This window comes from Actinomadura livida (assembly GCF_014648675.1).
GTDB lineage: Bacteria > Actinomycetota > Actinomycetes > Streptosporangiales > Streptosporangiaceae > Spirillospora > Spirillospora livida.
Genome location: NZ_BMRO01000007.1, coordinates 325,320 through 382,990, shown reverse-complemented (window position 1 = coordinate 382,990; position 57,671 = coordinate 325,320). Strand labels below are relative to the sequence as shown.

47 protein-coding genes (1 of these 47 only partly in view) are annotated in these 57,671 nt (G+C 73.9%); 20 read left to right on the top strand and 27 right to left on the bottom strand.

The window, feature by feature from the left end:
• The 4 genes in view from chvE to IEZ03_RS19155 are tightly spaced (at most 56 nt apart) and all read left to right on the top strand, a layout consistent with a single transcriptional unit that may run on beyond the window.
• Positions 1–569, top strand: the 3' portion of a protein-coding gene (gene chvE / locus IEZ03_RS19170) for a multiple monosaccharide ABC transporter substrate-binding protein (RefSeq protein ID WP_308427982.1). The gene continues 562 nt to the left of window position 1, outside the view; only the last 569 of its 1,131 coding nucleotides appear in the window; its start codon lies beyond the left edge, outside the window; the stop codon is at positions 567–569.
• 50 nt (positions 570–619) lie between these two features.
• Positions 620–2,149 carry a multiple monosaccharide ABC transporter ATP-binding protein gene (mmsA, locus tag IEZ03_RS19165; protein WP_184882023.1) on the top strand — a complete coding sequence of 510 codons (1,530 nt, stop codon included), beginning with the start codon at positions 620–622 and terminating at the stop codon, positions 2,147–2,149.
• A gap of 56 nt (positions 2,150–2,205) precedes the next feature.
• Complete coding sequence (gene mmsB, locus IEZ03_RS19160; protein WP_184882021.1) at positions 2,206–3,447, top strand: multiple monosaccharide ABC transporter permease; 1,242 nt, start codon at positions 2,206–2,208, stop codon at positions 3,445–3,447.
• Positions 3,448–3,488: 41 nt separating this feature from the next.
• Positions 3,489–4,508: a LacI family DNA-binding transcriptional regulator gene (locus tag IEZ03_RS19155; protein WP_184882019.1), complete on the top strand. Its 1,020-nt coding sequence runs from the start codon at positions 3,489–3,491 to the stop codon at positions 4,506–4,508.
• On the opposite strand, the gene araB is transcribed toward IEZ03_RS19155, so the two are convergent.
• From araB to IEZ03_RS19135, 4 genes are all read right to left on the bottom strand, one after another.
• Entirely contained in the window at positions 4,505–6,139 is a 1,635-nt protein-coding gene (araB, locus tag IEZ03_RS19150) for a ribulokinase (protein WP_184882017.1), read from the bottom strand. The genes IEZ03_RS19155 and araB overlap by 4 nt on opposite strands.
• 46 nt (positions 6,140–6,185) lie before the next feature.
• Complete coding sequence (gene araA, locus IEZ03_RS19145; RefSeq protein ID WP_184882015.1) at positions 6,186–7,682, bottom strand: L-arabinose isomerase; 1,497 nt, start codon at positions 7,680–7,682, stop codon at positions 6,186–6,188.
• Positions 7,679–8,356, bottom strand: coding sequence for an L-ribulose-5-phosphate 4-epimerase (locus IEZ03_RS19140; RefSeq protein WP_184882013.1), 678 nt, complete (start codon positions 8,354–8,356; stop codon positions 7,679–7,681). The genes araA and IEZ03_RS19140 overlap by 4 nt, the downstream gene beginning before the upstream one ends.
• Before the next feature lie 68 nt (positions 8,357–8,424).
• A complete protein-coding gene (locus tag IEZ03_RS19135; RefSeq protein ID WP_444541868.1) occupies positions 8,425–9,462 on the bottom strand; it encodes a LacI family DNA-binding transcriptional regulator in 1,038 nt (345 codons plus the stop codon).
• A 153-nt stretch (positions 9,463–9,615) separates the two neighbouring features.
• Between IEZ03_RS19135 and IEZ03_RS19130 the strand changes: the two genes are divergently transcribed.
• The 3 genes from IEZ03_RS19130 (at position 9,616) to fdh (ending at position 15,591) form a co-directional block, all read left to right on the top strand.
• Complete coding sequence (locus IEZ03_RS19130; RefSeq protein WP_184882011.1) at positions 9,616–10,353, top strand: SCO6745 family protein; 738 nt, start codon at positions 9,616–9,618, stop codon at positions 10,351–10,353.
• Positions 10,354–10,505: 152 nt separating this feature from the next.
• Positions 10,506–12,233 (top strand): hypothetical protein, encoded by a 1,728-nt coding sequence (locus IEZ03_RS19125; protein ID WP_229808398.1) that lies wholly within the window; start codon positions 10,506–10,508, stop codon positions 12,231–12,233.
• Between the two features lie 103 nt (positions 12,234–12,336).
• The gene (gene fdh, locus IEZ03_RS19120; RefSeq protein ID WP_184890432.1) at positions 12,337–15,591 is read left to right on the top strand and encodes a formate dehydrogenase; all 3,255 of its coding nucleotides are present in this window, start codon (positions 12,337–12,339) and stop codon (positions 15,589–15,591) included.
• Here the strand turns inward: fdh and selD are convergent.
• From selD to selA, 3 genes are read right to left on the bottom strand one after another with little or no spacing between them, the layout of a single operon-like run.
• A complete protein-coding gene (gene selD / locus IEZ03_RS19115; RefSeq protein ID WP_184882009.1) occupies positions 15,588–16,613 on the bottom strand; it encodes a selenide, water dikinase SelD in 1,026 nt (341 codons plus the stop codon). The genes fdh and selD overlap by 4 nt on opposite strands.
• Positions 16,610–18,394, bottom strand: a complete 1,785-nt coding sequence (locus IEZ03_RS19110) for a selenocysteine-specific translation elongation factor (RefSeq protein WP_229808397.1) — start codon at positions 18,392–18,394, stop codon at positions 16,610–16,612. The genes selD and IEZ03_RS19110 overlap by 4 nt, the downstream gene beginning before the upstream one ends.
• Positions 18,391–19,704 carry an L-seryl-tRNA(Sec) selenium transferase gene (selA, locus tag IEZ03_RS19105; RefSeq protein WP_184882007.1) on the bottom strand — a complete coding sequence of 438 codons (1,314 nt, stop codon included), beginning with the start codon at positions 19,702–19,704 and terminating at the stop codon, positions 18,391–18,393. Before selA ends, IEZ03_RS19110 begins: the two co-directional genes overlap by 4 nt.
• A gap of 189 nt (positions 19,705–19,893) precedes the next feature.
• On the opposite strand from selA, the gene IEZ03_RS38590 reads away from it, so the two are divergent.
• Positions 19,894–21,153, top strand: coding sequence for a PucR-like N-terminal domain-containing protein (locus tag IEZ03_RS38590; protein WP_268248548.1), 1,260 nt, complete (start codon positions 19,894–19,896; stop codon positions 21,151–21,153).
• Between the two features lie 19 nt (positions 21,154–21,172).
• On the opposite strand, the gene IEZ03_RS19095 is transcribed toward IEZ03_RS38590, so the two are convergent.
• From IEZ03_RS19095 to IEZ03_RS19085, 3 genes are read right to left on the bottom strand one after another with little or no spacing between them, the layout of a single operon-like run.
• Entirely contained in the window at positions 21,173–22,942 is a 1,770-nt protein-coding gene (locus IEZ03_RS19095; RefSeq protein ID WP_184882003.1) for a fatty acyl-AMP ligase, read from the bottom strand.
• On the bottom strand, positions 22,939–23,904 hold the full coding sequence (locus IEZ03_RS19090) for an acyl-CoA desaturase (RefSeq protein ID WP_184882001.1): 966 nt from the start codon (positions 23,902–23,904) through the stop codon (positions 22,939–22,941). Before IEZ03_RS19090 ends, IEZ03_RS19095 begins: the two co-directional genes overlap by 4 nt.
• Before the next feature lie 44 nt (positions 23,905–23,948).
• Positions 23,949–25,232 carry a lipase family protein gene (locus tag IEZ03_RS19085; protein WP_184881999.1) on the bottom strand — a complete coding sequence of 428 codons (1,284 nt, stop codon included), beginning with the start codon at positions 25,230–25,232 and terminating at the stop codon, positions 23,949–23,951.
• Positions 25,233–25,384: 152 nt separating this feature from the next.
• On the opposite strand from IEZ03_RS19085, the gene IEZ03_RS19080 reads away from it, so the two are divergent.
• The gene (locus IEZ03_RS19080; RefSeq protein WP_184881998.1) at positions 25,385–26,572 is read left to right on the top strand and encodes an MFS transporter; all 1,188 of its coding nucleotides are present in this window, start codon (positions 25,385–25,387) and stop codon (positions 26,570–26,572) included.
• On the opposite strand, the gene IEZ03_RS19075 is transcribed toward IEZ03_RS19080, so the two are convergent.
• Entirely contained in the window at positions 26,569–27,306 is a 738-nt protein-coding gene (locus IEZ03_RS19075) for a MarR family winged helix-turn-helix transcriptional regulator (RefSeq protein ID WP_184881996.1), read from the bottom strand. The two genes, IEZ03_RS19080 and IEZ03_RS19075, sit on opposite strands and share 4 nt — an antisense overlap.
• A gap of 194 nt (positions 27,307–27,500) precedes the next feature.
• Here IEZ03_RS19075 and IEZ03_RS19070 point away from each other — a divergent pair, with 194 nt between their 5' ends.
• The gene (locus tag IEZ03_RS19070) at positions 27,501–28,946 is read left to right on the top strand and encodes a carbon-nitrogen hydrolase family protein (RefSeq protein ID WP_184881994.1); all 1,446 of its coding nucleotides are present in this window, start codon (positions 27,501–27,503) and stop codon (positions 28,944–28,946) included.
• A gap of 5 nt (positions 28,947–28,951) precedes the next feature.
• On the opposite strand, the gene IEZ03_RS19065 is transcribed toward IEZ03_RS19070, so the two are convergent.
• Positions 28,952–29,746 (bottom strand): IPT/TIG domain-containing protein, encoded by a 795-nt coding sequence (locus IEZ03_RS19065; protein WP_184881992.1) that lies wholly within the window; start codon positions 29,744–29,746, stop codon positions 28,952–28,954.
• A 180-nt stretch (positions 29,747–29,926) separates the two neighbouring features.
• On the opposite strand from IEZ03_RS19065, the gene IEZ03_RS19060 reads away from it, so the two are divergent.
• The 5 genes from IEZ03_RS19060 to IEZ03_RS19040 all read left to right on the top strand — a co-directional run bounded on the left by IEZ03_RS19060 (position 29,927) and on the right by IEZ03_RS19040 (position 36,156).
• Entirely contained in the window at positions 29,927–31,615 is a 1,689-nt protein-coding gene (locus IEZ03_RS19060) for an ExeM/NucH family extracellular endonuclease (RefSeq protein ID WP_184881990.1), read from the top strand.
• 103 nt (positions 31,616–31,718) lie between these two features.
• Positions 31,719–32,042 (top strand): hypothetical protein, encoded by a 324-nt coding sequence (locus tag IEZ03_RS38585; protein WP_184881989.1) that lies wholly within the window; start codon positions 31,719–31,721, stop codon positions 32,040–32,042.
• 39 nt (positions 32,043–32,081) lie between these two features.
• Positions 32,082–33,071 (top strand): LLM class flavin-dependent oxidoreductase, encoded by a 990-nt coding sequence (locus IEZ03_RS19050; RefSeq protein WP_184881987.1) that lies wholly within the window; start codon positions 32,082–32,084, stop codon positions 33,069–33,071.
• A gap of 93 nt (positions 33,072–33,164) precedes the next feature.
• Positions 33,165–34,715 (top strand): PucR family transcriptional regulator, encoded by a 1,551-nt coding sequence (locus IEZ03_RS19045; protein WP_184881985.1) that lies wholly within the window; start codon positions 33,165–33,167, stop codon positions 34,713–34,715.
• Positions 34,716–34,728: 13 nt separating this feature from the next.
• Complete coding sequence (locus IEZ03_RS19040) at positions 34,729–36,156, top strand: aldehyde dehydrogenase family protein (protein WP_184881983.1); 1,428 nt, start codon at positions 34,729–34,731, stop codon at positions 36,154–36,156.
• Between the two features lie 6 nt (positions 36,157–36,162).
• On the opposite strand, the gene IEZ03_RS19035 is transcribed toward IEZ03_RS19040, so the two are convergent.
• The 4 genes from IEZ03_RS19035 to IEZ03_RS19020 all read right to left on the bottom strand — a co-directional run bounded on the left by IEZ03_RS19035 (position 36,163) and on the right by IEZ03_RS19020 (position 40,150).
• Positions 36,163–37,212: an alpha/beta hydrolase gene (locus IEZ03_RS19035; protein ID WP_184881981.1), complete on the bottom strand. Its 1,050-nt coding sequence runs from the start codon at positions 37,210–37,212 to the stop codon at positions 36,163–36,165.
• Positions 37,213–37,304: 92 nt separating this feature from the next.
• A complete protein-coding gene (locus IEZ03_RS19030; RefSeq protein ID WP_184881979.1) occupies positions 37,305–37,925 on the bottom strand; it encodes a hypothetical protein in 621 nt (206 codons plus the stop codon).
• A gap of 129 nt (positions 37,926–38,054) precedes the next feature.
• Positions 38,055–38,681, bottom strand: a complete 627-nt coding sequence (locus IEZ03_RS19025; RefSeq protein ID WP_229808396.1) for a class I SAM-dependent DNA methyltransferase — start codon at positions 38,679–38,681, stop codon at positions 38,055–38,057.
• Positions 38,678–40,150 (bottom strand): carboxyl transferase domain-containing protein, encoded by a 1,473-nt coding sequence (locus IEZ03_RS19020; RefSeq protein ID WP_184881977.1) that lies wholly within the window; start codon positions 40,148–40,150, stop codon positions 38,678–38,680. The genes IEZ03_RS19025 and IEZ03_RS19020 overlap by 4 nt, the downstream gene beginning before the upstream one ends.
• A 79-nt stretch (positions 40,151–40,229) precedes the next feature.
• Between IEZ03_RS19020 and IEZ03_RS19015 the strand changes: the two genes are divergently transcribed.
• Positions 40,230–41,651, top strand: a complete 1,422-nt coding sequence (locus IEZ03_RS19015) for an amidase (RefSeq protein ID WP_184881975.1) — start codon at positions 40,230–40,232, stop codon at positions 41,649–41,651.
• A 9-nt stretch (positions 41,652–41,660) separates the two neighbouring features.
• Here the strand turns inward: IEZ03_RS19015 and IEZ03_RS19010 are convergent, their stop codons facing one another.
• The gene (locus IEZ03_RS19010; RefSeq protein ID WP_184881973.1) at positions 41,661–43,025 is read right to left on the bottom strand and encodes a sensor histidine kinase; all 1,365 of its coding nucleotides are present in this window, start codon (positions 43,023–43,025) and stop codon (positions 41,661–41,663) included.
• Positions 43,026–43,429: 404 nt separating this feature from the next.
• Here IEZ03_RS19010 and IEZ03_RS19005 point away from each other — a divergent pair, with 404 nt between their 5' ends.
• Positions 43,430–44,497, top strand: coding sequence for a serine/threonine-protein kinase (locus IEZ03_RS19005; RefSeq protein ID WP_184881971.1), 1,068 nt, complete (start codon positions 43,430–43,432; stop codon positions 44,495–44,497).
• 1 nt (position 44,498) lies between these two features.
• Here the strand turns inward: IEZ03_RS19005 and IEZ03_RS19000 are convergent, their stop codons facing one another.
• On the bottom strand, positions 44,499–45,617 hold the full coding sequence (locus IEZ03_RS19000) for a PP2C family protein-serine/threonine phosphatase (RefSeq protein WP_184881969.1): 1,119 nt from the start codon (positions 45,615–45,617) through the stop codon (positions 44,499–44,501).
• A gap of 124 nt (positions 45,618–45,741) precedes the next feature.
• Here IEZ03_RS19000 and IEZ03_RS18995 point away from each other — a divergent pair, with 124 nt between their 5' ends.
• Entirely contained in the window at positions 45,742–45,963 is a 222-nt protein-coding gene (locus tag IEZ03_RS18995) for a hypothetical protein (protein WP_184881967.1), read from the top strand.
• Positions 45,964–45,981: 18 nt separating this feature from the next.
• Here IEZ03_RS18995 and IEZ03_RS18990 read toward each other — a convergent pair whose 3' ends face one another.
• The 8 genes from IEZ03_RS18990 to IEZ03_RS18960 all read right to left on the bottom strand — a co-directional run bounded on the left by IEZ03_RS18990 (position 45,982) and on the right by IEZ03_RS18960 (position 51,950).
• The gene (locus IEZ03_RS18990) at positions 45,982–46,449 is read right to left on the bottom strand and encodes a ribose-5-phosphate isomerase (protein WP_132054543.1); all 468 of its coding nucleotides are present in this window, start codon (positions 46,447–46,449) and stop codon (positions 45,982–45,984) included.
• A 64-nt stretch (positions 46,450–46,513) separates the two neighbouring features.
• Positions 46,514–47,506, bottom strand: a complete 993-nt coding sequence (locus tag IEZ03_RS18985; RefSeq protein ID WP_184881965.1) for a hypothetical protein — start codon at positions 47,504–47,506, stop codon at positions 46,514–46,516.
• Positions 47,507–47,551: 45 nt separating this feature from the next.
• Positions 47,552–48,499, bottom strand: a complete 948-nt coding sequence (locus IEZ03_RS18980) for an ATP-binding protein (protein ID WP_184881963.1) — start codon at positions 48,497–48,499, stop codon at positions 47,552–47,554.
• A 153-nt stretch (positions 48,500–48,652) separates the two neighbouring features.
• Positions 48,653–49,405, bottom strand: coding sequence for an energy-coupling factor ABC transporter ATP-binding protein (locus IEZ03_RS18975; RefSeq protein ID WP_184881961.1), 753 nt, complete (start codon positions 49,403–49,405; stop codon positions 48,653–48,655).
• Complete coding sequence (gene cbiQ, locus IEZ03_RS18970; RefSeq protein ID WP_184881959.1) at positions 49,402–50,166, bottom strand: cobalt ECF transporter T component CbiQ; 765 nt, start codon at positions 50,164–50,166, stop codon at positions 49,402–49,404. Before cbiQ ends, IEZ03_RS18975 begins: the two co-directional genes overlap by 4 nt.
• Positions 50,166–50,507 (bottom strand): PDGLE domain-containing protein, encoded by a 342-nt coding sequence (locus IEZ03_RS37985; protein ID WP_221480606.1) that lies wholly within the window; start codon positions 50,505–50,507, stop codon positions 50,166–50,168. The genes cbiQ and IEZ03_RS37985 overlap by 1 nt, the downstream gene beginning before the upstream one ends.
• Positions 50,504–51,214 (bottom strand): energy-coupling factor ABC transporter permease, encoded by a 711-nt coding sequence (locus tag IEZ03_RS18965; protein ID WP_229808395.1) that lies wholly within the window; start codon positions 51,212–51,214, stop codon positions 50,504–50,506. Before IEZ03_RS18965 ends, IEZ03_RS37985 begins: the two co-directional genes overlap by 4 nt.
• Positions 51,215–51,335: 121 nt before the next feature.
• Complete coding sequence (locus IEZ03_RS18960; RefSeq protein ID WP_132054995.1) at positions 51,336–51,950, bottom strand: mycothiol-dependent nitroreductase Rv2466c family protein; 615 nt, start codon at positions 51,948–51,950, stop codon at positions 51,336–51,338.
• 168 nt (positions 51,951–52,118) lie between these two features.
• Between IEZ03_RS18960 and pepN the strand changes: the two genes are divergently transcribed.
• The gene (gene pepN, locus IEZ03_RS18955; protein ID WP_184881957.1) at positions 52,119–54,653 is read left to right on the top strand and encodes an aminopeptidase N; all 2,535 of its coding nucleotides are present in this window, start codon (positions 52,119–52,121) and stop codon (positions 54,651–54,653) included.
• Between the two features lie 141 nt (positions 54,654–54,794).
• Positions 54,795–55,790 carry a hypothetical protein gene (locus IEZ03_RS18950; RefSeq protein WP_184881955.1) on the top strand — a complete coding sequence of 332 codons (996 nt, stop codon included), beginning with the start codon at positions 54,795–54,797 and terminating at the stop codon, positions 55,788–55,790.
• On the opposite strand, the gene malQ is transcribed toward IEZ03_RS18950, so the two are convergent.
• Positions 55,771–57,671, bottom strand: a 1,901-nt coding sequence (gene malQ / locus IEZ03_RS18945; RefSeq protein ID WP_189241220.1) for a 4-alpha-glucanotransferase, incomplete at its 5' end; no start/stop codon positions are given. The two genes, IEZ03_RS18950 and malQ, sit on opposite strands and share 20 nt — an antisense overlap.

Sequence of the window (57,671 nt, the reverse complement as noted above, 5' to 3'; positions counted from 1 at the left end):
ACAACAACGCGACGTTCTTCTACAACGGCGCGATGGACACGCTAAAGCCGTACATCGACAAGAAGACCCTCGTGGTCAAGAGCGGCCAGACGGACTTCGAGCCCATCGCGACGCTCCGCTGGGACCCGGAGCGGGCGCAGAAGCGCATGGAGGACCTCCTCACCCGCCACTACGGCGGCGGGACGAAGGTCCAGGGCGTCCTGTCCCCCTACGACGGCCTGTCGATCGGGATCCTGTCCGCGCTGAAGTCCAGCGGCTACGGGACGCCGGGCCAGCCGTACCCGGTCGTGACCGGCCAGGACGCGGAGGTCGCCTCGGTCAAGTCGATCATCGCGGGCGAGCAGTACTCGACCATCTACAAGGACACGCGGCAGCTCGCCTCGGTCACGGTGAAGATGGCCGATGCCGTGCTGAAGGGCGGCAAGCCCGAGGTGAACAACACCGAGGACTACGACAACGGCGTGAAGGTCGTCCCGTCCTACCTGCTCAACCCCGTGATCGTGAACAAGGACAACTACAAGGAGCACCTCATCGACACCGGCTACTACACCGAGGACCAGCTGAAGTAAGCGCGCCGGGGGCGGGCGCCCGCGGGCGCCCGCCGACCCCGAGGAGGAGCATGACCGACGCGATCCTGCGGATGCGCGGCATCACCAAGGCCTTCCCCGCGGTGAAGGCGCTGCAGGACGTCGACCTGGAGGTCCGGCGGGGCGAGATCCACGCGATCTGCGGGGAGAACGGGGCCGGCAAGTCGACGCTCATGAAGGTGCTGTCCGGCGTCTACCCCCACGGCGCCTACAGCGGCGACATCGAGTTCGAGGGCGAGGTCTGCCGGTTCTCCGGCATCCGCGACAGCGAGCGACGCGGCATCGTCATCATCCACCAGGAGCTGGCGCTCAGCCCGTACCTGTCGATCGCGGAGAACATCTACCTCGGCAACGAGCGCCGGGGGCGGTTCGGGCTCATCGACTGGAACCGGACGAACGCCGACGCGGCGCGGCTGCTCAAGCGGGTGGGGCTGCGGGAGAACCCCGTCACGCCCGCGATGGACCTCGGCGTCGGCAAGCAGCAGCTCGTGGAGATCGCGAAGGCGCTGTCCAAGCGGGTGAAGCTGCTCATCCTCGACGAGCCGACCGCCGCGCTCAACGACGCCGACTCCGCGCACCTGCTCGACCTGCTGCGCGGCCTGCGCGACGAGGGCATCACCTGCGTGATCATCTCGCACAAGCTGAACGAGATCCGCGCGGTCGCCGACTCGACCACCATCCTGCGGGACGGCCGGACGATCGAGACCCTCGACATGCGCGGCGACGTGTCCGAGGACCGCATCATCTCCGGCATGGTCGGCCGCGACCTCGACCACCGGTTCCCCGAACGCGTCCCCGACATCGGCGGCGAGGTGCTGCGGATCGAGGACTGGACCGTCCACTCCCCCACCCAGCACGGCCGGGTCGTCGTGGACCGCGCCGCGCTGACGCTGCGCCGCGGCGAGATCGTCGGGCTGGCGGGCCTGATGGGCGCGGGCCGGACGGAGCTCGCGATGAGCGTGTTCGGCCGCAGCTACGGCACCGGCGTCACCGGCCGGATCTACAAGGACGGCAGGGAGATCAGCGTCCGGACGGTCACCGACGCGATCCGGCACGGGCTCGCCTACGCCACCGAGGACCGCAAGACCTACGGGCTGAACCTCATCGAGGACGTCAAGCGCAACATCTCCGCCGCCGGACTGCGCGGCCTGGCCCGGGCCGGGTGGGTGGACGGCAACCGCGAGTACGAGGTCGCCGAGCGCTACCGCGGCGAGATGAACATCAAGACGCCGAGCGTGCTCACCCCGGCGGGCGAGCTGAGCGGCGGCAACCAGCAGAAGGTCGTCCTGTCGAAGTGGATGTTCACCGACGCCGACGTCCTGATCCTCGACGAGCCGACCCGCGGCATCGACGTGGGCGCCAAGTACGAGATCTACTCGATCATCAACCGGATGGCCGACCAGGGCCGGGCGGTGCTGGTGATCTCGTCCGAGCTGCCGGAGCTGATCGGGATCTGCGACCGCGTGTACGCGATGGCGGAGGGCCGGATCACCGGCGAGGTGAGCCGCGCCGACGCGACCCCCGAGCGCCTGATGCAGGCCATGACCCGAACCGAGACATGACGCAGGCCGAGACATGACGCAGGCCGAGACATGACGCAGAGCGAGGAGACCACAGCATGAGCAGCGTGGCGCCGGCCGACCAGGCCGTGACCCCGCCGCCCGCCGAGCGGCCGAAGGCGGGCCGGGCCCTGCCCGTCAACCTCCGGCAGAGCGGGATCTACATCGCGTTCGCCCTGATCGTCGCGCTGTTCGCGGTGCTCACCGACGGGCAGCTGCTGTCCCCGCAGAACATCTCGAACATCATCGTCCAGAACTCCTACATCCTGATCCTGTCCATCGGGATGATCCTGGTCATCATCGGCGGGCACATCGACCTGTCGGTGGGCTCGGTGGTGGCGGTGACCGGCGCCATCGCGGCCGTGCTGATGGTGAACCACGACGTGCCGTGGCCGGCGGCGATCCTGCTGACGCTCCTCGCGGGCGCCGCGATCGGCGCGTGGCAGGGCTACTGGATCGCCTACTTCGAGATCCCGGCGTTCATCGTGACGCTGGCCGGGATGCTGGTGTTCCGGGCGCTGACGCTGACCATCCTCGGCAACCAGGGCATCGGCCCGTTCCCGGACGAGGTCCGCACGATCGCCAACGGCTTCCTGTCCGGCTACCTCGGCAACATCGGGCTCGGGCCGCTCGGCGGCGCCGACCTGTTCACGCTGCTGGTCGCGGTGGCGCTGGTCGCCGGGTACGTCGGGTTCGGCTGGCGCAACCGGCAGGGCCGCATCCGGTACGGGCAGAAGGTCGACCCGCTGCCCGTGTTCGTCGCCAAGAACGCGCTGGCGGTCGTGGTGGTCATGTTCATGGCCGTGCAGCTCGCGCGGTTCAAGAACATGCCGTGGGTGCTCGTCCTGCTCGGAGTCCTCGTGCTCGGCTCCACGCTGGTGATGAACCGGGCGGTGTTCGGCCGGCACGTCTACGCGCTCGGCGGCAACCCGCTCGCGGCCCGGCTGTCCGGCATCAAGGTCAAGTCGGTGTCGTTCTGGCTGTTCGTCAACATGGGCGTGCTGTCGGCCGTCGCGGGGATCGTGTTCGCCGGGCGGCTCAACCAGGCGGGCCCGACCGCCGGGAACATGTTCGAGCTGGACGCGATCGCGGCGGCGTTCATCGGCGGCGCGGCCGTGCAGGGCGGGGTCGGCAAGGTGATCGGCGCGATCACCGGCGGGCTGATCATGGGCGTGATCAACAACGGGATGTCGCTGCTCGGCGCGCCGAGCGAGCGGGTCATGCTGATCAAGGGCCTGGTGCTGCTCGCGGCCGTCGCGTTCGACATCTGGGCCAAGCGGCGCAGCGGAACGGCCCGCTGAGCGGGCGGACCGGCAGGCCCGACCGGTACCTTCGGAGTGAGATGACCGCGACCCCGCCACCGGCCCGGCCGGGCCTGCGCGACGTCGCCCGGCTCGCCGGGGTGTCGCACCAGACCGTGTCCCGGGTGTTCAAGAACCATCCGATGGTCAGCCCGAAGACCCGGGACCGGGTGCTGGCCGCGGCGGCGCAGCTGGACTTCCGGCCGAACGCGGCGGCGCGGGCGCTGGCCACCGGCCGGTCCCGGACGCTCGGCGTCGTCAGCTTCGACACCGCGCTGTTCGGCCCGGCGTCGATCATCGCGGCGATCGAGCGGAACGCCCGCGCGGCCGACTTCTTCACCAGCGTCGCGAGCCTGGAGTCGCCGGGGCACGGCGCGGTCGCCGGGGCGGTGGACCGGTTCCGCGACCAGGGCGTGGACGGCATCATCATGATCCCCGGGCACGTCCCGCCGGACGAGGCGCTGCGGCACCTGCCGGACGACCTGCCGACCGTGCTCCTGGGGCCGCGGGCCGCCGTCCCGACCGTGTCGGCCGACCACTACCTCGCACCGCGCGAGGCGACCCGGTACCTGCTGGAGCTGGGGCACCGGACCGTCCACCACCTGCCGGGCCCGGCGGACTGGTGGGAGGCGAACGAGCGCACCCGCGGCTGGCGGGACGCCCTCGTCGAGGCGGGCGCGGACGTCCCGGACCCCGCGCCCGGCGACTGGAGCGCCCGGTCCGGCTACGAGCGCGGCCGGATGCTGGCCGCCGACCCCGCCGTGACGGCCGTGTTCGCCGCCAACGACCAGATCGCGCTCGGGCTGCTGTGGGCGATCCACGAGAGCGGCCGCGGCGTGCCGGGCGACGTCAGCGTCATCGGGTTCGACGACATCCCCGAGGCGGCCTTCCTCACCCCGCCGCTCACGACCGTCCGGCAGGACTTCACCGCCCTGGGGCGGCACTGCGTGGAACTCCTGATCGCGCAGCTCACCGAGCCGGGACGGGCGGCGGACGCCCCGAAACCGGTCCCGAGCCGCCTGATCGTCCGCCGCAGCACCGCCCCCGCCGCGACCGGCTAGACCGAGCGGAGGCCGCGCAGCCGGTGCATGACCGCGCCGTCGGCGAAGTGGTCGTGCAGGGTCCGGTAGATCTCGTACAGGGCGTCGTAGGCGTCGGCGCGGGCGGGATCGGGGACGTAGGCGGCCGGTTCGCGGCGGCCCATCGCGGCGGCGGCGGACGTGATGTCGGGGTAGGCGCCGGCGGCGACGGCGGCGTGGACGGCCGCGCCGAGCGCCGGTCCCTGGGCCGAGCCGATCAGGGAGAGCGGGCGGCGCAGCACGTCGGCGTAGACCTGCATCAGGAAGCGGTTCTTCAGCAGGCCGCCCGCGACGACGAACTCCGCCACGGGGACGCCCGACGCCTCGAACGTGTCCACGATCATGCGGGTGCCGAACGCGGTGGCCTCGATGAGGGCGCGGTAGACGTCCTCCGGCCTGGTGGCGAGCGTCTGGCCCACGACGAGGCCGGACAGGTCGTGGTCGACGAGGACGGAGCGGTTGCCGTTGTTCCAGTCGAGCGCGACCAGCCCGTGCCGCCCGACCGGCTGCTCCGCGGCGAGCGCGGTCAGGTGCTCGTGCACCGACAGCCCGGCCGCGGCGGCGGCCTCCTCGTAGGCGGCGGGCACGCAGTTGTCCACGAACCACGCGAAGATGTCGCCGACGCCGGACTGCCCGGCCTCGTAGCCCCACAGGCCCGGGACGATGCCCTCCGCGACGACGCCGCACATGCCCGGGACCTCGGCGAGGTGGTCCGCCGACATCACGTGGCAGGTGGAGGTCCCCATGATCGCGACCATCTGCCCGGGGCGGACGGCGTCGGCCGCGGCGGCGGTGACGTGCGCGTCGACGTTGCCGACGGCGACGGCGATGCCCTCGGGCAGGCCCGTCCAGGCCGCGGCCTGCGCGGTCAGCGTCCCGGCGCGGCCGCCGAGCGGCGCCAGTTCGTGGCCGAGCTTGCCGGGGAAGTCGGCGAAGCCGGGGTTCAGGGCGGCCAGGAACTCGCGGGACGGGTACCGCCCGTCCTGGTAGATGCCCTTGTAGCCGGCCGTGCAGATGTTGCGCGACTCGCGGCCGGTGAGCTGCCAGACGATCCAGTCCGCGGCCTCGATCCAGCGGTCGGCCAGGCCGTAGAGCCCGGGGTCCTCCTCCAGCAGCTGCAGCGCCTTGGCGAACTCCCACTCCGAGGAGATCTTGCCGCCGTAGCGGGGCAGCCACGGCTCCCCGCGCTCGGCGGCCAGCGCGTTGATCCGGTCGGCCTGCGGCTGGGCGGCGTGGTGCTTCCACAGCTTCGGCCAGGCGTGCGGCCGTTCCGGGTGCAGGTCGGACAGGGGCGTGCCGTCGGCGGTGGTCGGCAGGACCGTGCAGGCGGTGAAGTCCGTGCCGATGCCGATGACCTGCGACGGCTCCACGTCCGCCGCGGCCAGCGCCTTGGGGACGGCGGACCGCAGCACGTCCAGCCAGTCCCGGGGCGCCTGGAGGGCCCAGTCCGGACCGAGCCGGACGCCCGCCGGCAGCGCCTCGTCGATCACCCCGTGGCCGTACTCGTGGACGGCGTCGCCGGCCTCGGCGCCGTCACCGACGCGGACGACCAGCGCCCGCCCGGACAGCGTGCCGAAGTCGACGCCGACGACGTAGCGTTCGTCCTCGCTCATGGGCCCTCCTCGTCACTCGATCCTCACAGCCGGCACTCCGCGCCCGTCACAGGCCCCCGGCGAGCCGGTAGTACGCCTGGTTCCAGCGGATCTCCCTGGTGAACTGCCGCAGCGTGGTGCCGGCGTCGATCGTGAGCAGTTCCACCCCCGCCATGTCGGCGAGATCGTTCAGCTCCTCCGCGCCGAGCGCCGCGGTGAGCACGGTGTGGTGCGGCGCGCCCGCGGTCAGCCACGCCTCGGTGGACGTGCGCAGGTCCGGCCGCGGCCGCCACACCGCGCGGGCGACCGGCAGCATCGGCAGCGGCTCCGGCGGCGGCACGACCTCGATCTCGTTGGCGACCAGCCGGAACCGGTCGCCCATGTCGGCGAGGCCGGCCACCACGGCGGGGCCCGGCGCGGCGTCGAACACCAGCCGGACCGGGTCCTCGCGCCCGCCGATGCTCAGCGGGTGGATCTCCAGCGAGGGGCGCCCGGCGGCGATGGACGGGCAGATCTCCAGCATGTGCGCGCCGAGGATCAGCTCGTTGCCGGGTTCCAGGTGGTAGGTGTAGTCCTCCATGAACGACGTGCCGCCCGGCAGGCCCGCCGCCGCGGCCTTCAGCGTGCGCAGCAGCGTCGCGGTCTTCCAGTCGCCCTCGCCGCCGAAGCCGTAGCCGTCCGCCATCAGCCGCTGGACGGCGAGGCCGGGCAGCTGCCGGAGGCCGCCGAGGTCCTCGAAGTTCGTCGTGAACGCCTTGAAGCCGCCGTCGTCGAGGAACGCCCGCAGCCCCAGTTCGATCCGCGCGCCGTAGCGCAGCGACTCGTGCCGCTCGCCGCCGGGACGCAGCTCCGGGACGATGTCGTAGCGGTCCTCGTACTCCTTGACCAGCTCCGCGATGTCCCCGTCCGGGACGGCGTCCACGAACTCGACCAGGTCGTTGACCCCGTAGGTGTTGACGGAGACGCCGAACCGCAGCTGCGCCTCGACCTTGTCGCCCTCGGTGACGGCGACGTCCCGCATGTTGTCGCCGAACCGGGCGAGCTTCAGCCGCCGCAGCTCGTGCAGGCCCGCCGCCGCCCGCGCCCATCCGGAGACCCGCGCCCCGACCGAGGGGTCGGTGACGTGCCCGGCGACGGTCTTGCGGGCCACGCCGAGCCGCGACTGGACGTATCCGAACTCCCGGTCGCCGTGGGCGGCCTGGTTGAGGTTCATGAAGTCCATGTCGATCGACGCCCAGGGCAGCTCCACGTTCGCCTGCGTGTGCAGGTGCAGCAGGGGCTTGGCGAGGGCGTCCAGGCCGGCGATCCACATCTTCGCCGGGGAGAACGTGTGCATCCAGGCGATCACGCCGACGCACGCGTCGTCGGCGCCGGCGTCCACGCACGTCCGGCGGATCGCGTCCGCGCCCGTGAGGACGGGCAGCCACCGGACGGTGACCGGCAGCGCCTCGCCGAGCCGCGCGGCGATCGCCGCGGACTGCTCGGCGACCTGCCGCAGGGTGTCCTCGCCGTACAGGCCCTGGCTGCCGGTGAGGAACCAGATCTCGCGGTTCGGAAAGCTCATGGTCGGCCCCTCTGCCCGTAGGCGTTCTGGTAGCGGTCGTACAGCCGGTCGATGTCGCCCGCGTCCATCGGCCGCGGCTCGCCGAGCTGCCGCGACAGGTGGACGGTCCGGGCGACGTCCTCGCACATCACGGCCGCCTTGACCGCGGCGCGGGCGTCGGCGCCGATCGTGAAGACGCCGTGGTTGCGCATGAGCACGGCGGGGCTGCGGTGCCCGCCGAGGGTCTCGACGATGCCGCGGCCGATGTCGTCGCCGCCGATGAGCGCGAACGGGCCGACGGGGATCTCGCCGCCGAACTCGTCCGCCATCGCCGTCAGCACGCACGGGATCGGCTCGCCGCGCGCCGCCCACGCGGTGGCGTAGGCCGAGTGGGTATGCACCACTCCCCCGACGTCGGGGCGGTGCCGGTACACGTAGGCATGGGCGAACACGTCGCTGGACGGCTTGAGCTCCGTCCCGTCCGCCGGCTTGCCCTCCAGGTCGCACAGCACCATCGCGTCGGGGGTGAGCCGCTCGTAGGGGACGCCGCTCGGCTTGATCAGGAAGGCGTCGTCGCCGGCGCGCGCCGACACGTTGCCGGCCGTCCACGCGACCAGCCCGCACTCGACGAGGGTCTGGTGCAGGACGGTGAGCTCCGTGCGGAGCGCCGCGATCCCGCCGCCCGGCTCTGGCATCTCGACTCCGATCTGTTAGCGCTAACATCCTGGGGCATGACGAAGGCGGACCCTCGGACCGGACGGGGCTAGGTCCCCCGGGGGACCCCCGTGCTCTCCCGGACGACGAGTTCCGGCTCGACGACCCGGCGGGAGCGTTCCGCCGAGACGCCGCCGATCCGGTCGAGCAGCAGGTCGAAGGCCCGCCGGCCCACCTCGCCGAAGTTCTGCCGGACGGTGGTGAGCGGCGGCGGGAAGTAGGCGGCCTCGGGGACGTCGTCGAAGCCCACGACGCTGACGTCGCCGGGCACCTCCCGCCCGGCCTCGCGCAGGGCGCGCAGCAGGCCGAGGGCCATCGCGTCGTTGGCCGCGAACACCGCGGTGACCTCGGGGTCGGCGGCGATCTGCCGGCCGTACTCGTAGCCGGACCGGGCGCTCCAGTCACCGGCGGGCGGCACCGGAGCGGAGCGCCCGGCGGCCTCCAGCGCGGCCCGCCAGCCGTCGGTCCGCCCGCTGGCGTCCACCCAGTCGGCCGGGCCGGCCAGGTGCAGGACGCTCTCGTGCCCGAGGCTGAGCAGGTGCCGGACGGCGCGCTCGGCACCGGCCCGGTGGTCGACCGCGACGACGGGGAACGGCACGTCCGCGCCCGCGCCGACCGCGACCAGCGGGGTGTCGGCCGGCAGCTCCTTCAGCCCGTCCGCCGCCGACTCGTGCGGAGCCACGACCATGATCCCGTCGACCGACTGGCCGCGCAGCCGCTCCACGCCCTCGCCGATCGAGCGGCGGTTCAGCGAGCTCAGGCTGACGATGCTGACGGTGTAGTCGTGCTCGCGGGCGGCCTGCTCGATGCTGAACACGGTCGACGCCGGGCCGTACAGCGTGGTGTCGAAGCTGACCACGCCGAGGACGCCGGACCGGCCGGTGGCCAGCACGCGCGCCGCCGAGTTGGGCCGGTAGTCCAGGGCCCGCACCGCGGCCATCACCCGGGCGCGGGTCTGCGGGCGCACCTTCTCGGGCGCGTTCAGGACGCGCGACACGGTCATCGCCGAGACGCCGGCCATCGCGGCCACGTCCTCCATCACCGCCAGCCGCCGGCCGTCGGGCGCCTCCGGTGATTCGGCGGCCACATCGCCTCCCCGAGTTCTGCGAGCTTACACGCGAATGTTTGCGCTAACGAGCCGGGATGTCAACACCGTCCACCCGGGACGCCCGGCCCCCGGCCGCCCCCGGCCGCCGCCCACAAGTAACGTACGGCTTACTTACGACGAGGAGGTCCCCCCATGGGCGAGCTGAGCGCGATGGACACCGTGCGCGCCGCGGACAAGATCATTCATGATGTCGGGGCTAAGTGGATGCTCGACAAGGCGACGTGGGCGCACGGGAAGGAGAACGGGTACGACAACCCGTTCGCGCACTACTTCGCCGGGCGGTGCGGCGTCCTGGGCGACGTCGACGCCGACGTCGTGTACGCGGCGCTGGGCTGGTTCGCGCCGGGCCTCGTCCGCCCCATGTGGGAGGAGGGCGTCGCGGTCGCCGGGGCGCGGGAGGCCGCCCGGCGGTACGCGCTCGCGTGCGCGGACTGGGGCCGGGACAACGTCCCGGAGGACCCGCGCCTGTGCGAGCTGGGCGAGCGGGTCGTGGCGGCGGCCGAGGCGTCGGGGCTGCCGCTGTTCGCCGGGTGGCGGGCCGAACCGCTCCCCGAGGACGGGCCCGCGCGGCTGACGCACGTGCTCCACCTGCTCCGGGAGCTGCGGGGCGGGCTCCACCTGGTCGCGACGACCGCGGCGGGGCTCTCGCCGCTGGAGGCCGTCCTCGCCGCGAACCCGCCGGAGCGGGCGCAGTTCCTCGGCTGGCAGGGCGACTTCCCCGAGTGCGGCCACCTCAAGCCGCAGCGCGAGGAGGCCGAGGAGACGACCGACAGGCTCTCCGCCGCCGTGTACGAGCGTGCCCTGTCGCCCGCCGAGCGCGCCGAGTTCGCGGACCTGGTCGGCAAGACGGGGACGGCCGTTCTCGGCTGACGCGTCTCCGCAGGCCGGAGGGGCCCGTGTCGAGGGCCTTGTCAGCCGGGGACAAGGGCCGCGGGGAAATTGTGCAAATAACAGACTGTCGCCAGGAATCCGACAGGTTCATTGTTGCCCCGTAACCGATCCCCCTCCGGAAGGAGCAGGCGATGGGGCGACCAGCCCTCCCCATGCTCACGGTCTCGGTGCTGGCCGCGTCCGCGCTGGCCGCGGGCGCGGCGGCGGCCGTGCCGGTGAGCGCGCGCGAAGCCGGCCGGACCGAGGTGCCCGTGGCGTCCGGCTCGCCCGTCACCGAGGTCAGCGAGTCGGTGGTGCGGGTCAAGGTGCCGCTGCCCGCGGCGGCCGGGCCGCGGCCGGAAGCGTGCGACTGGCTGTCCTACCTGCGCTTCCGGCACGTGGACGGCCCGGCCGAGTCGGCGGACGCGGACCGGATCCTCGTCGCGCAGCCCGGCATCCTGGAGGGCGCGGGCGCGTTCGACAGCGTCGCGCGCAACACGGTGGCGGCCGCGGCCCGGAGCGGGCGGCACATCGAGTTCTGGGCCCTCGACCGGCGGTCGAACTGCCTGGAGGACCGCACCGGCGTCCAGGCCGGGCTGGCGGCGGGGGACGTCCATCTCGCGGTCGACTACTACTACCGGCAGAAGGAGATCGACGGGCGGAAGTTCGCCGGCTACCAGACGAACGACCAGGTCAAGTGGCTGCAGCACGTCGGGCTCGAGCAGACCGTCCGCGACCAGTACGACCTGATGGCCAGGGAGCTTCCGGACCAGCGGGCGCGCAAGGAGAAGATGCTCTGCGGCGGGCACTCGCTCGGCGGCGTCCTGACGGCCTACTTCGCCGAGTGGGACTTCGACGGGGACCACGCCACCACCGCCGACGCGGGCCACAACCAGTGCTCCGGCTACTTCGCGCTCGACACCCGGATCGCGAAGGGGCTGCCGGGCATGGGCGGGCAGGTCCCGGCCGAGTGGGTTCCGCTCGTGGAGTTCGGCGCGGGCGCCGTGAAGGCCGGGCTGGAGGCGGGGGTAGTCCCGCGCGCGCTGTCGGCCCCGGCCGTGGTGAACACCGAGACGATGAACCTGCTGGCGATCGCGGGCCTCGCCGCCAACCTCGACCCGGGCGGCGAGTCCGACCTGTCGACGTACATCCCGTCCGGGTTCAACCAGGACATGACGTACCGGCTGCTGTTCTCCAAGGACTACCCGACGTTCCTCAAGGGCTCGCCGACGGTCCAGGACTTCCGGTTCAGCAACGCGGCGGCGCTCGGCGGGCTGCTGGACGACCACTCCCAGCCGCTCGCGTTCATGCAGGCCAGCGTCGGCTTCTGGGACGGCGGGAAGATCGTCGACAAGGAGTTCCCGGCGCCGAACAACCTGGAGGAGATCGGGCTCGGCGGCCTCACGCGGCTCCTCGGCACGGAGAAGAAGGCGATCCCGGACGAACCGGGCGGCCCCCTCTTCACGTGGCGGAACTACGACCGCGTCGGCGCCCCCGACGACCCGGTCCACAGGTCCAAGGACGGCACGCCCTTCACCGCCGCGGGCAAGGAGGTCACCGACATCGCCGAGCTGGCGCGCAGCCTGTCGGAGCACCCGCTCGACTTCACCGAGCACTACTTCCCGACGAAGCTGATCACCGACATCGCGCTGGCGAGCTCGCCCGGCATCGCGGACGACGCCGTCCACGAGGGCGGCATCACCGCCAACCCGACCCTCAACCTGCAGGCGGGTGACGGCCTCGGGTTCGGCGACCCGCAGCCCGGCGACGTCATCGCGGCCGGCTACCAGCACATCGACGTCCTGACCGCCTCGGCCGTGCAGGACGACGGCCGGCCCGAGCCGATCTCGACGAACCTGGCGGCCTTCGCGACCAGGTGACGGCGCCCGCCGCACCCGGTCGGACGACCCGCGCCCGGCCCGTGTTTTGCGGGCCGGGCGCCGGGTAGGTGGAGGCCGCATGGAGGTGACGAGGGGGGTGGACATGGGCGTTCGCCAGTGGATCGAGTCGTGGCCCGTCTACCGCCAGTTCACCGAAGGCGACCCGCTCGGCCGCGGCGCGGCCGCGAAGAGCGCGGGCAGCGAGCGGCTGCGGGCGAGGGTGAGCACGGCCGACAAGGTCGTGAAGTCCATCTGCCCGTACTGCGCGGTCGGCTGCGGGCAGGACGTGTTCGTCAAGGACGGCAAGGTCACCCACATCGAGGGCGACCCCGACTCACCGGTCAGCCGGGGCCGGCTGTGCCCGAAGGGCTCGGCTACCCTCCAGCTCACCACGGGGTCCGCCCGCGAGTACCAGGTCCTCTACCGCCGCCCGCACGGCACCGACTGGGAGGCGCTCGACCTCGACACGGCGATGGACATGATCGCCGACCGGGTGATCGAGGCGCGCCGGCGCGGCTGGCAGTGGGAGACCGACGACGGGCTGCGGGTGCGGCGCACGATGGGCTTCGCGAGCCTCGGCGGCGCCACGCTCGACAACGAGGAGAACTACCTGATCAAGAAGCTGTTCACCGCGCTCGGCGCGGTGCAGATCGAGAATCAGGCCCGTATTTGACACTCCTCCACCGTTCCCAGTCTGGGAACCTCGTTCGGACGCGGCGGCGCGACCACCTTCCAGCAGGATCTGCAGAACGCGGACTGCATCGTCATCCAGGGCTCGAACATGGCCGAGTGCCACCCGGTCGGGTTCCAGTGGGTGATGGAGGCGAAGGCGCGCGGGGCGAAGCTGATCCACGTGGACCCGCGGTACACGCGGACGAGCGCGGTCTCCGACGCCCACGTGCCGCTGCGCGCGGGCACCGACATCGCGTTCCTGGGCGGGATCATCAACTACGTCCTGGAGAACGACAAGTACTTCCGCGACTACGTCGTGGACTACACCAACGCGCCGGTGATCCTCAACGAGGACTTCCGCGGCCCCGAGGACCTGGACGGCGTGTTCTCCGGCCTGGACCCGGAGCAGCGCAGCTACGACCACCGGACGTGGCAGTACGAGGGCATGACGGTCCAGGCCGCGTCCGGGCTCCGCGACATGGCGTACGACGACATCGTCGGGGAGGCCGACGAGTCGGGGCACGGCGAGGCCGCCGGGTCCGGCGGCCCGCCGATCGGCGTCGGCGACCCGGAGCGCGACCCGACGCTGCAGCATCCGAGGTGCGTGTTCCAGGTGCTCAAGCGGCACTTCTCGCGCTACACGCCCGAGATGGTGGAGCGGATCTGCGGCGTCCCGCGCGAGCTGTTCCTGCGGATCTGCGAGACGATCGCGCAGAACTCGGGCCGCGACCGGACGACCGCGTTCGCGTACGCGGTGGGCTGGACGCAGCACACGGTCGGCGTCCAGTACATCCGGACGGCGTCGATCCTGCAGAGCCTGCTCGGCAACATCGGGCGTCCGGGCGGCGGCATCCTGGCGTTGCGCGGGCACGCGTCCATCCAGGGCTCGACGGACATCCCGACCTTGTACAACCTGCTGCCCGGCTACATCCCGATGCCGCACGCGCACCCTGAGCAGGACCTGGAGTCGTTCGTGCGCGGCGAATCCGCGCGCAAGGGCTTCTGGGGCGACATGAGCGCCTACATGGTGAGCCTGATGAAGTCGTACTGGGGCGACGCTGCGACGGCCGACAACGACTACTGCTTCGACTACCTGCCGCGCCTGACCGGCACGCACAACACCTACGACACGGCGATGGCGCAGATCAACGGGGAGTGCAAGGGCTACTTCCTGATGGGCGAGAACCCGGCCGTCGGGTCGGCCAACGCGAAGATCCAGCGGCTCGGGATGGCGAACCTGGACTGGCTGGTCGTCCGCGACTTCTCGCAGATCGAGTCCGCGACCTGGTGGAAGGACGGCCCGGAGATCGAGTCGGGCGAGATGCGGACCGAGGACATCGGCACCGAGGTGTTCTTCCTGCCGGCCGCGACGCACACCGAGAAGGACGGCAGCTTCACCAACACCCAGCGGATGCTGCAGTGGCACTACCGGGCCGTCGAGCCCGCCGGGGACGCCCGCAGCGACCTGTGGTTCACCTACCACCTGGGCCGCATCATCCGGGAGAAGCTCGCCGGCTCGGCCGACGAGATGGACCGCCCCGTCCTGGACCTCACCTGGGACTACCCGACGATGGGCGAGATGCGGGAGCCGGACGCCGAGGCCGTCCTCGCGGAGATCAACGGCTTCGACGCCGACGGGAACCCGCTGTCGTCCTACACGCAGCTCAAGGACGACGGGTCCACCTCGTGCGGCTGCTGGATCTACTGCGGCTGCTACGCGGACGGCGTCAACCAGACCGCGCGCCGCAAGCCGGGCAAGGACCAGAACTGGGTCGCGCCCGAGTGGGGGTGGGCGTGGCCGCTGAACCGCCGCGTCCTCTACAACCGGGCGTCCGCCGACAAGGACGGCAAGCCCTGGAGCGACCGCAAGGCGCTCGTCTGGTGGGACGCCGAGCAGGGCGTCTGGACCGGCCACGACGTCCCGGACTTCATCGCCGACCGCCCGCCGGACCACAGGCCCCCGCGCGACGCGACCGGCCCGGACGCGATCGCCGGCGACGACCCGTTCATCATGCAGGCGGACGGCAAGGCGTGGCTGTTCGTCCCGTCGGGGCTGACCGACGGCCCGCTGCCGGCGCACTACGAATCGCAGGAGTCGCCGTTCCCCAACCCGCTGTACCGGCAGCAGCGCAACCCCGTCCGGTACCTGCTGCCGCCGCATCCCGACAACCGGTACGCGCCGAGCGGCGAGGCTCCGGGCGCGGACATCTACCCGTTCGTCGCGACCACCTACCGGCTCACCGAGCACCACACGGCGGGCGGCATGTCGCGCTGGCAGCCGTACCTCGCCGAGCTGCAGCCGGAGTTCTTCTGCGAGGTCTCGCCCGAGCTGGCGGCGGAGCGCGGCCTGGAGCACGGCGGCTGGGCGACGATCATCAGCGCGCGCAACGCCGTCGAGGCGCGGGTGCTGGTGACCGAGCGGATGCCGTCCCTCAACGTGGAGGGCAAGGTCGTGCACCAGATCGGCCTGCCCTACCACTGGGGCCCGAACGGCTACAGCACGGGCGACGCCGCGAACGAGCTGCTCCACCTCGCGCTGGACCCGAACTCCCACATCCAGGAGACCAAGGCGTGGTCGGTCGACATCCGGCCGGGGCGGCGCCCGCGCGGACCGGCGACGGTGGCGCTGGTGCAGGAGTACCGCAGGCGCGCCGGCATCACCGACGGGACGGGCACCGAGATCTAGCGGACGACCAGCGGGTGGGCGCCGGCGGGGACCAGCTCGCCGATGACCGGCGCGCCGGGGATCTCGCCGGCGATCAGGAGGCCGCCGGACGTCTGAGCGTCGGCGAGGAGCAGGCGCTCCTCCTCGCCCGCCCCGCCGAAGTCGGTATGGGGGGCGACCCAGTCGAGGTTGCGGCGGGTGCCGCCGCTGACGTACCCGGCGCGGAGCGACTCGCGGGCGCCGTCCAGGTAGGGGACGGCGGCGGCGTCGACCACGGCGGTGACGCCGGACGCGCGGGCCATCTTGCAGAGGTGGCCGAGGAGCCCGAAGCCGGTCACGTCGGTGGCGCAGACGGCGCCCGCGGCGAGGGCGGCGGCGGACGCGTCCGCGTTCAGCTCGGTCATGGTCGCGACGGCGTGCTCGAAGACCTCGCCGGTCGCCTTGTGCCGGTTGTTGAGGACGCCGATGCCGAGCGGCTTGGTGAGCGTGAGCGGCACGCCGGGCCGGCCGGTGTCGTTGCGGAGGAGGCGGGCGGGGTCGGCGACCCCGGTGACGGCCATGCCGTACTTGGGTTCGGGGTCGTCGACGCTGTGCCCGCCGCCGACATGGCAGCCCGCGAGGGCGGCGACGTCCAGGCCGCCGCGCAGCACCTCCCGCGCGAGGTCGAACGGCAGGACGTCGCGGGGCCAGGCGAGCAGGTTCACCGCGACGAGGGGGCGGCCGCCGACCGCGTAGACGTCCGACAGCGCGTTCGCGGCGGCGATGCGGCCCCAGTCGTAGGGGTCGTCGACGACGGGGGTGAAGAAGTCGGCGGTGGCGACCGCGGCGAGGCCGTCCGGGGAGCCGGGGAGCCGGACGACGGCGGCGTCGTCGCCGGTGTCGAGGCCGATGACCAGCTCGCCGTTCGGGGACCCGGGGACCGCGTCGAGGCCGGAGACGACCTCCTCCAGCTCGCCGGGCGGGATCTTGCAGGCGCAGCCGCCGCCGTGCGCGTACCCGGTCAGCCGCTTGCCGGTTCCGGTGTCCGTCGTGGCCTGGGTCATGTCGTCCTTTCGGTCCGGCGCCGCCGGAGGTCGTCCACCCTGGCCGTGTAGCCCGCCTCGTCCAGGTGCTCCAGCAGCGGGACGGCGACGCGGCGGGTGGTGCCGAGCGCGCGGCGCGCCTCGCTCAGCGTGAACGTGTCGCCGAGCCCGGCGAGGATCTCGGCGGCGCGGACGTCGTCGCCGGGCAGCAGGACGATCCCCTCGCCGAGCCGGAGGAGCACGCCGGCCCTGGCGGCCGCGGCGATCATCTTCGGGGTGAGGCCGAGTTCGGCGAGCCGGTTGGCGTCGGGCGCGAGGAACGGGTGCTCGGCCAGCTCGCGGCGGACGGCGTCGACCGCCTGCCGCACGTCCGGCGGCAGTTCGGGCGCGATGGCCCGGCCGTAGATCCGGCCGTCGCGCCACAGCAGCCCCTCGGCTCCGGCGAGCGCCTCCACGAGCGCGCGGTCGGGCAGGCCGAGGGCGCGGCGCGCCGCCTCCGCGGGGAGCCCGGGGTCGGCGGGATCGGCGGCGGCGTGCGCGTCGACGGCCGTGCCGAGGCGTTCGCGGAGCCCCGCCCAGTGGCCGGGGTCGGCGAGCCAGTCCCCGGCGACGGGTTCGCACGGGACGGGGAACCCCATCGCGACCAGGTCCGCCCGCCTGATCAGGCGTCGGCGGCGGAGTTCGGCGGCGCCGTCGGGCCGCCCGGTCAGCGCGGCGAGTTCCGTCGCGCGGGCCGCGGCGGCACCCCGCCTGGTGAACGGCTCGGGCCGCACGTCGAGCACCGTGACCCCGGCGGGGACCCGGTGCCGCCCCGGGTCGCGCAGCAGCGCGATGTCGCCGACCCGCAGCGGCAGCGGCCGCCGCAGCGAGAGCCGGGCGGTGTCGTCGCCGAGCGGGCGGACGTGCGCCGGGACCGCCGCCGAGCCGACGTGCAGGATCAGCTCGCGCGGCAGGTCCGGGGCGGGGTCGCCGCGCAGCCGCACGTCGACGACGTCGGCGGTGAGCCAGCGGTCCGGCGTCAGCAGGGCCTCGCCCCGGCCGATCTCGGGCCCGCCGTGCAGGTTGACGGCGACGCGGGCGACGCCGGTAACCTCCTGGTGATCCTCCTTGAGGCTCTGCAGGCCGCGGACGCGGGCGAGGCCGCCGCCGACGGCGAGCCGGTCGCCGACGCGGATCGTCCCGGCGCCGAGGGTCCCGGTCACGACCGTGCCCCTCCCCCGGACGGTGAACACGCGGTCGACCCACAGGCGGACGTCCGCGTCCTCGTCGGGGCGGGGCAGCGACCCGGCGAGCCGCTCCAGCCCGGCGCGCAGATCGTCCATCCCCTCGCCGGTGGCGCCGCTGACCAGGAACGACTCGACCTTGCCGAGCGGCGTGGCCGCGATGTGGGCGAGCGCCTCGTCCCGCACCCGGCTCGCCGCCGCCTCGCCGGCGAGGTCGCGGCGCGTCACGGCGAGCAGGCCGTGCCGGACGCCGAGCGCGTCCAGGACCGCCAGGTGCTCCTCCGACTGCCGCTGCCAGCCCTGGTCCGCCGCGACGACGAACATGACGGCCGGGACGGGCCCCACCCCGGCCAGCATCGTCGCGACCAGGCGTTCGTGCCCGGGGACGTCCACGAACGCGAGCCGCCCGCCTCCGGGCAGCGTCGTCCAGGCGAAGCCCAGCTCGATGGTCAGCCCGCGCCGCCGCTCCTCCTCCAGCCGGTCGGGCTCCATCCCGGTGAGGGCGCGGACGAGCGTCGACTTGCCGTGGTCCACGTGCCCCGCGGTCGCGACGACGTTCATCATGACCCGGTTCGTCATGACGCGGCCAGCCGGACCGCCTCGGCGATGTCGGCGTCCCGGTCCGGCGGCACCGCGCGCAGGTCGAGCAGGCACCGCCCGTCCTCGACCCGTCCCATCACCGCCGGGGTCCCCTGCCGCAGCCGCGCCGCGTAGCCGTCCGGCACCGACACCGCCGCGCTCGGGAGCACGACGCCGGGCGCGCCGCCGCCGCCGACCGCGGCCTCGCTCGGGACGGCCGCCGCGTCCAGGCCGCCGTCCCGCAGCCGCGCGGCGAGCCGCTCGGCCCGCGCGAGCAGCGCCGCCGCGTCGGCGTGCAGGGCCTCCTCCGTCGGGGTGCGCGGGCCGCGGACGGTGGCCTCCAGCGCGGCCAGTGTCATCTTGTCGACCCGCAGCGCGCGGGCCAGCGGATGGCGGGCCAGGCGCCGCACGAGGTCGCCGTGGCCGAGGACGAGCCCGCACTGCGGCCCGCCGAGCAGCTTGTCGCCGCTGGCCGTGACCAGGTGCGCGCCCGCCTTGAGCATGGACGCCGCGTCGGGCTCGTCCGGCAGGAGCGGCTCGTGCGCGAGCAGGCCGGAGCCGATGTCGGCGACGACCGGGACCCCGAGCCCGGCCAGCTCGGCGACGTCGGCGCCGCGGGTGAAGCCGGTGATGCGGAAGTTCGACGGATGCACCTTGAGGATGAACCCGGTGTCCTCGCCGACGGCCGCCGCGTAGTCGTCCGGCGTGGTGCGGTTGGTCGTCCCGACCTCCCGCAGCCGCGCGCCCGTCGCGGCCAGCAGCTCGGGGATGCGGAACCCGTCCCCGATCTCCACCATCTCGCCGCGGCCGATCACGATCTCGCGGTTCCCGGCGAGCGCGGTCGCGGCCAGCACGAGCGCCGCCGCCCCGTTGTTGACGACGTGCGCCGCCTCCGCCTGCGGCACCCGCTCCAGCAGCGCCGCGAGGACGGACCGCCCGCGCCGCGCCCGCCGGCCGGTCTCCAGGTCGAGTTCGACGTCGGTCGCCCCCGACGCCACGGCCACCGCGTCCCGCGCGGCGTCCGACAGCGGCGCCCGCCCGAGGTTGGTGTGCAGCAGGACGCCGGTCGCGTTGAGCACGGGACGCAGCCCGGAGGCGGTCGCCGGGAGCGCGGCCACCGCCGCGGCCGCCACCGCGTCCGGCGGGATCTCACCCGCCCTGGCCCGCCGCTGCGCGGCGACGACGGCCGCCTTCACCACCCCGCGCCCGAGCCGCGCCGCGGCCTCGGCGAGGCGGGGGTCGGCGAGCAGCACGTCCGTCCGGGCGATCCGCCGCCGCGCGTCCGCGGCGGCCGTCGCTTCATGATCCATCGGCGCCCTCCGCTGCGCCCGGTACCCGCGAGCGGCGGCACCGAAACGATCCGCCTCCGGCCTGCGGCCCTTGATAGGGGCGGGTGACGCGGGACGGGCGGGTTTGTCAGTCAAGTGAGTGTCATGAGGTACCTCCTGTGCCTAGCCTGTCGGCTAGGTGTCCGCTCGGGAGGTGCCGGTTTGACCGAGGTGCATGCGAGACCCTCCGGGGACGAGCTGTCCGCGCAGCCGTGGCGGGACGTCCCCCGGGAGGAGGCGCGGTGGATGCGGCCGCACCTGCCGGCGCTGGTCGACTCCATGGTGGAAGGGGTGCTCCGGCACGTGCCCGAGTACGCCCGGCCGGACGATCCCGTCTACCTCGACGTGATGCGGGTCGCGGCGGAGCAGGGCATGGGGCACTTCGTCCAGATGATCGCCGATCCGGACGCCTCCTGGCAGGAGGTGCACCAGGTCTTCTTCGACATCGGGTACGGGGAGGCGGTCGAGGGCCGCTCGCTCGAACACCTGCAGAACGCGCTGCGGATCGCGTCCCGGACGGCCTGGCGGTACCTGTCGCGGGAGGCCGACCGGCTGCAGAAGCCGCGGGAGCTGGCGATCTCGCTGGCCGAGGTGAACTTCGCGTACCTGGACCTGCTGGCCTCCGCCGCCGCGCAGGGCTACGCGCGGGCGCGGGAGAAGGCGGCGGGCGAGCGGGAGCAGCGGCGCGGCAGGCTGCTGAGCCTGCTGCTGTCCCAGCCGCCCGCGCCGCGGGACATCGTCGCCGAGCAGGCGACGCTGGCGGGGTGGCCGCTGCCCGAGCGGCTGGCGGTGATCGTGCTGAGCCCGCGTCCCGGCAGCGGCGGCGAGGGGCCCGCGGGGCTGCCGCCGACCCTGCTGAGCGGGCTGGACCGGGGCCGGCCGTGCCTGGTGGTGCCCGACCCCGACCGCCCCGGCGGCACCGACCGGCTCACCGCCACGCTCGCCGGCTGGACGGGCGCGGTCGGACCCGCGGTGCCGGTGGACCAGGCGGGCGTGTCGCTGCACTGGGCGCACCGGGCGCTCGACCTGATGGCCGCCGGGCGGCTCGGCCACGCCCCGGGGAGGAAGGCGGCGAAGGGCAGGCCGCGGCCCGGCGTCCTCGTCCACGCGGACCGGCACCTGCCCGACCTGCTGCTCCAGGAGGGCTGGACGCTCGCCGAGGCCGCGGCGCGGCGCCGGCTCGCGCCGCTCACCGCGCTCGGCCCGCACCGCGGCGGCCGGCTGGCGCTCACCCTGCTGGAGCTGCTCCGGCACGGCTTCAACGCGACCGACGCCGCGGAGGCGCTGTGCGTGCACCCGCAGACGGTCCGGTACCGGCTCGCGCAGCTCCACGAGGTCTTCGACCACGACATCGAGGACCCCGCGCTCCGGCTGGAGCTGATGCTGCTCCTGCCCGTCTGGCTCCGGGACGCCGGGCAGGAGCCGGCGTGACCCGTGCGGGCCGTGCGGCTCACCCGTCCTTCGCGGGGACCTCCGTGACCGGCAGGGTCCCGCCGAGGTAGGCGAGGCGGCACGCGGAACGGGCGATCTTGCCGCTGCTGGTGCGCAGCAGCCCGCCGGGCTCGATCAGCACGAAGTCGTGGACGCGCAGGTCGTGCTGCTGCTTGACGGCCGTCCGCACCGCCCGCGCCACCTCGTCCGGGTCGAGCAGCGCGATCGGCACCCGCCGGTTCCGCTCGGCGATCACGACGAGGCCCTCCGTCTCGCTCGTCTCGGTGGACGCGTCGACGGACACGGCGCAGGTGTACTCGCGGCGGATCGCCTCGTGGGCGCCCGAGACGGTGAACTCGATGTCCTGCGGGTAGTGGTTGCGGCCGTCGACGATGACCAGGTCCTTGATCCGGCCGGTGACGAACAGCTCGCCCCCGTGCAGGACGCCGAGGTCGCCGGTGCGCAGCCACGGCCCCTCCGGCAGCTCATCCGGATCGGTGAGCCTCGCCTGGAACGTCTCCTTGGTGGCCTCGGGGCGTCCCCAGTAGCCCGCGGCGACGTTCGGGCCGTGCACCCAGATCTCGCCGACCCCGCCCTCCGCGAGCCTGCTCCCGGTCTCGGGGTCGACGACGGCGACGTGCTGGCCGAACGACGTCCCGCAGGCGATCAGCTGCACGGCGCCGGGCGCGTCGGCGGCGCACGGCTCGGCGGCGCCGCGGCGCAGCCGCTCGTGGTCGAACGCGCGGCGCGTCGGCTCCCGGAACCTCGACGACGCCGACACGTAGACGGTCGCCTCGGCCAGCCCGTACGCGCACACCTGCGCCTCGGGCCGCAGCCCGCAGTCCTTGAACGCCTCGAAGAACCCGCTGAGCGTGCTCTCCCTGACGGGTTCGGCGCCGTTCATGAAGACCTGCACGCCGCTGAGGTCGAGGTCCTTCTTCTCCTCCTCGGTGACCTGCGCGGTGAGGTACTCGTAGGCGAAGTTCGGGCCGCCGGTGAACGCGTGGCGCTGCCCGCTGAGCAGCTCCAGCCAGCGGACGGGGCGCATGATGAACGCGACCGGGTCCATGATCACGCCCGGGTTCCCGTAGACGAGCGGCAGCGCGACCGTCGTGACCAGCCCCATGTCGTGGAACACCGGGAGCCAGTTCACCCCGGTCGACTCGCGCGGGATGCCCTCGAACGCGCGCCACAGCTGCTCGGCGTTCGCCGCGAAGTTGCCGTGCGTGATGATCACACCGGCGGGGGTCCGGGTCGAACCGGACGTGTACTGGAGGTAGGCGACGTCGTCCGGGTCGATCGGCTCGGGCGTCCAGTCGAGCGCGCCGTCCACCCGGTCGGCGACGATGACCTCGGCCGGGGCGCGGACGCCGTCGCCGGCCAGGAACCCCTCGACCGCCGGCAGCGACGCGCTCGTGGTGATCACGACGTCGGGCTCGGCGTCCTGGTAGACGGCCAGGAGCCGGTCGCCGTGGCCGGGCAGGTCCGGGGAGAACAGCGGGACGCCGATGACGCGGGCGTACATCGCGCCGAGGAACCCGGTCACGTAGTGCAGGTCCTGCGGGGCGAGCACCGCCGCGCGCCGCCCCGGCTCGGTCGCGCGGCGGATCGCGGCGGCGATCGAGCGGGCCCGCCGGTCCAGTTCGCCCCAGGTGACGTCGAGGGCGATGCCGTCCGGGTCGGTCAGGTAGTCCATGAACGTGTAGGCCCGGTCGTCGGGGAAGTCCTTGGCGAACCGGGAGAGCCGTTCGATCAGGGGCGTCCGGTCGAGGACGGGAAGGTCGGTCATGCTGCTTCTCCCTGGGACGTGACGCGGCGTGCGGCGAGGCGCTCGTGGTCGGGCCAGCGCACGTCCCAGACCCAGCCGAGCTTCTCGAAGATCCAGATGACCCGGGCGCTGATGTCGATCTGCCCCTTGAGGACGCCGTGCCTGGCGCACGTGGGGTCGGCGTGGTGGAGGTTGTGCCAGGACTCGCCGAACGACGGGATCGCCAGCCACCACACGTTGCGGGCCCGGTCGCGGGTCTTGAAGTCCTCCCTGCCGAACACGTGGCAGATCGAGTTGATGGAGAACGTGACGTGCTCGCCGGCGAACACGCGCATCAGGCCGCCCCAGAACAGCGCGGTGAGGGCGCCGTGCCAGGAGAGGGTGAGCAGCGCGCCGAGGCCCATCGGGACGAGGAACGTCGACAGCACGATCACCGCGTACACGGGATCGAGCGACAGGAACCGGATGTCCTTGTCCCTGAGCAGGTCGGGCGCGTACTTGCTGCGGGACGTGCGGTCCTTGCTGAACAGCCATCCCATGTGCGCGTGGTAGAGGCCCTTGGTGAGGCCCCACACGCCCGGCCCGTACGCCCAGGGCGAGTGGGGGTCGCCCTCCTGGTCGGAGTACTTGTGGTGGCGGCGGTGGTCGGCGACCCACCGGACGACCGACCCCTGCATGGCCTGCCCGCCGAGGATGGCCAGCGCGATCCGCAGCCACCGCTTGGCCTTGAAGCCGCCGTGGGTGAAGTGCCGGTGGTAGCCGACCGTGATCCCGATCGCGTTGAGCGGGTACAGGAAGGCGAATATGGCGATGTCCGTCCAGCCGATCCCCCAGCCCCACAGGAACGGGACGGCGCCCAGCACCCCGAGGATCGGCGCGGCCACGAACACCACGACCGCGATGCGCTCGGGCAGCGGGACGGTCCCGGAGATGTCGGGTCGCGGATCCCGGCCGCTGCCGATGTCGGCGACGCCCGCGGTCATGTTCGGCCCGCTGTCATATTCGGCTCCTTAGAGATTCCGTGCGGTCAGCAGTTGCCTTCGGCGGGCTTGCCCGCGAACCGGTCGGTGAGGAAGTCCGTCACGTCCCGGGCCGCGGCCCAGTCGGTGGTCAGGTGCTCGGCCGGGTAGGTGTTCTTCCAGGTCGTGGTGATGCCGGCGGCGCAGTAGCGCTGCCGCGTGGCGTCCTCGGTCTCGTGCGGGATGATCTCCTCGAACCAGCCGCGGTACTGGAACACCGGGAAGCCGATCTCGTACCGGGCGCCGGACGAGGGGCCGCCGACGCCGACGCCGAGCCGCTGCCGGTCGACCAGCTCGCCCCAGGTGACGCCGCCGGGGCCGCGGAGCGCGTAGATCTGCTCCAGCGTCAGCCGGCCGGTGGAGAAGTCCTCGACCCGCGCGCCGAGGAACACCGCGAGCGTCCCGAACAGGCAGTGCGACCGGACGTCCTCGACCGCCCGCGCGCCCCGCTCGTTCATCAGCTCGGTGAACGGCATCTCGGGGTAGGCGGCGTGCAGCCCGACGAGCGCGTCGGCGAGGAAGCCCGCGAACAGGCTGCCGTTCAGCTGCTTCGCGGTCACCTTGAGGTCGCCGGGCACGCCGCCGGCCGCCGCGCCGACCACGTTCAGCTCGGGCGCGTAGGACGCTGCGAGTTGCGCGCCCCACAGCGCGGCGGCGCCGCCCTCGGAGTAGCCGGAGATGCCGACGTCGCCGTCCGCGGTGAGGGACCCGCCGGGAATCTGCCGGGACGCCCGGACGATGTCGAGCAGCGCGTGACCGGCGTTGGCGCCCACCATGTACGTGTGGACCTGCCCGCTGAGGTAACCGACGCCGTCCGTGGCGGCGACCGCATGACCCGCGCGCAGGAACAGGTTCAGGTTCCCGCCCTCGTACATGTCGACGTACTCGCCTGCGAGCTGCTTGGAGAAGGCGCAGCGCTCGGCGGAGCCCAGCGTGCCGGGGTTGAACGCGACGGTCGGGCGGGAGCCGTCTCCCGTCCAGGGCGCGGTGGGGATCGCGACCGTCCCCGTCACCACGTTCCTGGCGCCCTTGGCGTCGGTGGAGACGTACCTGACCTTCCACGCCCGCATCGGGACGTCGCCGGGGATGTTCGTCAGCTTCACCGGGCGGCAGGCCAGCAGGTCGCCGGGATCGCCTTGGACGGTGCCGGGGGGCGGCGCGTAGATGTCGGCGTCGGTGGCGTCGCAGCCCGCCGGCGCGGCGGCGGGCGCGGCGGCCGCCTGGGGTGCGGCGGCGGGCACGGCGAGGGCCACGCCCAGCACCGCGGTCGAGAAAAGGCTCCGGACACGCATCGTCGCTCCAGTGGGGGCTGGATACCGAACGGTGACGACTGTGTCCCAGGGGCCGCGATGGGCGGAATGAAGTCTTCTGACATGGTCGGGCCCCGCGCTTAGCAACCAACTCAATAACCGGACCGTCCGGACGATCTCCTACGGTCATCGGTATGAGCGAGTCATCTCGGCGCGGCGACGGGGTGCGCGAGGCCCGTCCGCGCCTGGTCGGGCGGCGGCTGGCGCTGCTGTTCGCGGCGACCTTCCTGAGCCTGACGGGCGTGTTCCTGCTGCTGTCGGTCGTCCCGATGTACGCCGTGGACGGCGGGGCGGGCCAGGCCGGCGCGGGCCTCGCGACGGGCTCGCTGATGCTGACGACGGTGCTCACCGAACTGGCGCTCCCCCGCCTGCTGTCGCGGTTCGGGTACGTGCCGGTGCTCGCGGCGGGGCTGCTGCTGCTCGGCCTGCCCGCGCTCGCGCTGACCGCCTCGTCCGGCATGCCGATGATCATCGCGGTGAGCCTGCTGCGCGGCGTCGGCTTCGGGATCGCGGTGGTGGTCCCGAACGCGCTGGTCGCGGCGCTCGCCCCGGCGGACCGGCGCGGCGAGGCGCTCGGCCTGTTCGGGCTCACCGCCGGGCTGCCGGCGGTGCTCGCGCTGCCGCTCGGAGTGTGGCTCGCCGGGCAGGTCGGCTACCCGCCGGTGTTCGTCGCGGCCTCGGTGACGTCGCTGGCGGCGCTGGCCGCGCTGCCCGGCCTGCCGCGCCGCCTGGCGTCCGGGGCCGCGCAGGGGTCCCTCGGCATGCTCGCGGCGCTGCGGTCGCCCGACCTGCTGCGTCCCGCGGCCGCGTTCGCCTCGACCGCGATGGCGGCCGGCATCCTCATCACGTTCCTGCCGGAGGCGGTCCCGGCCGCGGGGGTCGCGGCGACGGCGCTGTTCGTGCAGCCGGCCGCCACCACGCTCGCCCGCTGGCAGGCGGGGCGCTTCGGGGACCGGCACGGCTCCGCCCGCCTGCTCGCGCCCGCGGTGGCCCTCTCGGCGGCGGGGATCGCGCTGCTGGCCCTCGTCCCGCACCCGGCCGCCGTGTTCGCCTCGATGGTCCTGTTCGGCGCGGGGTTCGGGGTCACGCAGAACGCGAGCCTGGCGCTGATGTACGAGCGGGCGCCCGTGTCCGGCTACGGGACGGTCAGCGCGCTGTGGAACATCGGCTACGACGGCGGCATGGGCGCCGGCGGCGTCGCGTTCGGCCTCGCCGTCGCGCACACCGGCTACCCGGCCGCCTTCGCCCTCACCGCCGCCGCGATCTTCCTGTCCGTCCCGCTGGCGCTCCGCCGCCGCGCCGCCGGCCCCGGGGCGCGCTAGCCCCGGGCCGAGCGCGGGGGTTCCTGGGGCCGGGACGGCCCGTTCGCGGGCGTGCGGCGCGGGACGCCGTCCGGGGAGCGGGTGACGGTCTCCGCCGGCCGGGCGGCTTCGGCGCGGCGGCCGGCCCCGGAATCGGCGACGGCCTCACCGACCGCGTCGGCGTCGGCATCGGCGTCGGCGGGGAGCAGGCCGGAGGTCTCCAGGTACTGCCGGCCCCGCGGGGTGAGGTCCCACGCGTTGTGCCGCCACTCCTTGCGCCGCCACACGACGCCCGCGGACAGCAGCTTGCGCCCGGTGCGGCTGATCTCGGTCTCGTCGGTGCCGAGCTCGGCGGCGAGCTGCCGGTTGGACATGCCCGGCCGCCGGGCCACCGCGACCAGGAAGCGCGCCGCGTACCCCTCGGGCTGCAGCGCGAGCTGGAGCCCGGACGGGAGCCGCTTCAGCGCCCAGTGCACGACGTCGATCAGCCCGAGGATGCGGCCGCGCTGCTCGCGCTGCGGGGCGTCGAGGGCGCCGACGTCCAGGTAGTGGCGGTGCAGCCACTGGAGCCCGTCCTGGCATTCGACCAGTGCGGGCTCGTCCGCGCTCAGCGACGCGTCGGTGATGAGCATGCCGAGCGCGCTGAAGTGGCCGTCGCTGATGACCTTGGCGTGCTCCATCGCGTCGATGAGCCGCCGGACCTCGGTCCGGCGGTCGTGGGTCGGGCCGGGTGCGGAGTCGGTCAAGGCACTCATGGTCACACTCCCCTGGGGTTCGACGGCACCGCCGGACTCTTCCAGGGTGCGCGGATGCCAAGTGAATGTCAAGTGACAACGATCGGGGGTTCTGTAGCGGACGACACGAAAAGCGATGCGCGGGAGAGTTAGCATCGATCCACCACCCGTAACCGTGCCTGTCAACTCCCCCGGGGGCGCTTATGACGGATCAGTTGGCTGCAGCCGCCTATCCGGCCGAACCAGCTGATCTCTTCGTCCATCTCTACGACTCGCTCGCGGACGACGTCTTCCAGGGTTGGACGGCCACGCGCTGGTACGCCGAGGAGGGGGTGCGGCGCGCCGCGGACGAGATCGCCGCGACGGTGCTGGAGCACGGCGTCCTCGACCCCGCGGAGACGGCGCGGATCATCGCCGCCGACGGCGACCGCGGCGCGTTCACGATCCTGCTCGGTCTCGACGGCGCGCTCGCCCACGCGAGCCCGTACGCGCCCTACCACGACGCGCCCGCGCTCTCCGGGGTCCTCGTCAACTACCTGACCGAGGGCAGGATGAACGGGCCCGGGACGACGGGCGCGCTGCTCCCCCGCTGCGCGTTCCCCGGCCGGCCGCGCGGGGCGCGCTCCAAGGCGGAGTTCTTCGGCGTCCACCGCGTCCCCCAGGCGCAGTGGGAGCGCATCGACCACACCGTGCTGCCCGCGGTGAACGACCCGCACTTCAGCCGGGACGAGCCCGTCACGGTCGGCTGCGCGCCCGTGCTGGAGACGTTCGACGACGTGGACATCCGGTTCGAGGAGCGGGACGGGACGACCGTGTACCGGCTCCGCCCGATGGACTCGTCCGGCATCCGCAGCCGCATCAAGGCGATCGTCCGGCGGCTGGACGAGTCCGGCGCGCAGCTCGCGGTGATGCCGGAGGCGTCGCTGTCGGACGCGCTGCTGGAGCACTGGAAGGAGGTCGCGTTCGACACCGCCGGACGCGACCGGGACCGCCGCCCGCTGCGCTTCCTGCTGCTCGGCAGCGGCCCGCTCGGGCGGGACGACCCGCCGCCGAACCGCGCCGTCCTCCTCGACCGCTGGACGGGCCAGGAGCTCCTCGTCCAGGACAAGCTGTCCGGCTTCACGCTGGACGCCGGGCAGATGCGGCTGTGGCGGCTGCCGGACGCCCCGGCCGCCGGAACGGCCGTGGAGTACGCGCGGCGCGGCACGCGGATCGGCGTGCTCGACTCCTCGCTCGGCCGGCTCGCCGTGCTGATCTGCGAGGACCTCGGCCGGTCGACCGGCTGGGAGCGCGAGCTGGAGGCGTGCGGGGTGTCGCACCTGCTCGTCCCGATCTTCTCCAAGCCGATCCTGGAGCACCGCTGGGAGGACCAGGGCGCCGAACGGCAGGTGACGACGCTCGGGAGCTGGGTGACGGTGTCCAACAGCCTCGCGATCGGCGCCGCCATCCCCGACGAGGACCTCCCCGGCCCCCGCTACACCTGCCTCGTGTCGGGGCCGCAGCGGCTGGACCGCGACGCCTACGCGACCGAGCGGCAGTTCGGCGTCGCGCGCACGGGCGGCGAGCTCGGCCGCCTGCCCACGTCGGAGCTGCCCCGCATGTTCCCGGGCGCCGCCTACGACGTCTGGCACCCCCACTGGCGGGACCCGGCCCGGCAGTAGGCGCGTCAGTCGACCGTGAAGACCGCCGGTGCGGTCACCGGGCCGGCCGGGGTGATCACCACCGGCGGTCCCGTGGTGGCGCCCGGCGGGACGGCGGTCCGGACGAGCGTGTCCGCCGCGTCGGTGATGCGGGACTGCGCGGCGCCGAACCGGACCGCGGTCGCGGAGCCGAGGCCGGTGCCGTGCAGGGCGACCACGGTGCCGACCGGGCCGCCCGCCGGTTCGACCGCGGTGATCCGGGGCGCGAGGACCTGGTCGCGGCCGGCCGGCGCCTGGGCGAGCAGCGTCCCGAAGACGCTGCGGAGCTTCTCGGACGTCTCGCGGGAGAACAGGCCGACGAGCGCGGCGATGGCGGCGATGCCGTACGGGTTGACGTCGGACGCGCCGCCGGTCGGCGAGGTCAGGCCGCCGCGCAGCACGAGGTAGACGATCAGCCCGAGCAGCGCCCCGACGAACGGGAGCAGCAGGTACATCATCAGCCAGCTGCGCCGCAGCGCCCGGTTGCCGACGTACCAGTAGAACGACCGCAGCACGTGCACGACCGCGCCCAGCGCGCCCGCGGTCATGACGACCACGAACAGGCTCGTCTCGCGGGACAGCGTGGGCGACCAGCCGAGCAGTTCGACGGTCGTCGCGCGGGTGGGCGGCTCGGTGCCGCCGTCCGGCGCGACGCCCGGCGCGGGCGGCCACGCCTGCACGAGGACGATCACGAGCAGCGCGGTGAGGGCCAAAAGGAGCACCACCGCCACGATGATGTCGCGAGTGCGGGCGTACCCGGCTCCGACCGGCGACTCCGTCACGGCCCTCCCTCGGTCGCGTCTTCCGCGGGATTATCGCAGGGCCGGGAGCGCCGCGTTCCGGGAACACGGGACCGGGCCGCGGTCCGGGCGGCGCCGCGGATCCCGACAAGCCATTGCAAATTGGTGGAGTCTTCATTAACGGTTCGTGGGCGGACGAAGACCCCGTTTTACGCTCCGGCCATGCGCCGAACAGCAGCAGCACTCGCGACCGTCCTCGCCGCCGGGCTCGCCGGCGGCGCCCAGTCGGCCGCCGCGGCGGAGCCGCCCACCTGCGGCACCCCCGCAGACCACCGGATCGCCGAGGTCCAGGGCGATGGCGACGCCAGCCCGGTGGCCGGGCGGACCGTCCGGGTCGAGGGCGTCGTGACCGCGGACTTCCAGCGGCCCGACCAGCTCGGCGGGTTCTTCATCCAGGACCCGGCCCCCGACCGCGACCCGCGGACCTCCGAGGGGATCTTCGTCTACTCGACGCAGGAGGTCGCGGAGGGCGACCGGGTCCTCGTCACCGGCCGGGCCGTCGAGTACAACGGGCTCACCGAGCTGTCGCCCGCCTCGGCCGTGAACGTGTGCGGGAAGGGCCGGGTGGCCCCGGCCCACGTCCGGCTCCCGCTGAAGGGCGGCGCCGACCTCGAACGGTACGAGGGCATGCTGCTGAGGTTCGGGCAGAAGCTGACCGCCACCGAGACCTACACCCTCGGCCGGTACGGGGAGGTCACCGTGTCGGCCGGGGGCCGCCTCTTCCAGCCCACCGACGGGCACGGCACCACGCAGGCGGGCAACGACGCGCGGCGCCTCCTCGTCGACGATGGGTCGAACGTCCAGAACCCGGACACGATCCCGTACACCGACCCGCGCGTGCTGCGGATCGGCGACTCCGCGCACGGGCTGACCGGCGTCCTGAGCTACGGCTTCGGCGAGTACCGCCTGCAGCCGACCGAGCAGGCCCGCTTCGCCAACACCAACCGGCGGCCCGCGAAGCCCCGGCACGTCGGCGGCAACGTGCGCGTCGCGAGCTTCAACACCCTGAACTGGTTCACGACGCTCGGCGAGCGCGGCGCGGACACGGCCGCGGAGCAGGAGCGGCAGCTCACCAAGCTGGTCGCCGCGCTCCGGGGCCTGGACGCCGACGTCGTCGGGCTCATGGAGGTCGAGAACAACGGCGACACCGCCGTGGGGGCGCTGGTCGACCGGCTCAACCAGGCCGCCGGCGCCGGGACGTACGCGTGGGTGCGGCACCCGTACCCGGGGACGGACGCCATCCATGTCGCGCTCGTCTACAAGCCGGCGAAGGTCACGCCGGCCGGGGCCGCGCGGTCGTCGGAGGACCCGGTCTTCGACCGGCCGCCGCTGGTGCAGACGTTCCGGCCCGCGTCGGGCAGGACGCCGTTCACGGTCATCGTCAACCACTTCAAGTCGAAGGGCTGCGACGGCGCCACCGGGCCGGACGCCGACCAGGGCGACGGCCAGGGCTGCTACAACGCCCGCCGCGTCGCCCAGGCCGGGGCGATCGGCGCGATCGCCGCGGAGTCGGCGAACCCGCTCGTCATCGGCGACCTCAACGCCTACGCGGCCGAGGACCCGGTCGAGCTGCTGGCCGGCGCCGGGCTCGCCAGCCAGACCAAGCGGTTCGTCCGCCCGGGTGAGCGGTACAGCTACGTGTTCGACGGGCAGTCGGGCGAACTGGACCACGCCCTGGCCGGCCGGTCGCTGGCACGGCACGTGACGGGCGCGACGATCTGGCACATCAACGCCGACGAGCCGCTGTTCCTCGACTACAACACCGAGTTCAACCCGCCGGAGTTCTACCGGCCGGACGCGTTCCGCTCGTCCGACCACGACCCCGTCCTGGTGGGGCTCCGCCTGCGCTGACACGTATTGGGCCGGCCGTCCAAGAAGCGGCGGCCGGCCCCTGGAACACGGCGGGGGCCGCGCGTATGATCCAGGTCACATTCCTAGTGATCGGTGTGCTCAGTTGACCGAAGCCGTGCCCCCAGCCTCCGTGTCCGCCGCCTCCGTTCCCGCCGCCCCCCGTCTCGCGTTCGGCATCGGCCCGGACGGGACCTACACCACACTCGGGCAGGCCGCCGCGTTCGTCCTCGGCGTCCTCACGATGTTCGCGTTCCTGCCGCTCATGGTGGTGGCCGCCCTCCTGTACACCAAGGCCGAGACCGTGTTCCCCGAGGACGCCGAGCGGGCCCGGCGGCTGGTCAACTGGTCCTGGATCAGCATCACCGCGCCCGTCGTGCTCGCCTCCCTGCTCGGTGCCGTCCTGGTCCTCGTGGCACTGGCGACCTGACCGGGAAGAGGACGGGCCCCCGACTGGTTGGGGCACGGTATGAGCGTGTCCTTCTCCGTCCTCGACCTCGCGCCCGTCGTCAGCGGCGGCACGTCCGCCGAGGCCCTGCGCAACACCCTCGACCTGGCCCGGCGCACCGAGCGGCTCGGCTACCACCGGTACTGGCTGGCCGAGCACCACGCGATGCCCGGCATCGCCAGCTCCGCGACGGCCGTGCTGATCGGGCAGGTCGCGGCGGCGACGTCCACGATGCGGATCGGATCCGGCGGGGTCATGCTGCCGAACCACGCGCCGATGGTGGTCGCCGAGCAGTTCGGCACGCTGGAGGCGCTGTACCCGGGACGCATCGACCTCGGCCTCGGCCGCGCCCCCGGCACCGACCAGGCCACCGCGCGGGCGCTGCGGCGCTCCCCCGACGCCCTGTCGGTCGACGACTTCCCCGAGCAGGTCATCGAGCTGCGCGACTACTTCGGGGCGGACAGCAAGGTCACGCCCGCCGCCGGGAACGAGCCGCCGATCTGGCTGCTCGGGTCCAGCGGGTACAGCGCGCGGCTCGCCGGGCTGCTCGGGATGCCGTTCGCGTTCGCGCACCACTTCAGCGCCGCGAACACCGAGCCGGCGCTGCGGCTGTACCGCGAGTCGTTCCGCCCCGGCGCGCTGGACGAGCCGTACTCGATGATCGGCGTCTCGGTCACGGCCGCCGAGTCCGACGAGCGGGCGCGGGAGCTCGCGATGCCGCAGGCGCTGTCGTTCCTGCGGCTGCGGCAGGGGCACCCCGGCCCGCTGCCCACCCCGGAGGAGGCGGCGGCGTACCCGTACACGCCGCTGGAGCGCCAGATGATCGACTCGCGGCTGGCGGAGCAGGTGGTGGGCGCCCCGGAGACCGTGCGGAAGGAGATGGACGCGCTGATCGAGCGGGCGGCCGTGGACGAGGTCATGGTCATGACGCAGGTCTTCGACCACGCCGACCGGCTGCGGTCCTACGAGATCCTCGCCGGCCTGTACCGCACGTCGTTCGAACCGCGCTGAGCCGGAGCGTCCCCGGGGGCTCGTGCGTACGGTGGAACGTACGGGACGGCGAAACACGTCCCGCCGGATGGACCCTCTGCACAAAGGATGGCGATGCCGCCCACCCTGGCCTCGGTCGCCGCGCTGCCGCAGCTCGGCCTGCGGTCGCTGACCGGCCCGCTCCCGGACACGGCCGTCGTGTGGGTCGCGGTCAGCGAGCTGGAGGACCCGACGCCGTTCCTGGAGGGCGGTGAGCTCCTCCTGACCACGGGCATGCGGCTGACCCCGGCGGGCGCCGCCGGGTACGTGTCGCGGCTCGTCGGACGCGGCGTCGCCGGGCTCGGGTTCGCGGTCGGGGTCATCCACGACACCGTCCCGGGCGAGCTGCTCGCCGCGGCCCGCGACCAGGGGCTCGTCCTGCTGGAGGTGCCGCGCCCGACCCCGTTCATCGCCGTCGGCAAGGCGGTGTCGCGGATGCTCGCCGCCGAGTGGTACGAGGACGTGACCCGCGCGTTCCGGGCGCAGCGGGAGCTGACCCGCGCCGCGCTCACCGGGCGGGACGCGCTGGTCGCCCGGCTCGCCCGGCTGCTCGGCGGCTGGGCGCTGCTGCTCGACCCGGCCGGCGGCGTCCTGCACGCCGCACCGGCGTCCGCCGCCCGCCGCGCCGGGGCGCTGACGCCCGAGCTGACCCGCCTCCGGAGAGCGCCGGGGGCGCGGGGCGGCGAGCCACCGGCGGCGCGGAGCACCGAGCCCATGGCGGCGCGGAGCACCGAGCCCATGGCGGCGCGGAGCACCGGCGCGCCGTCCGCGAGCGTGGCGCTCTCGCTGCCGGGCGAGCACATCGCGGTGCAGCGGATCGGGCTGGGCGAGCGGCCCCGCGGGTTCCTCGCCGTCGGGACCGACGCGCCGCTCCCCCACGTCGCGCACACGATCGTCGGGGCGGCCGTCGCGCTGCTCACCCTCCAGTCGGAAGCGCCGCGGACCGGCCGCGACCTGCGCGCCTCGCTCGCGGCACTGCTGCTCGGCCGCCCGGCGGACGGCCCGGCGGTGCCGCGCGGCCCGGTCCGGGTGCTGGCCTGCGCGGGCGGCGCGGCCGTCCTGGACGTGCTGGAGTCCGACCCCGCCGCCGGACGCGGCCTCGCGCTGCCGCTGGACGGCTACGTCGCCGTGGTCGTCCCGGACGAGGCGAGCGGGACCGTCGAGTCGCTGCTCGCGGGCACCGGCCCCATCGGCGTCAGCGACCCGGCCGCGGCGGACCTGCCCGCCGCGCTCCGGCAGGCCGGCGACGCGCTGGCGGCCGCCACCCGCTCCGGACGCGACGTCGTGCGCCATTCCGAGCTTCCCGGGCAGGGCGTCCTCGGCCTGCTCGACCCGCGGCCGGCGCGCGCCTTCGCCGACGCGCTGCTCGCCCCGCTCCGCGCGGAGGACCTGGTCGGCACCGTCCGGGCGTACATCGCGGCCAACGGGCAGGGCGAGGCGGCGGCGCGGGCGCTCGGCGTCCACCGGCACACCCTGCGGTCGCGGATGCGCAGGGCCGCCGAGATCCTGGGCCGCGACCCCGACGACCCGGCGGTCCGCGTCGAGCTGTGGATCGCCCTCGCCGTCATGTCCAACGACGAGTCTTCGATTCGACATCGTGGAGACTCGCAATCGTCCGCGCCGTAGGTAGCGTGAACGCATGAACGCGACCCCATTCTGGCTGGCCGGCCGGCCCGAGACCGGTGACGGCGAGCTGACCGTTACGCATCCCTACGACGGCCGGGTGGTCGGGACGGCGGCCGTGCCGACGCCCGCCCAGGTGGAGGAGGCCATCGCCGCCGCGGACGCCCTCCGCAAGGACGCCGCGGCGCTGCCGCTGCACGTGCGGGCCGACGCGCTCGCGCACGTGTCCGCGCGGATCGCCGAGCGGGCCGAGGAGATCGCCCGCCTGATCACCGGCGAGAACGGCAAGCCGCTGCTGTGGGCGCGCGGCGAGGTCACCCGCGCGGTCTCCACGTTCCGGTTCGCCGGCGAGGAGGCCCGCCGCTTCGGCGCCACCGTGCAGCGGCTCGACACCGACCCCGCCGCCGAGGGCCGGATGGCGTACATCACCCGCGTGCCGAAGGGCCCGGTGCTCGGGATCTCGCCCTTCAACTTCCCGCTGAACCTCGCCGCCCACAAGATCGCCCCGGCGATCGCGGCGGGCACCCCGATCGTCCTCAAGCCCGCGCCCGCGACCCCGCTGTCGGCGCTGCTCCTCGGCGAGCTGCTCGCCGAGACCGACCTGCCCGCAGGGATGTTCTCGATCCTCCCGGTCCCGAACGACCGGGCGCCCGCCCTCGTGGACGACCCGCGCCTGCCGATCGTGTCGTTCACCGGGTCGGTCCCCGTCGGCTGGGCCATCCGCGACCAGGCGCCCCGCAAGCACGTCACGCTGGAGCTCGGCGGCAACGGCGCGGCGGTCGTCCTGCCCGACGCCGACCTCGACTGGGCCGCCGGGCGCATCGGGCTGTTCTCCAACTACCAGGCCGGGCAGAGCTGCATCGCCGTCCAGCGCGTGTACGTCGACCGGTCCGTGTACGACGCGTTCCTGCCGAAGCTCGTCGACACCGTCGCGTCGCTGGTCACCGGCGACCCGTGGGACGACAAGACGCAGGTCGGCCCGCTGGTCAGCGAGGAGGCCGCCGAGCGCGTCGAGGCATGGGTGGACGAGGCCGTCGCGGCGGGCGCGAAGGTCCTGACCGGCGGCACCCGCGAGGGCGCCGCCTACGCGCCGACCGTGCTCGCCGACGTCCCGGCCGACGCCAAGGTCGCCCGCGAGGAGGTCTTCGGCCCGGTCATGCTCGTCCAGCCGGTGGACGGCGTCGACGAGGCGTTCGAGCTCGTCAACGACTCCAAGTTCGGCCTCCAGGCGGGCATCTTCACCCGCAACCTGGACATCGCGTTCCGCGCGCACCGCGAGCTGGACGTCGGCGGCGTCGTGATCGGCGACGTCCCGTCCTACCGCGCCGACCAGATGCCGTACGGCGGCGTGAAGGACTCGGGCGTCGGCCGCGAGGGGCTGCGGTCGGCCATGGCCGACTACACCGAGGAGAAGGTGATGGTCTTCACGGGCCTGCCGCTCTAGCAGCCTCTAGGCGCGTCCCCGGGGCCCCGCGTACAGACCGGTGCGCAGGGCCCCGGCCGCCTCCGACAGGGCCTCCTGGAACCGGCCGCCGAGCGGCCACATGTTCGCGAACCCGTGGATGAGGTCCTCCTGCCGCCGCAGCGCGACCGGCACCCCGGCGTCCGCGAGCCGCCCGGCGAACTCCTCCCCCTCGTCCCGCAGCGGGTCGAAGCCCGCGGTGACCAGGTAGGTCGGCGGGAAGCCGGCGAGATCCTCCGCCAGCAGCGGCGACGCCATCGGCTCGGTCCTGCGCTCCGGCGGGCAGTAGTGGTCGCTGAACCACGTCATGTCGGCGTCGGTGAGGTAGAACCCCTCCGCGAACAGCTCCCGCGACCGGCGCCGGGCCGACAGGTCGGTCGCCGGGTAGAACAGCAGCGCGAAGTCGGGCCTGCGGTCCGCGAAAAGGGACACGACCGACGCGAGGTTGCCGCCCGCGCTGTCTCCGCCGACCGCGATGGCCTGCGGGTCGGCCCCGAGCTCCGCGGCGTTCTTGACGGCGTACTCGTACGCCGTGCGGGCGTCCTCGGCCGCCGCCGGATACCGGTGCTCGGGCGCGAGCCGGTACCCCACCGACAGGACCCGCACCTCCGCGTGCACCGCGAGGTACCGGCACACGGTGTCGTGGGTGTCGATGTCGCCGATGACCCATCCGCCGCCGTGGTAGAAGACGAGGAGGGGCGACCCCTCCGGCAGCGCCTTCGGCGTGTAGAGCCGGCTCGTGACGGTGTCCGCGATCGCGACCTCCCGCGTCCGCACCGGACGGCCGGGCTCCCTGCCGAGCATCTCCTTGGCCCGCGCGAGCCCCGCGCGGGCGTCCTCCGGCGACCCGCCGCCCAGCGACCGCTGGTCGAGCTTCGACATCAGCAGGAGGAGCTGCGCGTCCAGGGCCAGCTCCTGCCCGTCCTGCCGCACGGGCGGCCCGGCGATCAGGCGCCGGAGGGGGCGGGGCAGCCCGAACACGGCACGGAGCACGGCACCGGCCGCCGCGGGCGAAATCAACTCGGTCAACTGCGGCATGCGATCCTCCAAGCCCAGGGGGTCCCGCCAACCGTACTCTCCGGTAGTCCGGGGCACACCCCCGCCGTGCGCGCCGGGAACAGCCCGCCGGGTCAGGTGCCCGAGCGGGTGCGGCGGCGGTAGTAGGCGTAGGTCACGGCGGCGAGCAGCGGCCCCCACGCCACCAGCGGCACGTACGAGACCACGCCGATGACGCCCTTCCAGTCGTCGAAGTTGAGGGGGAAGCCCTCCGGCAGCGGGCGTCCCTGCATGGTCTCCTGGAAGAGCAGGAAGTTCCCGACCGCCACCGTCCACAGCACCGTCAGGAACGCGGCGCCCGCGGCGGCCGGGACCACCGCGGCGGAGACGGGGACGCGGCGTCCGCGCAGGCCCGGTATCCACCGGGGGAACACCTCGCCCCAGCGGGCGATCAACCCCACGGCGGTGAAGGCCGCCACCTCCGAGAGGACCGAGAGCAGCACCACGTAGAGCTCCATGGGGAACCACCCCGGGAGGTCACCGTTCACGTCGCCCTCCATGAGGACGCCGTCGGCGATCGGCAGGTGAAGGGTGAACACCGCGACGCGCCACAGCCCGGAGGGCAGCACGACCAGCGGGACGGCCAGCGCGGCGATCCGCGCCCAGCGCGGGACACCGGGAACGGGGTCGTGCGCCGCCGCCCACGCGGCTCGCAGCCGCCCGGCCGCGGCCGGGCGTGTGGCCAGAACGGTCATCGCTGTCTCCTTCGGCTCGGTTCTCTCCCGGCAACCAAGGTCACAGCTCTGACCGCCCGTCCGGATCACCCACCGGACGCATCCCGCTCCCCCGCGCGGGGGACCCCCGGAGGACGGTCGCGGAGCGGCCTACGCGGCGGGTTTGCGGAGCAGCAGGTTCGCCGCCGGGAAGCGGTCGTGCTCGGCCGGCTCGCGGATCAGGCGGGCCACCTCGGTCAGACCGGCGTCGCGGAGCAGGGCGGAGAGCCGGCCCGGCGGCCAGCGGTAGGCGCGGACGACCTTGTGGTCGAAGGCCAGGGGCGCGTCGCCGTCGCAGGTCTGGAAGGCGATCAGGACGTGCCCGCCGGGCGCCAGGACGCGGTGGAACTCGGCGAACACCGCCGGGAGGTCGCCGGGGTCAAGATGGATGACCGAGTACCAGGCGAGGATCCCGCCGAGCTCGGCGTCCGGCAGGTCGAGGGCCGTCATCGTGCCCTCCGCGAAGCGGAGGTCCGGATGGTCCTTCCGGGCCAGCGCGATCATCTCCGGGGACAGGTCGACGCCGAACGCGGGGAGCCCGAGCGACGCCAGGTGGGCGGTGACGTGGCCGGGGCCGCAGCCGAGGTCGGCCACGGGGGCGCCGCTGCCCCGGACCAGCTCCGCGAACGCGGCGATCAGCGCGCGGTCCACGGGCAAGTCGTCGAGGATGTCGCGGAACATGTCGGCGTAGAGGGCGGCGACGGCGTCGTAGCCGGCCCTGATGGCGGGTTCGGTCAAGCAGGGGGACGGTACCGGGCCTGCCGGGCGGCCGGGCCGCCGGGAACCAGGCCGGAGAGTCCCCGCTCCACGGCGGCCGCCGCGCGGCGGCAGAACGCCTCGGGCTCGTCCGCCGCGTCGGGGTGCTCGGGGACGGGTTCGTCCGCGAGGCCGTCGCGCAGGAGGTCCGCGGAGCGGACGCCCTGGGCCGCCGCGACCTCGTCCGCCCGCGCGGTCGTCCGGTGGACGATCAGCGAGGCGCCCTCGGGCGGGAGCGGGGACAGCCACGCGTGCCGCGCCACGAGCACCCGGTCGGTGGGCAGCAGCGCCAGCGCCGCGCCGCCCGTGCCCTCGCCCAGCAGCAGGCAGAGCGTCGGCGACGGGTGGGTGATCAGGTCGGCCAGGCAGCGGGCGATCTCGCCCGCGAGGCCGCCCTCCTCCGCCTCCGCCGACAGGGCGGCGCCCGGCGTGTCGACCACGGTGACCAGCGGCAGCGACAGCTCCGCGGCCAGCCGCATCCCGCGCCGCGCGACGCGCAGCCCGGCGGGGCCGAGGGGGTGGCCGCCGCGCTGGCTGCTCCGGTCCTGGCCCACGAGGACGCAGGGCGCGCCGCCGAAGCGGGCCAGCGTGAGGAGCATCCCCCGCTCGGCCTCCCCCTGGCCGGTGCCCGAGAGGGGTGTCACGTCCGTGGCGCCATGGCGGAGGAGTTCGCGGACGCCCGGCCGGTCCGGGCGCCGCGACCGTTCGATCGACTCCCACGCCGCCGTCTCCGGGAGGGTCTCCGCGGGAGGAGGGGGCGGAGCGGCCGGAGGCGCGTCCCCGCACAGGACGTTCAGCGCGCGGGACGCCACCTCGGTGAGGTCGTCGATGCCGACCACGGCGTCCAGGAGCCCCTTGGCCGCGAGGTTCTCCGCGACCTGCACGCCGGCGGGGAACGGCTCCCCGTACAGGCCCTCGTAGACGCGCGGCCCGAGGAAACCGATCAGCGCACCCGGTTCCGCCGCCGTCACGTGCCCCAGCGACCCCCAGGAGGCGAACACCCCGCCGGTCGTGGGGTGCCGCAGGTAGACGAGGTAGGGCAGCCCGGCGGCGCGGTGCGCCCTGACGGCGGCGGTTATCCGGGCCATCTGCACGAACGCGGCGGTGCCCTCCTGCATGCGGGTCCCGCCGGACGACGGCGCGGCGACCAGCGGCAGGCCCTCGGCGGTGGCGCGCTCGACGGCGGCGACGATCCGGTCGGCGGTGGCGAGGCCGATCGAGCCGGCGAGGAAGCGGAACTCGGAGACGACGAACGCGATCCGGTGGCCCCGCAGGCGCCCCTCGCCGGTGATGACGGCCTCGTCGCACCCGCTGCGCTCGCGGGCGGCGGCCAGTTCCGCGCCATAGGACGACGCGGGATCCGGCCCTGGGGGCGGGGTGTCCCACGACGTCCAGGCTCCATCGTCCAGCACGCGGCGCAGCAGCTCGCGCGCTCCCACCCGTTCCGTCACGCGACCATCATGACCGCATGGGCAGGTCAGCCGCCGCACGGGGGACACTGGAGGGGCCTCCGGAGAAGGGAAACACACGGTGTCCGATGAGATCCACTTCGCCTCCGCCCGCGACCTGGCCCGCCGGATGCGGGCGCGGGAGCTGTCGGCGCGGGAGGTCGTCCAGGCGCACCTCGACCAGATCGACAGGACGAATCCCGAGGTCAACGCCATCGTCACGCTGATCGCGGAGGACGCGATGCGGCAGGCGCGGGAGGCGGACGAGCGGCTGGCCGCCGGGGAGCGGCCCGGTCCGCTGCACGGCCTGCCCGCCGCGCACAAGGACACCCACGCCACCGGGGGCATCCGCACGACGTCCGGGTCGCCGATCTTCGCCGAGCACGTGCCCGACGCCGACGAACTGGTCGTCGAGCGGATGCGGGCGGCCGGGGTGATCACGCTCGGCAAGACGAACGTGCCGGAGTTCGCCGCCGGGTCGCACACGTTCAACCCGCTGTTCGGGCTGACCCGCAACCCCTACGACCCGTCCCGCTCGGCGGGCGGCAGCAGCGGCGGGGCCGCGGCGGCGCTGGCCTGCGGCATGCATCCGCTCGCGGACGGCAGCGACATGGGCGGGTCGCTGCGCAACCCCGCGTCGTTCTGCAACGTCGTCGGGTTCCGCCCGTCGCCGGGCCGGGTGCCGTCGTGGCCGGTGCCGGCGGGCTGGGCGACGCTCGGCGTGCAGGGCCCGATGGCGCGCGAGGTGGCGGACGTGGCGCTGCTGCTGTCGGTGCTCGCCGGGCCCGACCCGCGCAGCCCGATCGCGCTGGAGACGCCCGGCTCGGTCTTCGCGGCGCCGCTCGGCCGCGACCTCGCCGGGCTGCGCGTCGCCTGGTCCCCCGACCTCGGCGGGGCCGTCCCCGTCGACCCCGCGGTCACCGGCGCCCTCGAACCGGCCGCGAAGGTGTTCGAGGAGCTCGGCTGCGCGGTCGAGGAGGCGTGCCCCGACCTGTCGGGGGCGGACGAGGTCTTCCGGACGCTGCGCGCCTGGCACTGGGACATCGCGCTCCGCCCGCTGCTCGACGAGCGCCGCGCGGAATTCAAGACCTCCCTCGCGGAGAACATCGACGCGGGGCGCTCCCTCACCGGCGCCGACCTCGGGCGGGCCGAAGTGCTGCACACTGCCCTGTTCCACCGGGTCCGGGAGTTCTTCGAACGGTACGACGCGCTGCTCCTGCCGGTCAGCCAGGTGCCGCCGTTCGACGCCGCGCTGGAGTACCCGGAGGAGGTCGCCGGACAGCCGATGCGCGACTACCTGGAGTGGATGCGGTCGTGCTTCCTGATCTCGGCGACCGGCTGCCCCGCGCTGTCGGTGCCGGCCGGCTTCACCGGGGACGGCCTGCCGGTCGGGCTCCAGATCGTCGGGCCGCACCACGCGGACTTCGCCGTCCTGCAGATCGGGCACGCGTTCGAGCAGGCCACCCGGCACGGGACGCGCCGCCCACCGCTCGCCGCCGGGTGACCGGCCCGGTCAGGGCTCGTCGAGCGGGATGCGCAGCACGAACCGCGCGCCCCGGTCGCTGTCGGCGGCGACGAGCGTCCCGCCGTGCGCGCGGGCGATGTCGCGGGAGATCGTCAGCCCGAGGCCGGTGCCGCCCTGGTCGAGCTCGCGGCTCTCGCGGAGCCGGTGGAACCGCCAGAAGATCCGCTCCCGGTCCTCGGGGGCGATCCCGGCACCGTCGTCCAGCACCTCCAGGACGGCGTGCGACTCGGACACGGCCACGGTCACCCAGATGCGCGACGCGGCGTGCCGCTGGGCGTTCTCGACCAGGTTCGTCAGCACCCGGACCAGGTGGTGGGGCGTGGCCCGGACCATGGCCCCCTCAGTCGTCTCGACCTCGACGGGGACCCTCCGCTCGTGCTGCGTCACCTCCGCGCGGACCAGCGCCCCGAGATCGACCCGCTCCCGCCCGACGTGCACGCCGGCGCCGAGCTTCGCCAGGATCAGCAGGTCGCTGACGATGCCCTGCAGCCGGTCGGCGTCGGCCAGCGCCGCGCGGGCGACCGCCGGCCAGTCCTCGTCCTCGGGCTGTTCGAGCGCCAGCTCCAGCTGGGTGCGCAGCCCGGTGAGGGGGCTCCGCAGCTCGTGCGAGACGTCCGCGACGAAGCCGCGCTGCCGGTCGAGGACGTCCTCCAGCCTGCTCAGCGTCACGTTCACCGACTCCGCCAGCTCCGACACCTCGTCGTTCGGGTGGGGGACGCTCACCCGGCGGTCCGGGGCACGGCCGGTGATCTCGGCGAGCTCGGCGCTCATCTCCCGCACCGGGCGCAGCGCCCGCCGCACCGCCAGCGACACGATGTAGCCGACCGCGGCGGTGCCGATCAGGACCACCCCAATGAGCAGGCCCATGAACTGGCCCCGATACTGGGTGAACGTGCGGATGGGCGCGCCGACGTGGACGATCCGCCAGCCGCCCGGGCTCCGGACACGTTCCGTGACCAGGTAGACGGCGCCGTTGTCCGGGACCTGGACGACGCGGTGGGCGGGATCCCGCGGCGCGCGCGGCACGCTCACATCCAGCGGGCCGCGTCCCTCCAGCTGACCGCTGGCGGCGAGCACGACGCCGTCGTCGCTCACCACCTGCAGGAGCGTGAACTCCGGGTCCTCCACGCGCAGCCGCCCCCGCGGATCGGAGGTGCCCACGAGCGTCGAGAGATCGGCGGCCGCGCTGGTCCCCTGCTTGTGCAGGCCGTCGTACACGGCGGACCGGACGACCTGGTAGAAGATCGCGGCGCCGGCCGCCAGCAGGAGGGCGACGAAAAGGGTCGCGATGGCGGTCACGCGGGTCCGCACCGACCAGCGCGACGGCGACGACAGGTCCCCGAAGATCCGCACCCCCCGCGTCCCTCCCCCTTTCCGGCCCGCACGCGGCACCGCCGTGCCGCTCCCGACGCCTGGGGGGTGAACGCAGAATTGGATGTTGCCGGACGAAAGCCCTGCGAAACATCGTCCGCACCGGACGGACACCCGCGTGAACGGCACCTCCCACCCCTGGGGCTCCGGCCACGCGGGCATCTCCTCCGGTGCTGGCAACCGCCCGCCCACCCGCGCGCCGAGGAGGAAATCCGACGGGGACCGGGCCGATTGCCGAACCGCTTCTTACTCTGCACGCCCCCGGTTCACGGGACGCTACATCGACGTGACGATCACGTTTCCGCACCTCCCGGAAGAACGCCCCCATAATTCGCCGCCGATCGGGGATAGGCGGACGGGAGAGAGACGAGGGAGCCGGGAACCCCATGGACGGAGACATCAGGCCACTGGAACCCGCCGACCCGCGGGAGGTCGCCGGGCACCCGCTGCTGGGCCGCCTCGGGTCGGGCGGCATGGGGCTGGTCTACCTCGGCGCCGATCCCGACTCGGGCGGGCGCGTCGCGGTGAAGACCATCCATCCGCACCTGGCGGGCGACCCCTCCTACCGGCGGCGGTTCAAGGACGAGGCGTACCTCGCGAGCCGCGTCGCCTCGTTCTGCACCGCGCGGGTCCTCGCGCACGGCGAGGAGGACGGCCGCCCCTACCTCGTCACCGAGTACGTGGGCGGCGTGTCGCTGCACAGCAGGCTCGTCGGCGACGGGCCGCTCCCGGCCGCCGACCTGCACGGCGTCGCCGTGGGGGTCGCGTCGGCGCTCGCGGCGATCCACGCGGCGGGGCTCGTGCACCGCGACATCAAGCCGGCCAACGTGATGCTGACCCTGTCGGGCTGCCGCGTCATCGACTTCGGCATCGCGCGCGCCCAGGACGCCTGCACGGCGGGCGCCACGTCCGGGCAGGTCCTCGGCACGCCCGGCTGGATGGCGCCCGAGGTGCTCATCGGCGGTCCCGCGACGCCCGCGGCGGACGTCTTCGCGTGGGGGTGCCTCATCGCCCACGCGGGGACGGGGCGGATGCCGATCGGCGGCGACCCCGCCACCCTCTGCAGCGCCGTCGACGAACCCGACCTGTCGGGGCTGCCGGACTCGCTGGTACCGGCCGTGCGGTCGGCGCTGGCGAAGAACCCGGCCGAGCGTCCCACCGCGTCCGAACTGCTGCTGACCCTCGTGGAGCAGCAGGAGCCGGACGCCGGCGACCGCTGGCGGGCGACCTCGGCGCCGCCGGCGCGGACGCCCGCGCCGGCCCCGCCGCGCCCTTCCGCGCTGGACAGCCGGCGGGACACCGCCACCAGGGCGTACACGCCGCTCGATGTGGAGGGCACGGCGACGTCCATGCGGACCCGGTTGCTGGCTGGCGTGGGCGCGGCCGCCGGCACCGTCCTGGTCGGCGCCATCATCGTCGGCCTGGCGCACGGCAGGACCGAGCCGCAGCCGTAGGTCAGATGCGCCAGATCAGGACGAGGGCGCAGTCGTCGTCGCGGGCCGCCGCCATCGTCTCCACGAGTTCCTTCGCGCCGCTGCCGAACCCCTGCGGGACGAGCCGCTCCGCCTCCCCCAGCAGCCGGTCGATGCCGGCGTCCAGATCGCTGCCCGGGGACTCGACCAGGCCGTCGGTGTAGAGGAGCAGCGCGTCGCCGGGCCGCAGCATCCCGTGTTCGGGGACGCACCGCAGATCGGGCACGACGCCCAGCACGACGCCCTTGGCGGTGCCGACCCGCCAGGCGCCGGTGCCCGCGTCGAACTGGACGGCCGGCGGATGGCCCGCCGACTCGACGGTGTACTCGCCCGTCTTCAGGTCGACGACGACGTGCACGGCCGTGACGAAGCCCTCGTCCCACCGCTGGCGGTGGAGGTAGTCGTTGCAGGCGGGCAGGAAGCGGTCGGGCTGGACCGATCCAAGGAGTCCCCCGAAGGCGCCCGACAGCATCAGCGCGCGGGTTCCCGCGTCGGTGCCCTTCCCGGAGACGTCGACCAGCGCGACCTCCAGCGTGTCGCCGTCGGAGGCCGACACCACGAAGTCGCCGCCGAACGAGGACCCGCCGGCCTGCAGCAGCACGACCTGGGAGTCCCAGCCGTCCGGCAGTTCGGGCATCTCCCCCTGGCGCTTCAGCCGGTCGCGCAGCTCCAGCAGCATCGAGTCGCCGCGCAGGCCCTGCACGCCGAGTTTCTGGCGCGTCCGGGCGAGGGTGAGGGCGAGCACCGCGGTGATCGTCAGCGTGGCGGCCATCCCGATGCCGATGCCGGGGACGTCCAGCCAGGCGTTGTAGGCGCTCACCCCGGCCACGACGACGAGCAGCGCGACCAGGCTGCGCACCTTCAGCAGCAGCCCGCCGCCGAGCACGATCAGCACCTGGAGCCCCGAGGGCGCGATGCCCCGGGTGTCGTTCGCCGTCGCGATCCCGATGCAGATCGAGAGGATCGCGAGGGCCGCGAAGACGTGCCGCTCCCTGGTCAGCCTCCCCCGCCGCAGCCACCGGTACAGCGCCACGAGGACCGGGATCCGGCGCAGGGCGGCACGCACTCTCGGCGGAAGGGCGTGCACCAGTCGTTGAAGCATGACTCCGGCACTGTACCGAGCAAACCCGCCACCGCGCCGGTATCCACACCACCGGTGACCATTTGCAACGGTCCAGCTACGTTTTCTCCGGGTAGGGGTACGTGGTACGGGAAAGGGGCGGCACATGGGACAGCCGGGCATGCGGATCACGGTCGACGCGGCGATGCGGGCGCGGGACGTCTCGCGGGAAGGGCCCGACGGCGCGGAGCCGGCGGCCGGTGATCCGGGCACGCGCGGCGATCCCGCCAAGGCCGCCGAGGCGCCCCGGCGCACGAAGGCCGCGAAGAACGAGCGGCGCCGCCAGGGCAAGCGCGGCGCCCGCAAACCCCCCGCGAACGGCCTCTAGCGGCTGGGGCTCCAGCGGCTAGGGAAGGGGCGGGAGTTCGCCGGTGCGCTCGTAGTCGCCGAGCATCTCGATGCGGCGGGTGTGCCGCGGCTCGCCGGAGTACGCGGTCCCGAGGAACAGCTCCACGAAGCGGGTGGCGGTGTCCAGGTCGTGCTGCCGGGCGCCGAGGCTGATGACGTTCGCGTCGTTGTGCTCGCGGGCGAGCGTGGCGGTGTCCTCGCTCCAGACGAGCGCGGCCCGCACGCCCTTGACCTTGTTGGCGGCGATCGCCTCGCCGTTGCCGGACCCGCCGACCACCACGCCGAGGGAGCCCGGCTCCGCGGCGGTCCGCTCGGCGGCCCGCAGGACGAACGGCGGGTAGTCGTCCGCGGCGTCGTACTCGAACGCGCCGCAGTCGACGGCCTCGTGCCCGTTCTCCTTCAGCCAGGAGAGCAGGTGCTCCTTCAGCTCGAAGCCGGCATGGTCGCATCCAAGAAACACGCGCATGGGGCCGATTCTCGCAGCCCCCGGCGGGCGGTGCGCGCGGGGGTCGGCGTCACCGGGCCCCCGCTCAGCCGTCGTCGCGTTTCCGGTCGACGATCGTCCGGTCGGGGAGGTTCAGGTCGTCGTCCTCCGGGTCGTCCGCGGGCGCTTCCGCCGCCGCTCCGGGCGCCTCCTTCTCCTGGTCGGCGGCGTCGGCGCGCTCGGCCTCGGGCGGCTTCGGCGCCTCCGGCGCGGGCTGCGCGGGCTCCTGGGCGGGCTGCTGCTGCGGGACGGGCGGCGCGCCGAACTGCTGCGGCGCCCCCGCCTGCTGCGGAACGGCCGGAGCCCCCCACTGCGCCTGCTGCTGCGGCTGGTGGGGCTGGCCCTGCGGCGGGACGTACGGCACCGCCGACGGATGCGGCTGCCGCGGCATCCCCGGCTGCGGCATCTGCGCGCCCTGCGGCTGCTGTGCGTAGGGCTGCTGCGCGTACGGCTGCTGCTGCCCGCCGTAGGGCTGCTGCCCGTAGGGCTGCCCGCCGTAGGCGGGCTGCTGCGCCTGGCCGCGCGGACGGATGAGCACGAAGGCCGCGAGCGCGCCGAGCCCCGCGATCCAGCCGAACAGCAGCCCGAACGACGCGCCGTTGCCGATGTGGTTCCAGATGGTGCGGCTCGCGAAGGACCCGGCGGTGCTGGGGACGTCCAGCGCCCACACCAGCAGGACCCCGCCGATCAAACCGGACACCCCGCCCGCGATGGTGGTCGCCCACCACCCGGCGATGACCGAGCCGAGCGGGCCCCGCCCCGGGTCGATCGTCCTCGCGGCAGCGAACACGAGCAGCGCCAGCACGACGAGGAACAGCAGGAACTGCAGGTTCACGACGAACCAGACGTCCATGTTGCCGCGGGGCGTCAGGATCCAGTGCGGGTACTGGAACGTCCCCACCAAGGGGCCCAACCCGCTGCTGGGGTCGATCTCGTCCCGGACCGCCTCGACCACCCACTGGTTGTTGAAGAGCAACGCCAGAAGGGCGATGGGCGCCACCGCGCCGCCCGCCATGGCCACCATCCGCCGCATCGTCATGGCGGGCAGATTAGTGGCCGGCGGACCCTGCCGGTAGGCCCGGCGCTACCCGGGGTAGGCGGCGGGAAAGCGGAATCCGTGGTCGATCTGCTCTTCCAGGTTCTGTCCCGTCGCGGCGTTCGCCCAGCGCCGCGCGTTCTTGACGTGGAACTCGACGGCCTGCCGCTGGAACCGGTCCCAGTCCTTGACGCACGCGTCGACCTCGGCGCGCATCCGGTCGAGGGCGGCGACGTTCCCGTCCTCCAGCGCGGTGTCCGCCCGGCCCTGCTCCAGCGCCCGGACGGCGGCGGACTGGCCGATCCAGGTCAGCAGGTCGTTCCCGACGTGCTCCCGCAGGTAGGCGACGTCGTCCTCGGACTGCACCTTGTTGCCGACGACGCGGATGGCGACGTCGTAGTCGCGGGCGTACTCGGTGTACTGCCGGTAGACGCCGACGCCCTTCCGGGTCGGCTCCGCGACCAGGAACATCAGGTCGAACCGCGTGAACAGCCCGGACGCGAACGTGTCGGCCCCCGCGGTCATGTCGACCACGACGTACTCGCCGGGCCCGTCCACGAGGTGGTTGAGGTAGAGCTCCACCGCGCCGGTCTTCGAGTGGTAGCAGGACACGCCGAGGTCGTCGTCGTTGAACGGCCCGGTGGCGAGGAGCGTGACGCCGTGCACCTCCTGCCCGGCCTCGTGGAACGGGTCGTCGCCGCGGAACCGCAGCAGCCGCGAGCCCCGGCCGGGCGGGGTGGTCTTGACCATGGCGGAGGCGGCGGAGATGCGCGGGTTGTCGCCGCGCAGGTGCTCCTTGATCTCGGGGAGCCGGTCGCCCAGCGCGGGGATCTTGGCGGCCAGGGCCTCGTCGAGGCCGAGCGCGACGCCGAGATGCTGGTTGATGTCGGCGTCGACGGCGACCACCGGGAGCCCGCGCCCGGCGAGGTGCCGGACGAACAGCGACGACAGGGTGGTCTTGCCGCTGCCGCCCTTGCCGACGAATGCAACCTTCACAATATCCCTCTTTTCGGATATGAAAACCGTTACCAGTGTCAGAAAACCGAGTCTGGCGGAGGGTGAGGGAGGAGGCAAGCGGAACGGCCGGGAACCGCCCGGATCGGTGCGCGGGTCGGCGGGCCGAATGAACGGGCGAGGTCGGCGGGCGGGTCAGCGCACGGTGGCGGCGGGATCGAACCCGAACGGCAGTTCCAGCCGGTGCGCGGCCAGGAGTTCGGTGTCCATCAGCAGGTCCCGGGTGGGGCGGTCGGCCGTGATCACGCCACCGGAGAGGATCACCGACCGCGGGCACAGCTCGGCCGCGTACGGGAGGTCGTGCGTGACCATCAGGACCGTCACGTCCAGGCCCAGCAGGATCTCCGCCAGTTCGCGGCGGCTCGCCGGGTCCAGGTTGGAGGACGGCTCGTCCAGGACGAGGATCTCCGGCTCCATCGCGAGGACGGTCGCGACCGCGACGCGGCGGCGCTGCCCGAAGCTCAGATGCTGCGGCGGCCGGTCGGCGACCTCCAGCATGCCGACGCCGGCCAGCGCGTCGCGCACCCGGCGGTCCAGCTCGGCGCCGCGCATCCCGAGGTTGGCCGGGCCGAACGCGACGTCCTCCCGCACGGTCGGCATGAACAGCTGGTCGTCGGGGTCCTGGAAGACGATGCCGACGCGGCGGCGGACCTCGCGCAGCGCCTTCCGGTCGCCGGGGTCGACCGCGAGACCGCCGACCCTGACCTCGCCCAGCCCGCCGTGCAGGATGCCGTTCAGGTGCAGGACGAGCGTCGTCTTCCCGGCGCCGTTCGGTCCGAGCAGCGCGACCCGCTCGCCGCGCCCGACCGTGAGGTCGACGCCGTAGAGGGCCTGCGTGCCGTCGGGGTAGGCGTAGGCGAGGCCCTTCACATCAAGGGACGGGGTCATGGCGCGATCCAGGCGGTGAGGGCGACGAGCGCGGCGGCCGAGGGCAGCAGGGCGGCGGCGGTCCACTGCGCGGCGGTCGCGCCCACGTCGTGCATGACGGGCATGCGGCCGTCGTACCCGCGGCTCACCATCGCCAGGTGGACGCGCTCGCCCCGCTCGTAGGAGCGCAGGAAGAGCGCGCCGACCGACCGGGCGAGCACGCGCGTCGCGCGCAGGTCGCGCGCCTCGAATCCGCGGGACGCCCGCGCGACCCGCATCCGGCCCAGCTCGGCGGTGACGACGTCGACGTAGCGGAGCATGAACGCGGCGATCTGCGTGATGAGCGGCGGCATCCGGAGCCGCTCGATGCCGAGCAGCAGCAGCCGCGGCTCGGTCGTCGCGGCGAGCAGGATGGACGCGACGACGCCGAGGGTGCCCTTGGCGAGGATGTTCCAGGCGTCCCACAGCCCGCCCTGGCTGACCTGCAGCCCCAGCACCGCGACCTTCTCACCCTGCGCGACGAACGGGATCAGGAACGCGAACGCGACGAACGGGACCTCGATCACGGTGCGCCGCGCCACCGTCGGGAACGGCACCCGGGCGAGCAGCGCGACGGCCGCGAGCAGCAGCGCGTACACGCCGAACGCCCACATGCGCTCGCGCGGGGTGGCGACGACCAGCAGCACGAACGCCACCACCGCGACGATCTTGGTCTGCGGCGGCAGCCGGTGCACCGGTGAGGCGCCCGGCAGGTACAGCCGGTGCGCGTGTCCCGCGCCCACTACCCCTGCCCGGACGTTCCCGCCGGCGCCTTCTCCCGCGGCTCCCCGGCGGGCTCACGCCGCCGCACGGCCCAGAACAGCCCGCCGCCGACCAGCAGGACGGCCCCGACCCCGATGACGCCGGACAGCCCGGCCGACACCCACTCGTTGTCGACGCCCTTGACCCCGTAGTCGCCGAGCGGGGAGTCGCCGAGCGCGTGGTCCTTCTCCTCGGCGCTGATGCCCTCCTCCTCGGCGACCTTCTCCAGGCCGTCCGGGCTGCCGCTGGCGTAGTAGCTGACGATCCCCGCGAGGACGAGGGAGACCAGCAGGAACGCGGCGAAGAAACGCTTGGTGGTCATGTGGCTTCTCCTCGGACCTGGGACGCCGCGGGCCGGGCGGTGCGCAGCTCGGCCGGCTTCAGCAGGCCGCGCGCCCCGTACACGAGGTCGGGCCGGACGGCGAGGACGCTCGACACGGTCACCGCGGTGATCAGCGCCTCGCCGATGCCGATCAGGACGTGGACGCCGAGCATCGCCGCGGCGACCGTCCCGATCGACACGTCCGCCGTCCCGCCGACCGCGTAGATCAGCGTGAAGGCGAGCGCGGACGCGGGCACCGAGAGGAGGGCCGCCACGAACGCCGCCCCGGAGACCGACGCCCTGGTCTTGGGCAGCACCCGCAGCAGCAGCCGGAACGTCCCGTAGCCGACGGCGACCGTGACCAAGGACATCAGGATGATGTTGACGCCGAGCGCGCTGAGGCCGCCGTCGGCGAACAGCAGCGCTTGCAGGATCAGCACGACCGACACCGCCACCATGCCCGCGTAGGGCCCGACGAGGATCGCCGCGAGCGCGCCGCCGAGCAGGTGCCCGCTGGTCCCGCCGGCGACGGGGAAGTTGAGCATCTGCGCGGCGAACACGAACGCCGCCGTCAGCCCCGCGAGGGGCGCGGTCCGGTCGTCCAGCTCGCGCCGCGCCCCGCGCAGCGCGATCCCGACGCCGGCCACCGCGACCGCGCCCGCCGCGATCGACACGGGCGCGTCGATGAAGCCATCAGGTACGTGCACCTACCGCCACCGCCTTACCGGTTCCTGCCGACCCATCCAGTGTGCGGCGTCCTGACAGTAGTTGCAACACTCTCGCAATAGCAAGAGATGTGTGACTTGCCCGCGACGGCGTCCGGGCGGGTCAGTCGAAGATCGGGTCCCGGGTCCGGCTGCGCTTCAGCTCGAAGAAGCCGTCCGTGGCCGCCACCGCGACCACGCCGTCCCAGAGCCTGGCGGCGGCCTCGCCCCGCGGGATCGGCGACACGACCGGGCCGAAGAACGCGCTGCCCTCGACCTCGATCACCGGGGTGCCGACCTCCTGGCCCACCCGGTCGATGCCGTCCTTGTGGGAGGCGCGCACGGCCTCGTCGTAGGCGGTGGACTCGGCGGCGTCCGCGAGCGCCGGGTCGAGCCCGGCCGCGGTCAGCGCCGCCTCGAAGTAGGGGCGGCCGAACTCCTGCTTCTCGTGGTGGCGGCGCGTGCCCAGCTCGGTGTAGAGGCGGCCGAGGGCCTCCGGCCCGTACTTCTGCTCAGCGGCGATGCACACGCGCACCGGGCCCCAGCCGTCCCGGAGGCCCTTGCGGTACTCCTCGGGGACGTCCTTGTCCTCGTTGAGGACGGAAAGGCTCATCACGTGCCACCGCACTTCGATCGGGCGCAGCTTCTCCACTTCCAGAATCCAGCGCGACGTGATCCACGCCCACGGACACAGCGGGTCGAACCAGAAATCCACGGGGGTGACAGCGTCCTTGGCCAACGTCGCCTCCTATAGCGAGAACAGGGTGTTTAAAGCGACAACCAAGCCGCGGCGATCCCGATTCCCGCCCGGGTAAAGGTTCCAATGCCCGTGGCGGGCGGGCCGGATCGGCCTCCGGTTGGTAGACATGGGGGAAACCAAGCGAATGAAGCCGACCAAGGAGTTCATGTGGCAGGCAACCTCACGCGCGATGAGGCGCGGGAACGGGCCCGGCTGCTCACCGTCGAGTCGTACACGGTCGACCTGGACGTGACGACGGGTGAGGAGGGTTTCGGTTCCACCACCGTGATCCGGTTCGGCTGCGCGGAGGCCGGCGCCTCCACGTTCGCCGACTTGCACGGGGCCACCGTGCGGGAGGCGACGCTGAACGGCAAGGCCCTGGACCCCTCGTCCTACGACGCCGAGAAGGGCCGTCTGCCGTTGCCGGATCTGGCCGCGGAGAACGAGCTCCGGGTCGTGGCCGACTGCACGTACTCCCGCTCCGGTGAGGGCCTGCACCGGTTCGTGGACCCGGTCGACGGCGGCGTCTACCTGTACTCGCAGTTCGAGACGGCCGACGCGCACCGCATGTTCACATGCTTCGACCAGCCCGACCTGAAGTCCACGTTCGAGTTCACGGTGAAGGCCCCCGCGGACTGGGAGGTCGTCACCAACGAGGCCCCCGCCTCGGCCGAGGGCGGCACGTGGCGCTTCCCGCCGACGCCGCGGATGTCCACCTACATCACCGCGCTCGTCGCCGGGCCGTACCACGTCGTCCGCGACGAGTACCGCCGCGAGGACGGCTCCGTCATCCCCCTCGGCGTGTTCTGCCGCGCGTCGCTGGCCGAGCACCTCGACGCCGGCGCGATCGTGGACGTCACCCGCCGCGGGTTCGGCTACTTCGAGAAGGTCTTCGGCCGGGAGTACCCGTTCGGCAAGTACGACCAGCTGTTCGTCCCCGAGTTCAACGCGGGCGCGATGGAGAACGCGGGCGCGGTCACGTTCCTGGAGGACTACGTCTTCCGGTCGCGGGTCACCGACGCGGCCTACGAGCGGCGCGCCGAGACGATCCTGCACGAGATGGCGCACATGTGGTTCGGCGACCTGGTCACCATGCGCTGGTGGGACGACCTGTGGCTGAACGAGTCGTTCGCCACGTACATGAGCGTCCTGTGCATGGCCGAGGCCACCGACTGGACCTCGGTGTGGACGACGTTCGCGAACCTGGAGAAGGCGTGGGCGTACCGGCAGGACCAGCTGCCGTCCACCCACCCGATCGCCGCCGACATCCCCGACATCCGCGCCGTCGAGGTCAACTTCGACGGCATCACCTACGCCAAGGGCGCGTCCGTCCTGAAGCAACTCGTGGCCTATGTCGGCCTCGACAACTTCCTGGAGGGCGTGCGGCGCTACTTCGACCGGCACGCGTGGGGCAACACCGTCCTGACCGACCTGCTGGGCGCGCTGGAGGAGATGTCCGGCCGCGACCTCGCCGCCTGGTCGAAGGAGTGGCTGGAGACCGCGGGCGTCAACACGATGCGGCCCGAGTACGAGCTGGACGGCGACGGCAACTTCTCGTCGTTCGCCGTTCTGCAGGAGGCCAAGGCCGACTACCCGACGCTGCGTTCGCACCGCCTCGCCATCGGGCTCTACGACAGGACGCCGGAGGGCGTCGTCCGGCGAGAGAGGGTCGAGCTGGACGTGGTGGGCGCCCGGACGGAGGTCCCGCAGCTCGTCGGCGAGAAGCGTCCCGACCTCGTCCTGGTCAACGACGACGACCTCACCTACGCGAAGATCCGGCTGGACGAGCACTCGCAGGCCACCCTCGTCGAGAGCATCGGCGACATCCGGGAGAGCCTGCCGCGCGCGCTGTGCTGGTCGGCGGCCTGGGACATGACGCGCGACGCCGAGATGCCCACCCGCGACTACGTCCGGCTCGTCGCGAAGGGCATCCGCGGCGTCACCGACATCGCGGTCACCCAGACGCTGCTGCGGCAGGCGCGCCTCGCCCTCCAGCAGTACGCGGACCCGGCCTGGCGCGGCGAAGGCCAGGCCCTCCTGGCCGACACCCTGGCGGACCTGGCCCGCGGCGCCGAGCCCGGCTCGGACCTCCAGCTCGCCTACACCCAGGCGTTCGCCGGTTCCGCCGTGTCGGACGACCACCTGGCGTTCATCCAGGGGCTGCTGGACGGCTCGCAGGTCCTCGACGGCCTCACGGTCGACACCGACCTGCGCTGGACGCTGCTGCGCCGCCTCGTCGTCACCGGGAAGGCGGGCGAGGCCGAGATCGACGCCGAGCACGAGCGGGACCGCACCGCCGCGGGCGAGCGGCACGCCGCCGCCTGCAAGGCCGCCATCCCGTCGGCGGAGGCGAAGGCCGCCGCGTGGGACCGGATCGTGTCCGGCGACCTGCCCAACGCCGTCTTCCGGGCCACGCTCGGCGGTTTCGTGGAGCCCGACCAGGCCGACCTGCTCGTGCCCTACGTCGACCGCTACTTCGCCGAGGTCGGGCGCGTCTGGCGGGAGTGGAGCAGCGACATGTCCCAGACGTTCGCGGAGGTCGCCTACCCCTTCCTGGTCATCGAGCAGTCCACCGTGGACCGCACCGAGTCCTACATCTCCGAGGAGAAGCCCCCGCCGGCGCTCACCAGGCTCCTGTCGGAGGGACGCGACGGCGTCGCCCGCGCGCTGCGCGCCCGCGCGAAGGACGCCGCGTCCGCCTGAGCACCGCGTCCGCCTGAGCACCGCGTCCGCCTGAGCCGGCGCCCAGATCGGCCTGCGCGAGCCTGTCCCCCGCCCCCGTGACCATGGGATCGTTGACGGTCACGGGGGCGGGGCCATGTCGCCGGCGGGGGAGGAGTCGCGTTGGAGACCGCACAGGACGTTCTGACGGCGCTGGCGCGGCGGTACGCGTTCGGTGACCTCGCGGCGCTGATCACGCAGGGCACCGTCGTCCCCGACCACCACGCCGCCGCCGTCGCCGCCCTGTGCGCGTTCGGGCAGCGCGTCCTGGACCTGGACGCCGAGGACTTCGGGATGCCCGAGGCCACCGGCGAGGTCCCCGGCGACCTGCTCGACCGGGCCCGCGCCAGCCGCATGCCGCAGGCGCCGCGGGAACGCCCGCGCGGCGCGCTCGCCAGCCTCCGCCCCGCGTACTCCCTCCTGCTGGAGGTCATCGCGATCCGCTGGCACCGCCGCGACATGGCCGCGCTCGTCGCCGCCGTGCACATCGCCGGCGAGTACCTCCCGATGCTCGCGTGGGAGCCCGTCCTCGGCCACGCCGGCGACCCCGCCCGCATCGGCGCGTCCGTGACGGGCGAGGGCAGCCGCTTCGGCGTCCCGGTCGAGCCCGGCTCGGCCCGGATGTGCGACCACACCCGCCCGGAACGCTCCGCCTGCGAGCGGACCCTCCGCGTCGCCAGGGAACCGGCGCCCGGGTGGCGCGCCTACCTCGACCGCCAGCACAGCCAGGTCGCCTCCGCGCTCGGCGACTGCGCCGCCCGCTGCCGCACCCCCTGCACGGTCATGACCCGGCTGGACGGCCCGGTCCGGGCGGACCTCACCGACCGCTGCAAGCTCGCCGTGGACTTCACCGACGGCGCCCTGGTGAAGCTGCGGCACGCCGCGCCGGTCGGGCACGGGTTCGGCGTCCCGTCCCCGGAGGAGGTCCGGACGGCCTGGGCCCGCGCCCGCAAGTCCCTGTCCCGCCACGCGCTGGGGCACAAGGCCATGGCCGGCGCCGACGGCTCCTACCCGCTGCCGGGCCTTCCCGAGCTCTTCTCCGCGATCGCGGCGGCCGAGCTGCGCCCCGACACCCTCCTCCGGGACGTCACCACCCGCATCACCGCGACCCTCGCCTGAGGCTCGGGTCGACGAAGGCGTCGCCGAGGTCTTCCAGGAAGACGGGGTCGCCTCCGGCGTCGGCCAAGGGGACGCGCCAGTTGGGGTACTCGTCCGTGGTGCCCGGCTGGTTCTGGGTGCGGCGCTCTCCGACGGCGTCGGCGAGCGAGACGCCCCTGAGGCGGGCGGGTGTACGTCCCAGGAAGGCGTGCAAGGCCGCGACGATCTCGCCGTCGTGGGCGGTGGAGCCGTCCGCCAGAGCCCGCATGATGTCGGCGGGCGGCGTCGCCAGCAGGTCCTCGCCGTGCAGGAGGGCCAGCCAGTCCGCCAGCTGGCGGCGGTGGTCGTCCTCCTCCTCGGCGCGGGAGCGGGTGAGGAGGCCGAGCCGGTCGCGGAGGGCGATGTGGTCGCCGTGGACGAAACCGGTGATGGGCGGCATGTCGTGCGTGCCGACGGTGGCGAGGGACAGTTCGCGCCACCGAGCGGGCGGTTTGGGACGCCCCTCCCCGTCGCGCTCGAACCACAGCAGGGACGTGCCGAGGACGCCGCGGTCGGCCATGGCCTCCCGCACCTGTGGCTCGACGGTGCCGAGGTCCTCGCCGACGACCACGGCGCCGAAGCGCTCGGCCTCCCAGGTGAGGCAGCCGAGCAGGGCGTCGCGGTCGTAGCGGACGTAGGTGCCGTCGGCGGGTGACGCGCCCTCGGGCACCCACCACAGCCGCGACACCTGCATGGCGTGGTCGAGGCGGATGCCGCCCGCGTGCCGCAGCACGGCGGCCACCATCTCGCGGAACGGCCGGTAGCCGTCGCGGGCCATCGCGTCCGGCCGCCACGGCTGCTGGCCCCAGTCCTGGCCGCGCTGGTTGAACTCGTCCGGAGGCGCCCCGACGCTCATCCCGGACGCGAGCATGCCCCGGTACATCCACGCGTCGGCGCTGCCGTGCGGGATGCCGACCGCCAGGTCGTGGACGACGCCGACCGGCATCCCCGCGTCCCGGGCCGCGCGCTGCGCCGCCGCGAGCTGCCCGTCCAGGCGCCACTGGAGCCACGCGTGGAACGCGGCGCGGGAGCCGGGAACGTCCACCCCGCCCTCCTCACCGGCGTCCGGGCCGCCGGCGCCCTGGAGGGACGGCGGCCAGCGGCGCCAGTCGGTCGTGCCCTGCTCCTCGCTGATCGCGCACCAGGCGGCGAAACCGTCCAGCGCCGCGCCCTCGCGCCTGCGGAACTCCGCGTAGCCCGGGTCGGCGTCCTCCCGCCAGAGGCGGAACATCGCCTCGAACGCCTCCAGCTTGGCCGCCCAGACCGCGTCCCGGTCCAGCAGCCCTTCCTGCGCGCGCAGCTTGGCGGCCAGGGCGGCGAACCGCTCCCGGTCCCGGGCGGGCAGCCGCGCGTACTCCGGCATGTCCTCGACCCGCAGGTAGATCGGCGACGGGAAGCGGCGGCTCATCGGCGAGTACGGCGACGGCCCGACCGGCGGGACGGGCTCCGTCGCGTGCAGCGGGTTGACCAGGGTGAACCCCGCGCCCAGCTCGCGGCCGCTCCACGCCGCGAGGTCCGCCAGGTCGCGCAGGTCGCCGAGCCCCCACGACGCCCGGGAGCGCACCGAGTACAGCTGCGCCGTGAACCCCCACGTGCGGGGCGGGGGCCGCAGCGCGGCCGGTGCCACCAGCAGCGCGGTGTGGTCGGTACGGCCGCCGCGCCGGACGCGCAGCCGGTGCCAGCCGGCCGGCACGTCCGCCAGCCCGGCCAGCGGCTCGAAGGGCCGCTCGTCCGGCGGGACGCGCGGACCCGGCGGTGCCAGGACCTCCCCCGCGGACACCTCGATGTCCACCTCGGCGTCCTCGCCGGAGCCGAGATGACCGCGGAGCTCCGCGAGGACCCGGCCGGTCACCGTGCCGTCCC

Excerpts from the sequence above, each read along its gene's own strand:
- IEZ03_RS37985 (WP_221480606.1), bottom strand. The coding sequence starts at position 50,507 with ATGACCACCAAGCGTTTCTTCGCCGCGTTCCTGCTGGTCTCCCTCGTC.
- araB (WP_184882017.1), bottom strand. The coding sequence starts at position 6,139 with ATGAGCGAGGACGAACGCTACGTCGTCGGCGTCGACTTCGGCACGCTG.
- IEZ03_RS19090 (WP_184882001.1), bottom strand. The coding sequence starts at position 23,904 with ATGACCGCGGGCGTCGCCGACATCGGCAGCGGCCGGGATCCGCGACCC.
- IEZ03_RS19005 (WP_184881971.1), top strand. The coding sequence starts at position 43,430 with ATGGACGGAGACATCAGGCCACTGGAACCCGCCGACCCGCGGGAGGTC.
- IEZ03_RS19080 (WP_184881998.1), top strand. The coding sequence starts at position 25,385 with ATGAGCGAGTCATCTCGGCGCGGCGACGGGGTGCGCGAGGCCCGTCCG.
- IEZ03_RS19060 (WP_184881990.1), top strand. The coding sequence starts at position 29,927 with ATGCGCCGAACAGCAGCAGCACTCGCGACCGTCCTCGCCGCCGGGCTC.
- IEZ03_RS19040 (WP_184881983.1), top strand. The coding sequence starts at position 34,729 with ATGAACGCGACCCCATTCTGGCTGGCCGGCCGGCCCGAGACCGGTGAC.
- IEZ03_RS18975 (WP_184881961.1), bottom strand. The coding sequence starts at position 49,405 with ATGACCCCGTCCCTTGATGTGAAGGGCCTCGCCTACGCCTACCCCGAC.
- IEZ03_RS19155 (WP_184882019.1), top strand. The coding sequence starts at position 3,489 with ATGACCGCGACCCCGCCACCGGCCCGGCCGGGCCTGCGCGACGTCGCC.
- IEZ03_RS19035 (WP_184881981.1), bottom strand. The coding sequence starts at position 37,212 with ATGCCGCAGTTGACCGAGTTGATTTCGCCCGCGGCGGCCGGTGCCGTG.
- IEZ03_RS19095 (WP_184882003.1), bottom strand. The coding sequence starts at position 22,942 with ATGACCGACCTTCCCGTCCTCGACCGGACGCCCCTGATCGAACGGCTC.
- IEZ03_RS19085 (WP_184881999.1), bottom strand. The coding sequence starts at position 25,232 with ATGCGTGTCCGGAGCCTTTTCTCGACCGCGGTGCTGGGCGTGGCCCTC.
- araA (WP_184882015.1), bottom strand. The coding sequence starts at position 7,682 with ATGAGCTTTCCGAACCGCGAGATCTGGTTCCTCACCGGCAGCCAGGGC.
- IEZ03_RS19050 (WP_184881987.1), top strand. The coding sequence starts at position 32,082 with ATGAGCGTGTCCTTCTCCGTCCTCGACCTCGCGCCCGTCGTCAGCGGC.
- IEZ03_RS19140 (WP_184882013.1), bottom strand. The coding sequence starts at position 8,356 with ATGCCAGAGCCGGGCGGCGGGATCGCGGCGCTCCGCACGGAGCTCACC.
- IEZ03_RS19045 (WP_184881985.1), top strand. The coding sequence starts at position 33,165 with ATGCCGCCCACCCTGGCCTCGGTCGCCGCGCTGCCGCAGCTCGGCCTG.
- IEZ03_RS19075 (WP_184881996.1), bottom strand. The coding sequence starts at position 27,306 with ATGAGTGCCTTGACCGACTCCGCACCCGGCCCGACCCACGACCGCCGG.
- IEZ03_RS19125 (WP_229808398.1), top strand. The coding sequence starts at position 10,506 with ATGGGGCGACCAGCCCTCCCCATGCTCACGGTCTCGGTGCTGGCCGCG.
- IEZ03_RS18985 (WP_184881965.1), bottom strand. The coding sequence starts at position 47,506 with ATGACGATGCGGCGGATGGTGGCCATGGCGGGCGGCGCGGTGGCGCCC.
- IEZ03_RS18990 (WP_132054543.1), bottom strand. The coding sequence starts at position 46,449 with ATGCGCGTGTTTCTTGGATGCGACCATGCCGGCTTCGAGCTGAAGGAG.
- IEZ03_RS19130 (WP_184882011.1), top strand. The coding sequence starts at position 9,616 with ATGGGCGAGCTGAGCGCGATGGACACCGTGCGCGCCGCGGACAAGATC.
- selA (WP_184882007.1), bottom strand. The coding sequence starts at position 19,704 with ATGGATCATGAAGCGACGGCCGCCGCGGACGCGCGGCGGCGGATCGCC.
- selD (WP_184882009.1), bottom strand. The coding sequence starts at position 16,613 with ATGACCCAGGCCACGACGGACACCGGAACCGGCAAGCGGCTGACCGGG.
- mmsA (WP_184882023.1), top strand. The coding sequence starts at position 620 with ATGACCGACGCGATCCTGCGGATGCGCGGCATCACCAAGGCCTTCCCC.
- IEZ03_RS19000 (WP_184881969.1), bottom strand. The coding sequence starts at position 45,617 with ATGCTTCAACGACTGGTGCACGCCCTTCCGCCGAGAGTGCGTGCCGCC.
- IEZ03_RS19110 (WP_229808397.1), bottom strand. The coding sequence starts at position 18,394 with ATGACGAACCGGGTCATGATGAACGTCGTCGCGACCGCGGGGCACGTG.
- IEZ03_RS19030 (WP_184881979.1), bottom strand. The coding sequence starts at position 37,925 with ATGACCGTTCTGGCCACACGCCCGGCCGCGGCCGGGCGGCTGCGAGCC.
- mmsB (WP_184882021.1), top strand. The coding sequence starts at position 2,206 with ATGAGCAGCGTGGCGCCGGCCGACCAGGCCGTGACCCCGCCGCCCGCC.
- IEZ03_RS18995 (WP_184881967.1), top strand. The coding sequence starts at position 45,742 with ATGGGACAGCCGGGCATGCGGATCACGGTCGACGCGGCGATGCGGGCG.